This is a genomic window from Cupriavidus sp. 05N38 (assembly GCF_056397345.1).
The window spans coordinates 1-56,772 of sequence record NZ_JBFTNF010000047.1 but is presented as its reverse complement, the minus strand read 5'-3'; the positions used below and the strand labels follow the sequence as shown (position 1 = coordinate 56,772).

Below are 56,772 nucleotides of genomic sequence, written 5' to 3'. Positions count from 1 at the left end.
AGGAAAGTCCGGATCGTGCTGAGGGAGAAAGGCCTGATCGACAGCGTCGAGGAGGCCGTGGTGAACCCTCACGATAACGGCGCCGAATTTCTCTCGCTGAATCCGCTGGCCAAGGTGCCAACCCTGCAAATCGGCAGTGATTCGCTGTTCGACAGCCCACTGATCTGCGAATACCTGGACGGGCTTTCCGGGGTCGGGCCGCTGATTCCCCGGGAACCGGAATCGCGGATCAGCGTACTTTGGCTCCAGGCCCTGGCCGATGGCATGATGGACGCGGCCGTGGCCTCCGTCCTAGAAGCGCGCAGGAGCGATACCGAGCCCTCAAGACACTGGCTGCTGCGCTGGGAGAATGCGATCAGGCGTTCCCTGGCCGCGCTTTCCACGACTATGCTTCCGTCCCAGATGAGCCTGGGCGGCATAGCGGTGGCCTGTGCGCTGGACTACGTCTCTTTCCGTTGCCCGGCGATCCGGTGGCGCGACGAGTACCCCGAGCTTGCCGCGTGGTGCGACCTATACGTCGACCGGCCCAGTTTTGCCGAGACCACCCCTCCACGTTCTTGAGAGGTTCCCAATGGATCCAATGCCGAAGCCAATCATCGCCATCATTGATGACTACGAACGTTTTGTCCCCGGCCTGGCAGCCTATCGGGAGCTAAGGGCGGCGCTACCGGCAGCGGACATACGCCTGATCAGCGAGCAACCGCTAGGGGCCGCCGGGCTGGCGCAGCTTGAGGACGTGGAATACCTTGTGTTGATCCGGGAGCGGACCCGCATAACGCGCGAGCTGCTCGCGAAGCTGCCATCATTGAAGACGATCGTGCAGACAGGCTCTACGGGTATTGGAGTCACAGCTCATGTCGATACCACCGCTTGCGCGGAACGCGGGATCGACGTGCTCGAAGGTAAAACCGATGGGCATTCGGCCGCTGAGCTGACCTGGGCACTGGTCCTGGCCGCCCATCGGCGCCTTCCTCAGTATATCGATAGCCTCCGAACGGGTCGCTGGCATCAGGGCAGCGGCGCCGCCATCGGGGAAACGCTCCGGGGCAAGACCTTTGGCATTCTCGGCTACGGCCGAATTGGCCAGTTGCTGGGTGGCTACGCCAAAGCTTTTGGTATGACCGTACTGGTGTGGGGCCGGCAGCGCTCGCTGGAGGCGGCACGGGCGGACGGGGTCAAGGTCGCGGAGAGCCGTGCGTGTCTGTTCGCCAACAGTGATGTGCTGACGATTCAGTTGAGGCTCAACGAGGAAACGCTGCACTCCGTCAAGCTCGCCGATCTGCAGGCAATGAAGCCAAGCGCAATATTCGTTAATACGAGCCGGGCGGCTCTGGTCGAGCCGGGTGCCCTGGCGGCTGCGTTGAAAGGCGGTACGCCTGGGATGGCCGCCATCGACGTCTATGAAAGCGAGCCGATATCTGCGGACCATTCCCTGCTGCAGCTTGGCAATGTGTTGGCGACACCCCACATAGGATATGTAGAGCGAGACAGCTACGAAATTCTCTTCAGGTCGGCATTCCAGAAACTTGTCGCTCACGTGCAGGGTGACTTCGCCAGGCACTGCCAGGTGCGGTAGCGCCCAACGCCGCTCCGGCCTGACCGGGCTATTCCGTAGCCCCGGAGGCGGTCAGTGCGGGAAAGTATTCTTAAGGAGACTAAAGATCATGCAACAGGTATATGACGCGGCAGATTCCCTAGACATTCCTTTCAGCCCGAGGCCGGAGAAAATTAGCGCGCCTTCGGTCAATGTCCCCGTCAATGCTACCGATTGCCACTTTCATATCTTCGGGCCGCGGCAGCGTTATCCGCTTTCCCTAGGAAGAATGTACAACCCGGAAGAGGCATCAGTCGAATCGTATCGGCAGATGGCAGATACGGTGGGCATAGGACGCATGGTGATCGTTCAGGCTAGTCCCTACGGGATGGATAACCGGTGCCTTCTGGATTCTATTGCTTTGCTGGGTGAGGAAAGGACGCGGGGTATCGCGGTCATCGACCCCGCCATCACGGACGAAGAGCTGGAGCGGATGCACGAGGCGGGAGTACGTGGGATACGTTTCAATGCAATTTCAGGCGGAACGCCGCTTGAACATTTGGATGTGTTGGCTGCGCGTATTGAGCGATTTGGCTGGCATATCCAGCTTTGGGTAAAGGGCGAGCGGATTCCGTCGCTGGAATCGCGTCTGCTGGATCTGCCCGTGCACGTTGCGATCGACCACATGGGCCAAGTCTCCCCGGCGAAGGGGCTAGCCCATCCGGAATTCCTTAGCCTGCTTCGTTTGCTTCGCTCAGGGCGGGCGTGGATCAAGTTGTCCGGATATCGCGCGTCGGCCCAAGAATTCCCTCATGGCGATATGCTCGATCCGATCCGCGCGATCATCGCGGCCGCTCCTGAACGCTGCGTCTGGGGAAGCGACTGGCCGCACCCTTTGCTGGAGCATCGCAAGATGCCTGATGCTGGAAAGCTGGTGGATTTGCTTGCGGCGTGGGCCGGTGATACTGCAATGTTTGAGAAGATTCTCGTAAGCAATCCGGCCAATCTGTATGGCTTCCCCAGTCAGGTGAGTCTGGGAGGACAAAATGAGTCATGAAGCGCACCCCACTGTTACCAGACGAGGAAAGGCCGCTCGCCCTGGACTACCGGATTCGTCAGTCCGAATAGGATTGATCCTGCCGAGCGTGAACACGGTGGCGGAGCCGTGGATGCACGAGGCGACTCCTGCCGGGACAACCATACACACGGCCAGAATGTTGATGCCGGATGCGTTGACTCCGGCGACGATCGAGCGAATGGACTGCGAAGACGGTCCGCGGGCGCTGGCCCAAATCATGACGTGCAGGCCAGCGGTTGTTGGCTACGCCTGCGCATCCAGCAGTATCGTGCAGGGCCCGGAGTACGACCGTCATCTGCAGGGCGATCTTGAACGGCAGGCGATGCGGCCCTGCACCACGGCGATGGGGGCAATTGCCAGTGCACTGCGCGCTTGTGGAATCCGCAGCTTGTCCCTTGTGTCACCGTATGGTCAAGAGATTGCCGCCGCGGAGCATGTCTACCTTGAGGCGCTAGGATTCCATATTGTTGACGAGGTGCATCTCGGCATCAACTCCGCTTTCGATTTGGCGACGCCATCGGCAGACGAGATCTTCGAAGCGGCAAGCGAGACTTTCAACGCGCGCGCGGATGGCCTTCTGCTTAGCTGCATCAATTTCCCGGCGCATGCTGTCATTCACAGGCTGGAGAAAGCAACGGGAAAGCCTGTGGTGACAGCCAATCAGGCGTTGCTCTGGAAGCTGCTGCGGCTTGCCGGGATTGAGGCGCCAATCCATGGTTTGGGTAGGCTGTCCGAACTGGCGTAGGCTCTCAATTCCTCGCATAGGGGAAGACTGATTCTAGTCACCGCAATCGCAAGGGTCGCAGCAATGGCTCGGGCGAGATTTCGGCACAACGCTTCATCCTGTTGGGTCTAGCCAATCTGGTGCTGGGGAAAAGTCGATTGTGGGCGTCTGTCTGCGGGGAGCTGCCCGTCTTGAGCGCGTAAAGCGTGAAATGGCGGAGGAATCGCGCTCAGCCTGCCGTCAGGACACCAGGAGGGCGGAAATGTCCGCAGCGAGAGTCTTCGATCAACTATTAACTAACGATTCGATTACTTTCGGAAGAATCCCAGCGCCATTTTGACCCATTACAACGGGAATTATTCTATTCGTTAAGGAGACAATTCATGCTACACACTCGCCGCTCATTTTTGAGATTGGGAGTGGCGATCGGCACTGGCGCCCTTGCTCTGCACGCACACGCGAAAGAGCTTTTCCCATCTAAGCCCGTCACCTTGGTCGTGCCATTTTCGCCAGGCGGGAATCTCGATCTTGTCACGCGATCGCTAGGAACCCCTCTCGGGAAATTGCTGGGGCAGACAATCGTGGTTGTCAACAATTCTGGAGGATCCGGGTCAATAGGTGCAAGTCTCGTTGCCCGGGCAAAACCCGATGGCTACACATTGCTGAGTGCGACACCTGCGCAGGTGGCTACGGTGCCGCAGTTGCTCAAGACCCCCTACAAGCTCTCGGACTTTACTTCGATCGGAGTCGTCAGCAGGACCGCAATCGTATTGGTGGTGCGAAGGAGTGACACTCGATTTAAGAACTTCGAAGAGTTCTTAGCGTATGCCCGCGCACACCCAGGAAAACTAAATGTGGGACATGCCGGCGCCGGCTCTCCTAATCATCTCGCCGGGCTGCAATTCGAAAGTGCTGCAAACGTCCATCTAGGTTTTGTGGGTTACAAGGGCATGGGTCCCGCGCTAATCGACCTCATCTCTGGTCAGATCGATGTGATATTTGATCAAATAAGCAGTTCGCTGCAGCATTTGAAGTCGGGTAATCTCAAAGCGCTTGTGGTTTGTGGTCCGTCGCCAGCAGCGGCGATGCCCTCGATCCCAACTTTGAAGCAAGTCGGCGTGCCAGAATTTGATGCCAGCACCTATATCGGCATTCTGGCTCCCAAGCAGACACCCCCCGACGTGGTGGCAATCCTGAGCAAGGCTGTGGAGAAAGTTGTATCGGACCCGCAATTCGCGGCGATGTTGCTTGAAATGGGAAGTGGCGCGTATTACGGCAACGGCCAGCGCTTCGATCAGATCCTGAAGGCCGAGGAAGAAGTCGCCGCTGCCTTGATCAAGCAGGGAAAACTCACGGCTGAGTAGCCCCCAGCTAACGCACGACACCGTCCCGAACGCCGCACAAACGCCGCTAGGCTCTGCATTTCCCTCCCAGAATGGATGGCTAAGCATGTGGCGGCGTCGCCGCCAACGGCGCCGGCAAGCCACGATGTGCTGGCATAAGAAGCCTCGCGGTTTCCCCAACAGGGGCTCGGGTGCTCGGCCACATAGCGAGGAGTATGAAAGTCGATCTCAGCGCCATGGGTTGGCAGTCGTCTCTTCAGACGGTAGAGTCGACGCGGTGGCGATAGGTTCAGGTCGTCTGTTGCAACCCTTTCGTCCGGCGATGCCCAAGTAACCTCACCATGGTTCCGTTTTCATACGCCGCTCATCGAACCCGTCGTGCGGATTTCCCGCAATGCGCTCTCCGGACAAGGCATCACCCCTTCGACCACGGCAAGCTACAGCCAAGGACCCGACAGACGAACGGGACCGAAGTGCCCATAGACTACGAGGGTGGAGTTCCCACCCCTACCACGCATGACCTTGTACTTGTTGCGTAACCACAGGCGCAACCGCGCAGCAGTATAGCTATGGAGCGGCTGATACGCGCCGGAACGCCGTCTCGGCCAAGCGGAAGAAGCTACTATTCTGATAGCCTTCCTCGCATCGGAGGCGGCGAGCCATGTAACCGGTACCGATAATCTCGACAGTGATGTCTCTGCAGTGGTGTAAGCTCCGTACGTCGTTCACTTCTTACTGGCGAAGCCATCGTCCACGATGATCTCAAGCAGCGACGGGCCGCCGGAGTTTACAGCGGCAAGAAGCTCCGCTTCAATTGCCGACGGGTCTGAGATACGCTTGGCGTGGACTCCCAAGCCCGTCGCGACACGCACGAAATCGATCGGCGGATCCGTCATGTCCATCGCCACGAAGTGGTCCATACCCCGGAGAGCTTGCGGCCGCTCCTTGACAATACGATAGCTCCGGTTGTTCACTACGACGAAAGGCCGCCGCTGGCAAGGCCATAGTAGCTTCGTGAATCATTGGACTTGAGAACCGAAGCCAACGCGGGTGCTGACGTCAGAGCTTCCTCAACAAGGATCGCGTTCTGCGGCAAGACTTCGCTAATCTGGAGCATCAGATAGTCTTGATGGATCGGCACCTGATCGGCCAGCCTTCGGAGGGCCTCGGCTTTTCGTGCTCGCTTCACGCTCCAGTTCATCGAGGCCAACTGCGCGTTGCGCTCCTTTGCTTGATCGATGTAGGCTTGGTTGCTTCCCGCACGCAACCCATCAAGCAGAGCTCTCAAAGTCTCCTTGACGTCCGCACAGACCGCGATATCAGTCGCATAGTTTTTCCCCAACTCCCACTGACGCTCGGAAAGGTGGATGACCGGAAGGCTTTCGGGCAATGGCTCGATCGCGCCATATGGAGACATGCGGAGCAGATCAGCTCGGAGGCATATCAAGAGGTCGTACTCCGACAACGTGGCCCTCACCAGCTCCTGCTTCCGGATACACCAACATGGTTCGGATGCTCTGCGGGGAACCTAGTGTTGTAGGGCACAGGTTCCTGATAAACCGCGGCCCCGATAAATTCGGCGAACTCCTCCGCCTCCTCAAATGCTTCTCAGTCGGACAACTCCTTGCCCGCCAGTATCACCGGACGCCGCGCCGTCAGAATGCGCAAGGCTAACCTCCCCGCCAACGCATCAGATGGACGGGTGCCGAGTTCGACACGAGAGACGGCTCCCATATCGAGCTCCGCCTCTTCGTCGAGGATACTGCCGGGCAAGCTAGTGAAGACAGGGCCCGTTGGGGGGCGCTAGCGCGATCTTCGCTGCTCGATGGACGATTCTGGGTAGGTCTTCGGCCCGTTGGACCTCGACCGCCCACTTCACCAGCGGCTGGGCGATCGGAACCAAGGGCTTGTAGAGTAGAGGCTCTGTGAGTCCATATCCAATCTCATATTGTCCGGCGGTAACAATGATTGGCGAGCCTGAGAATTTGGCGTTGTACAACGCGCCCATCGCGTGCCCCAAACCCGGGGTGCAATGAAGGTTGCATGCGGTAAGTCTTCCCGACGCGCGCGCATATCCGTCGGCCATACCCAAGACAACAGACTCCTGCAATCCCAGCACATACCTCAGATCCGGGAAGCTCGGTACTGCCTCCATGATTGCCAATTCGGTCGTGCCGGGATTGCCGAATAAGTGTGTCACACCTTCATTCAATAGGAGTTGGAGGAAGGCGCTGCGTCCGTTCGTGTACTGCTTGGGCATGACGTAGATTAGATGAAAAATGCCAATGGACGTTTGCTTGCCGCGTCGGGCAAGTCCAAGCGCCAGACCCAAACTACAGCTTGTAGCTCGGATCCTTGCGGTCCACTAGACGAAGCATCGCGGCCCACTCCATCTCGCCGTAAGGCCTGCGCGTTGTCGGCCGATAGAGATGATGCGTTTTCTCGATCACTTCCTGGGGCGGGTAATACAATTCGCTGTTGCAACCCTGGGCGTCGACCTGAGCCTTGCACGCCATCTCCAACCAGTAAATGGTGTTGAAGGTCTGAGCGATAGTTGGTCCCACGGCAAGCAGACCATGATTCCTGAGCACCATGGCATCCCGATCGCCTAAATCGGCAACCAACCGCTCACGCTCGCTCAAATCCAAGGCGACGCTCTCATAGTCGTGGTATGCAATCTTCGCGAATCGCATCGCAGTCTGAGTCAGCGGAAGTAGTCCGCACTTTAGGCTGGAGATCGCCATGCCCGCGCGTGTGTGCGTGTGCAGAACACATTGAACATCCTGGCGCGCCTTGTGCACAGCGCTATGGATAACGTAACCAGCTTGGTTGATCCCATAGTCAGGATTGGCATTGCGGATCACATTCCCTTGGATATCGATTTTGATCAGGTTGGACGCGGTGATCTCATCGTACATATACCCATATGCATTGATGAGTAGATGGTCGTCGGGACCGGGAATTCTGGCAGTGATATGGTTGTAGACCAGGTCACTCATTCCAAAGTGCGACACTAGCCGATAACATGCGGCAAGCTGAACGCGTGTTTCCCATTCATGCTCACTCATCTCGGAGCTACTCATTTTTCCCATTTCGCTCTGGCTCCTTCCTTCACTCAGCCTTAACATCAAAATCACGCACAATCTTTCCCCAAGAGTCGTACTCACTCTTCATGAATGCCCCGAACTCAGTTGGTGAAGACGTGGTGCGAACTTCGGCTCCTAGCTGAGTCAGCTTCGTTCTGGTCTCTGGTTCTTGCAGGATGATGTTCACCTCCTTCGCCAGTTTTTTCCGGATATCGGCCGACACACCGGCCGGCGTAATGAGCCCAAGCCAAGCCCCCATATCGAAGCCCGGGAACCCTTGTTCAGCCGCAGTCAGCACGCCCGGCAAAATCTCTGTGCGCTTAGGCGTACTCACTGCAAGCGCCTTGAGCTTGCCGCTCTTCACCATAGCCAGTTCCGAAACCAAAGTATCGAACGTGCATGCGACCTGCCCGCCGAGGATGTCGGTCTGCGCCTGGCTGCTTCCCTTGTACGGAACGTGAACCATCTTCACGCCCGCCTTCGACATAAGGACCGACATCACGAGATGACTGGTGGTTCCTACCCCTGTTGTCGCGTAACTCAGGGTATTGGGGGCTTTCCTTGCCGCGTCCAAAAACTGCTTTAGATCCTTTGCGGAGTTCTCTTTGCTGACAACGAACAGATACGGCAGCCACGTAAGTAGACCGATTGGGGCGAAGTCCTTCTGTGCGTCGTATGTCAGCTTGCTGTATAGATGGGGATTGATTGCCTGAGGCGCAGACGCACCGATCAGCAGCGTGTAGCCGTCAGCCTTCGCCCGTGCGCCGATACCCGCGCCGATGCTCCCGCCGGCGCCTGGGCGATTGTCCACGATGAACTGTTGACCAAGCCGCTTCGAAAGACGCTCGGCCATTACTCGGGCGACGGTATCCGTCGCGGTTCCCGGTGGAAAACCGACCACAATCGTCACTGGCTTGCTCGGGTAGACATCTTGTGCGATCGCCAAAACCGAAGCCGAACCAAGGACAACCGCCAGAATGGTCGCAATCGATACAAAGGTGCGGCGACGCATCAACAGGGGTCTGCTGTCTGAATCAAGCGCTTCCTCGGTGTGCGGGATGTGAAAGGTGCTGACTAGCATAAAGTCTCCAGTGCTGTCTTCTTATTCGCTCGCGCGTTAGCCTGGGCACCCAAGCTGCGCACGAACGAGGAGCGTCAATGGCTCCTGCGCACAAGTTCTCATATGCTGACGCTGCCGGCAACGGCACTTCGCATATAGCAGATAGTCTATTTCGGCATGGCCGGGGCGCCTTGGCATTTGGACGTTTATCGAAAGTCAATTGTTGCGAAATGGACTTCGCCGCGGCTCCACCAGTATCTCCACGTGGCGACGAGTTCTACAGCCCAGGGCGAGCCGCAGGCATGAAGCGCTCCTTCGGCGTGAAGGTAGTCCTCTTGTCACAATCACCGCGAGTGCTTGCCGCTGGCAACACAAAGCGAATCATCCTGGTGACGTCCATCGTTAGCCTTGACCACGGCCACTTGACCAAAATACAAGGTGCGCACGAGTCCCGTGTCAAAGATGGGCCGGACTCTGGAATCAGCGCTCCAGGTATGCCGGAGTTCTCGGCGGCGATTGTCAGGCGGAGCGATAACTTCAAGAAGCTGGTGCCGGCCAAGAAATCGCGTTAAGACGCTCACTTAGGGTGTATAAAACCGGACGGCGGAAGCGCTGCTCCTCAAAGGTCATATACGGTGTCGCGCCATCGGGATCGCGTTTTTTCCACTCTTGCTTATTGGACTTGTTCATGGCGTTCCTTCCTGATTCCCTCAGCGCTGACTCCGCAACAGTTTGAAATCCTGATCAAAAGCATAGTCAAGAAAGCATTGCTTGCTGGCGCCCACAAGCAAACTGCTGCCTGCCCAGTCTATTGCGCCGGTATGGTGATAAGCGCCAGCCCCTCCTTGCCCCCGTATCCACCAACGTAAAAAAAGCACAACCCCGGGCATGCCTACACGACAACGATCCGCCCATCGGCAAGCAATTGCGAGAACCAGCTTCCTGTCAGCGCTGCCAGTTCTTCAATCGCTGCGGGTTCCTCGAATACCCTGCCCTCGCCCGCCACCAGCCGCAATTGCCGGGGACAGCGAAGCCTGCCGAACACCAGGTCATTGATCCGAATGCCCTCCGGATCGCTGGCGCCCACCACGAGAAGCGTAGGTATGGTCACCTTGCCCAAGATTTCGGCATCGGCCAGGTCCACGCGTCCCGCGGCAAGGACCAGCGTGCGTAAATCCGTCCCCTCCTCCGCCGCCACGCTCAATGCGGCGGCCGCAGCGGTGCCGGTGCCAAAGCAGCCGAGCGGGAGCGCCGGCAAACGCAGCCGCGCGTGCACGTAGCCTGGCACCGCCTGTATTACCCCGCGCAGCCTGCCGGACAGCATGGCGATGTCCCGGCGCTTCTCCATCCGCATCACCTCTCGTGGCCCGATCAGGTCCACCAGTAGCGTGGCCAGCCCCCTGCCGCGCAGTTTCCTCGCCACATACTGGTTGCGCACGGCATGGTCGTCGATGCCGTTGGCATGTACCATCAGCACCAATCCCACAGGACTGGCGGGGGCGTCGAGCACGCCGTGCAGCCTGATGCCGTCGCACGGGATGCCTACCGGCACAGCGGCCGCCAGGGTTTTCGTTCCGATGGCCTCGGCATTGTGCGGTTCGATATCGCGCCAGAGCAGTGCGCGGACTACTCCGTCGTCCACCTCCGGAAAGCACTGGTAGGCATGGTGGACATCGTGATCTGGCCCGGCGGTGCGCAGGCACACCACCTCATCGGCGCTGGCGCGAACCGCCGCCAGCCCCTGGAGGGTGCCCACGGGAACCGCGCAAACCAGCCTGGCTGGCTGCTGCCTGCGTACCGCGTGGATCGCCGCCATCATGGTGGCGCCGGTGCAGAGTCCGTCGTCCACCAGGATCACGACGCGGCCATGCGGGTCAGGCCGTGCGCGATGCGATGTGTAGATTGCACATTGCTGCCGCAGCAGATCGAGTTTTGTCAGCCGTTCCCGCGCAAAATGCATGGGATCGGGCTGCCCGCCTACCGGGTTCTCCACGCGGTAGGTCCAGCCGTTCTCGGTCACCGCGCCGATCGCGGCGATGCCGTTGGCGGGGCCGGCCAGCTTGCTGACCAGTGCCACATCGAGTTGCCCCTCCAGCGCGTCGGCGAGTCCGCGACCGACGGGTACGCCGCCCTTCGGAATGGCAAGGATCAAGGGATGCTGGCCCCGATATTCGGAGAGTGCCGCGGCTAGCTGCGCTGCGGCTTCCTCCCGCCCCGCAAAGCGGGCAAGTGGCGAATTCATCGATTTGCCTCCCATCCTTCGTGCGGCGGCTGCGCGCTGCGAGCTAGTTCCCGCTTGCGCTCAGAATAGGCCGTAGGCGAAGCCAGTCCTTGTGCTATATCAAGGGTTGGGCCACGGATCCCCGGATAGCGCCTCAGTCAATCGAAAAACGCCGGATCAGCCATCCGCGCAGCGCATAGGTCAGGCAGCAATAGCCGAGGATGATCGGCGGCAGGAATAGCCAGAGCGTGCCCGGCGGGGATAGCAGGCCCAGCGGCGCCGCCAGCGGCGAGTACGGCAGCCAGATGCCGATCAGGCAGATCGTCAATGTGGTGGCAATCAGCGTGGTGCTGCCGCGGCTTTGCACAAAGGGAATGTTCCGCGTGCGAATCACGTGGACGATCAGGGTCTGCGACAGCAGCGACTCCAGGAACCAGCCGGTCTGGAACAGGTGCTGCTGCGCGGGCGTGCTGGCGCCCAGTACCCAGTAGAGCGTCGCAAAGGTGACGTAGTCGAACAGCGAGCTGATTGGGCCGATGCACAGGATATAGCGGCCGAGCTTGCCGATCTCCCAGCGGCGCGGCCGGCCGACGGCATCGTCGTCCACGTTGTCGGTCGGCAGCGCAGTCTGCGAAAAATCGTAGAGCAGGTTGTTGGTCAACACCTGGATCGGCGCCATCGGCAGGAACGGCAGCCAGGCACTCGCGCCGAGCACGCTGAACATATTGCCGAAGTTGGAGCTAGCACCCATGCGCAGGTACTTGAGCAGGTTGGCAAAGACCTTGCGACCTTCGATCACGCCGTCATGCAGGACCAACAGGCTCTTTTCCAGCAGGATGATGCTGGCAGACTCCTTGGCGATATCGGCGCCGCTGTCCACCGAGATGCCCACGTCGGCCGTCTTTAAGGCAGGCCCGTCGTTGATGCCATCGCCCAGTACGCCCACCACCCGTCCGCGCGCCCGCAGGGCCTTGACGATGGCCGCCTTGTGCGCCGGCGCCAGCTTGGCGAAGAGCTGCGTGCGCTCCGCGAGTTCCCCCAGCGCTTGCGACGAGAGCCCGTCGATGTCCGCGCCGAGTACGGCCCGATCCACGTCGAGGCCGACTTCCCGGCATATCTTGCGCGCGATCACCGGGCTGTCGCCGGTCAGCACCTTGACCTCGATGCCGCTGTCGCGCAGGGCGGCCAGCGCCGGTGCCGCGCTATCCTTGGGCGGGTCGATGAACGCGATATAGCCAAGCAGGATCAGCGCGGATTCGTCGGCCACCGAATACGGCTGCGTGTCCGGCGCCGGCGGCAAAAGTTTGTAGGCGATCGCGATCACCCTGAAGCCATCTTCGTTGAGTGCGTTGCAGACCGTCATCAGCGAGTGGCGATGCGAGTCATCAAGCGCCATGGCCTGCCCTCCGAGTTCGGCGCTGGCGCATGCGGCATAGACTTCCTCCACCGCACCCTTGCAGACCAGAAGCCTGCCCTGCGGCCCGTCCACCACAACCGACATGCGGCGCCGCTCAAAATCGAACGGCACTTCGTCTATCTTGCAGTAGCCGCCCTCCTGCCGCAGCGTTTCGCCCACCTCGTCATGCAGGAGCACCGCCTTGTCCAGCAGGTTGTGCAAGCCGGACTGGTGGTAGCTGTTCAAGTAGGCGAATTCCAGCACACGCGCGGTCTCATGCCCCGCCAGATCCACATGCTTCTTCAGGATGATGCGGTCCTGCGTCAGAGTGCCTGTCTTGTCGGTGCACAGCACATCCATGGCGCCCAGGTTCTGGATGGCGCTGAGGTGTTTCACGATCACCTTGCGGCGCGACATGGCAAGCGCTCCCTTTGCCAGGTTCACGGTCACCAGCATCGGCAGCATCTCGGGGGTCAGCCCCACGGCGACGGCCACCGCGAACAGCAGCGCCTCCAGCCAGTTTCCCTTGGTCAGCCCGTTGATCAGGAACACCAGCGGCGCAAGGATCACGATCAGGCCGATCATCAGGCGTGCAAAACGCTGCAGGCCTTGCTCGAACACGGTGCCGGACGTCTCTTCCTCAAGCGAGCGGGCGATGCCGCCGAACACGGCGCGCGGCCCGGTCAGCACCACCACGATGGTCGCGCTGCCGCTGACCACGGCCGTGCCCATCAGCACCATATTCTCCAGCGTGCCAGGTCCGTCGCCGCTAGCGCTCTCCAGCGCGAACTTTTCCACGGGCAGCGATTCTCCGGTGAGGGCCGACTGGTTGACGAACAGGTCCTTGGAAGTCAGCAGCCGGGCATCGGCCGGAACGAGGTCACCTGCCGACAGGTGAACGATGTCGCCCGGCACCAGCGCGCCGATCGGCAGTTCGCTGGTGATGGGCAATGCCCCTGGCTCCGACCGGCGCTGCGTGGTGGCGGTGGTATGCACTATGGCGCGCAACGCCGCAGCAGCGCGTCCGGAGCGGCGCTCCTGCACCGTGGCCAAGCCAACGCTAAGCATCACCATCACGGCAATTACCGCGGCGGCGTCGTAGTCGTGGATAGCTGAGGATACCGCTGCCAGGGTCAGCAGCATCACATTGAGCGGATTGAGCAAACGGCGCAGCAGGTCCAGCACCGCCGGGCGCGGGCGCTCGTGATCCACCAGGTTGGGGCCGACGTTTTGCAGGCGCGCGATGGCCTCGGCGCCTGTCAGCCCCTCCGGGCTGGTATCCAGTTGCTGCAGCAGGGTCGCCGGCGGAATGCCGGCGGCCCGCAGCAGCGCGTCCGGCACGCCGCCGGAGCCTGTCCGTCGGCGCGGTACCTGCCGCGCCTTGCGCCGATGCAGGAGGCTGGCACCGTAGCCGGCCCACCGTTTCGCCCAGGTACTGGATCGCCCGGCCAATCATGATGGCGGCCTTGCCTGTGCTTGCGCAGCACTGGCGTCCCAACTCCCGCCCAGCGCCAAGAACAAGGCCGCGGTGCCCTGCAGCCGCCGGGTCCTCGCCTGCAGGTAGCCGATCTCGGCCTGGTGGTACTGCGCGTCCGCCACCAGCACTTGAAGGTAACCGGCGGTGCCGGCCTGGACGTCGGCCTGCAACTCCTGCAGCACGTTCACCAGCAACTGGTAAGCGAGGTTGGGAATGCCAGGCACCATGGTCTTGCAAGTACGATGTCGCGATCCGTTACGATGCCCATCGCGCGCTGGCCGCCTCCGAATGGCTCTGTCACCATCAGCGCACCGACATGGCGGTCGTGCCTCTGCCCCGCGGTGTGCACTTATGCGGGAGATGAACGGCGGACAGCGGGCAACTCTCTTCGATCCTCATCATGCTTCTCCTGGCCTGACCTTGATACGGGCCGATCAAGTCGCCCATGGAGTACATCGGCGATGGCCAGGGGTCGCCAAGGCACGCCGGTGCCGTGCATTCAGTCTAGTGTCGGGCGCTCGGCGGCCATTGATGCAGATCAATCACGCCTGTGGCGCGGAGCGTCCTTCCGGACTTGACGCCGGTCAACCGACGCGCCGGAGCCCTGCCTATAGTTGGAGATACCATTCCGCCATCCCCCATGGCGGATCCGACACGCCTCATCCCACCGCATTCACTTCGTTGAACCAGCCAGGAGACCGCCGTGAACGACCTCAGATCCGCCCTGTCCGCGCACCGTGCCACGCTACAGCGCGATATCAATGTCCTGTTGTCAGATGTGCAGGCATTGCTGCGCGACGCCGCCGCCTTGACCGGCGAGCAAGCCGGTCAAGCCCGCGAGCAGTTCAAGACACGGCTGGAGACATTGCAACTGCGGCTACGCGAGTTGCAGGCGCAGGGCCGCGAGCAGGTACGGGATTGGGCAGATTCCGGCGAGGAGTATGTACAGGCACACCCATGGCGCGCGCTTGGCACGACCGCAGCCATTGCCGCCGCCTGCGGGGCGCTTCTCGCCATCGCGCTCACCCGCCGCGATTGATCTTGACATGGCGCTCGCGGAGCCTCGCCGCCATCCCTGGCTCGATCTGGGGCTCCTGGCGGCCTCCGCGGTCACGCTAACCGCAGGATCGCTGCTGTATTGGTTCGGATCGGCCGCGCTCGCCCGCACCGTGTGGCTGATCGGCATCCTGCCGGTGTTGGTCGCCCTGAGTGCCGGCACAGTCCTGGCGGCATGGCGCCGCAAAGCTGGGGTCGATGTCCTGGCGCTGCTGGCCATCGGCTTCGCATGGTGGCTTGGCGAGCGCTTCGCCGCGGCCGTGATTGCCCTGATGCTGGCGAGCGGACGCGCACTAGAGAGCTACGCGGAAGCGCGCGCCTCAAGCGAGATGAGCGCCCTGTTGCGCCACGCCCCGCGCGAGGCAAGCCGCTACGAAGAGGGCGAATGGCGGCTGGTGCCGCTGGACCTCGTGCATCCGGGCGACCGCCTGCTCGTACGCGCCGGCGAAGTGGTACCCGTCGACGGGACGCTGATCGAGGCCGCTGACCTGGACGAATCCACCCTGACCGGCGAGGCGATGCCGCAGCGTCGCGCGCCGGGCGAGCCGCTGCATAGCGGCGTGGTCAACGCCGGAGCGCCGTTCGAGATGCTTGCCGGCGCCACGGCGGCACAAAGTACCTACTCTGGCATTGTCCGCCTCGTGATGGAAGCACAGCAAAGCCGCAGCCCGTCGATGCGTATGGCCGACCGCTACGCCCTGCTGCTGGTGCCCCTTGCACTGGTGGTGGCTGGTGTGGCCTGGTTCATTACCGGCGATGCACGGCGGGCGCTTGCGGTGCTGGTCGTAGCGACGCCCTGCCCACTGATCCTGGCGGTGCCCGTGGCCATCGTCTGTGGCATGTCGCGTAGTTCCAGCCGGGGCATCCTGGTCAAAAGCGGCGCCGCACTCGAAAGGCTGGCGCAGAGCCGCGTGCTGTTCTTCGACAAGACGGGCACGCTGACTGCCGGCCATGCCCACGTTTCGGCAATCGAGGCAGCGCCGGGACACGCGCCAGACGACGTGCTGCGCCTGGCGGCCTCGCTGGCACAGGCATCGGTGCATGTGAGTTCCCGCGCGCTGGTGGCCGCGGCACGCGAGCGCGGCCTGGCGCTGGCGTTGCCAGCGCAGGTCTGCGAGGAGCCAGGCGCCGGCCTGAGAGGCATCGTCGACGGACACGTTGTCACCATGGGCTCCTTGGCCCATGTGGCTAAGACAACCGCGCCCAAGCCATGGAGCACGGCGCTGTTGCGGCGAATGAGCTATGAGGGCACGTCGGCCGTCTTTCTTGGCATCGATGGCGCCATGGGCGGCGCGCTGCAGCTCGAGGACCAGATCCGGCTCGACACGCCCCGTGCGTTGCGGTTGCTCAGGCAGGCCGGAATCTGGCGCATGGTCATGGTGACCGGAGATCGCGACGACGTGGCGCAGATGACCAGTGCGATGCTTGGCGTGACGGAAGTGCGCGCCCAGCAGACGCCAGCGCAGAAGCTCTCGGCAATCCGCGAGGCGCAGCGCCACGATACGGTCATCATGGTCGGCGATGGCGTCAACGACGCGCCCGCGCTGGCGGCTGCCGATGTCGGGGTGGCGATGGGCGCGGCGGGCGCCGCTGCGTCGGCGCAGGCAGCAGACGTCGTACTGCTGGTGGACCGCCTGGACCGACTGGCTGAGGCGATCCAGATCGCCCGCCGCGCGCGCCGTATCGCCGTGCAGAGCGTCGTGGCGGGCATGGCGCTATCCCTGGCGGCGATGATAGTAGCCGCGTTCGGCTACTTGCCGCCGCTGGCAGGTGCGCTGCTGCAGGAACTGATCGATGTCGCGGTGATCCTGAATGCACTGCGGGCACGCAAGCCAGGGCCGGACTGGCGGCCCGCGCAAATCACGCCGGCCGAAGCCACGAAACTGAAGGCCGAACACAGCGAACTGAGACAGGTGCTCGGCCAAGTGAGATCGATGGCGGATCGCGTAGCCGGCCTCCCTGGGAGAGTCGCGGCCGTGGAACTCGCGCAACTCAATCAGGCATTGCGCCAGCAATTGCTCGCGCATGAGCTCCGCGACGACGCCAATCTGTATCCGGAGCTGGCGCAACGGCTTGGCGGCAAGGACCCGCTGGCCGCCCTGAGCGGCGGGCATCGCGAGATATTCCATCTGGTGGGCATGCTAGAGCGCATCGCCGCCGACCAGGCGGCGGACGGCCTCGACCTGGAAAGCGCGCAGGAGGTCCGGCACCTGTTGTATGAGCTGAATGCGATTCTGCGTCTGCATTTCGCGCAGGAGGACGAGCTGTATCAGGCGTTGGGCGACGCCTGATTGCCAACGCCGCCGCACATGAGGGCAAAAGAATGGTCGACGACTCGTTCCACCTCGCGCCGCATTGCGCTGGATCAAGCCGCGCGCGGCGTCACCGACAATACTGGAACAATCGGCGCCCGCAGTCAGATTGACACGGACCAAAACCATCATGGCTGGCAAGCGTGTCGTCGCCTGTTCGCCTGCGCGTCAATGAGATGGAAGGCGACTGGGTTTATTGCGAGTCGAAGTGCCCGCGACGCGGCCGCTGACACGGGAGCCGTTTAACGGCGCGGCAGGCACTCCAGCGCTGGTACGCATCAAAGTTGCCATAGATCAACGCCACCGGTAGCCAGCTGGATATATTGGGCTCGTGCAGCCGCCGAATTGCGAAACGAACCCGGCGACGCCGCACCTGTATTTAACGGGCTATCGAAAGGAGGACGCTGTGCAAACCAATATCGGTACGGTTGACCGCACTCTCAGGATCGTCGTCGGCCTGGCCTTGATCGGCCTTGCCGTCACCGGCACGATCGGTGTGTGGGGATGGATCGGCGTGATTCCGGTCCTGACGGGGCTCGTCCGCATCTGTCCTCTCTACAGCCTGCTCGGCGTCAGGACCTGCCCGGCCTCGGGCGGAAAGCCCGGCTGATCCGGCCGACGCCCGCGGCAACGGCCAGGAGTCGCCGCCATTCCCACTGGCGACACGCCATGGAAGGCCCAACGCTCGATGTGGATCAACGAGCGCGGCCGCCACGCTTCAGAAGCATCTCGCAGACGAGTTGCCTGACATGCATGCCCTGCACTCGTCCTTTCCAGCAATGCCAATCCGGGGCTCTTCCCGCGTGGGAATAAGCATGGCGTTGCAGCGGCACAGGGTATGCGCGCCAATCACGGAGAGAGACCATGACGGACCAGACTGACGTCCCACTCGCATACTTCAGCGCCAATTGCGAGGCGGGCCTGCGTGCGCTGACCCTGTTGCAGGAGAGCCGCCAGCGTTTCCTTGAATTCCAGTTGGAAGCCATCCGCAAGGACATCAAGACAACGCGCGAAGTGGGTGCGCAACTTGCCAATGCAAACAACATCGCCGCGCTCGCCGCGCTGCCAGTCACTTTCCTGCGCACCGAAGCCGAGCATTGCGCGCACCTGATGCAAGCGTGGATGAGTCTAGCCATCCACAACCAGACCGCCATCGTCGAACAGATGCGCGAGATCGGCGAGTCCTGGCAGCGATGCCAGGCGATGAGCTTGCAGCAGGCGGGGAATACCGCTTCGATGGTGGCGCCGGTGCAGGAAATATTCGAGAAATTCAGACAAGCCACGGCGTGGAATCCCGCGTTGAACGGCACCGGCGCCGAAGTAGGAGGTGGCGCCGCAGCCAGTTCGCGAAAGAGGCCCGCCCATGCCAGTTGAGCACGCAGGCGAGGCGCCGGCCAGCCTACCTTCATGGCGGATCGCGCCGGTGACCGGCGGCGGGTGGACTGGGTGAAGCCATTTCGATCCGCCTGAGCGACGCCGGATAGCACGTGGCAGCCACTCATTCGCCGGGCAATGACCACGTGCAAACCTGGCTAGACCGCTAGCGCCAGGCTACCTTGCCAGGCACATGGTCACGGACATCCCTGCCGACATTCTCCAGACCAGGATCATGCCTCAGATCCCATTCGATCTGATCAAGCTTGAACCGATGCGTGACGAGCGGCCCGAGATTCAACCTGTCGCTCTGAATGACCTGCATCAGGCGGCGCATCCGCYCCTTGCCACCGGGRCACAGCGCCGTCAGGATGCGATTATCGCCAAGGCCGCCATGGAAAGCGTCAAGTGGGATGCGCAGGTCGCTTGAATAGACGCCCAGGCTTGACAGCGTGCCTCCCGGCTTGAGCACACGCAACGCGGYCTCGAAGGTCCCTTGCGTGCCCAGCGCCTCGATGGCCGCATCGACGCCCCGGCCACCGGTCAGTTTCAGKATCTCGTCGACCACATCGACCTGATGGAAATTGATCGTTATATCCGCACCCATCTCCTTGGCCATGCGCAGTCGCGTGTCGATGCCRTCTACCGCGATGATCAGGGCCGCGCCGCGCAACCGCGCGCCCGCCGTCGCGCACAGGCCGATCGGCCCCTGCGCGAACACCGCAACCATATCGCCGATCTTGATGCCCGCATTCTCGGCGCCGGCAAAACCGGTGGACATGATGTCCGGACACATCAACACCTGCTCGTCGCTCAGGCCGTCGGGGACGGGAGCAAGGTTCGCCTGCGCATCGGGCACAAGCACGTACTCCGCCTGCGTACCRTCGATGGTATTGCCGAAGCGCCAGCCACCGGCCGGCTTGTAGCCATGTCCGTGCGACTGGCCGTCYTGTGAAGGTAGCCCGTCCTGGCAAGCATAGGAATGGAAGCTGGGGCAGATCGCCCCGGCRATCACGCGCTGCCCTTCCCGGTATCCCTGGACTTCCCTGCCGAGTTTTTCGATCACGCCCACGGGCTCGTGCCCGATGGTCAGGCCGGGCTTGACCGGATACTCACCTTTCAGGATATGAATGTCCGTACCGCAGATGGTGGTGGTAGTGATACGGACCAGCGCGTCAGTCGCGCCGATATCCGGCACTGGCTTGTCTTGCAGGACAATCCGTCCGGGCTCGATAAAGACCGCTGCCTTCATGCTGATCATCGGGTTCTCCTGTTCAAATTAGGTTTCCCCTAGGTGTCATGCGCCCTGGCGATCTTTCGCTGATCGCGGGGCGCGACGGAACCCCCACTGGACGATCGCACCTAACAGTTGCAAGTGTCGTGGTGTGACACAGTCTTGCGAGCCATTTTTCATCATTCCCGTTCCTCCGTTGGCTAGTCCAGCGAATATGAACGAAGATACTCCGGCATCGTGACCGGCCAGCGCAGCTCCCGCTCGATCCGCTGCCGCAGGGCGTCGCTCGCAGCTGGCTCGCCGTGCACCACGAAGGTCTGCCGTGGCGGGCCACCGAAGCCGCCAAGCCATGTCATCAGTTCGTTGGCGTCCGCATGCGCCGAAAGCGAGGTGATTTGCTCCACCGAAGCCTGGATGGCAACCCGCTTGCCGTGGATCCGCAGATCGCGCATGCCCGAGGCTAGCATTGCGCCGCGGGTACCGGCGGCCTGGAAGCCGGACAGCAATATCGTGTTGCGCGCGTCCTGGCCATATGTCTCCAGGTGATGCACCACCCGGCCGCCGGTTGCCATGCCGCTGCCGGCCAGGATGATCTTGGGCGCGCGGTCATGGTTCAGCCAGACGGACTGCTGCATGCTCTGCACCAGGATGGCCAGGTTGCACGCTGCCGTGCAGGCGGCGCGGTCGATCCAAAGTTCGTCGGGGTGCAAGGCAAAGACCGTGGTGGCGTCGATGGCCATCGGGCTGTTGAGGTAGACCGGCACGTGCGGAATGCGATTTTGCTGGCGCAGCTTGTAGAGGCAGTACAGCAGCGCCTGGGTGCGCCCGACGGCAAACGCAGGAATCACCACGCTGCCGCCGCGGCCGATGGTGCGGCTGACGATTTCACCCAGCCTGTCGAGCGGATCGTCTGCGGAATGGGCGCGGTCGCCATAGGTGGATTCCACCAGCAGGTGATCCGCTTCGCGGACGATCTCAGGTGCGCGCATCACGATGTCCTGCTGCCGCCCCAGGTCGCCGGAGAAAACGATCCGCTTGCCGTCCACGTGCAGCGTCACGATGGCCGAGCCAATGATGTGTCCGGCGCGATGAAACTCCACCTCCACGTCGGGCGTCACCCTTACCCGCGTGTCGTAGTGGAGCGGATCGAGCCGGCGCAAGGCGCGCACGGCGTCCGCGCCGTCGTAGAGCGGCAACGCCGGCTGATGCCGCGAGAAGCCCTTGCGGTTGGCGTATTGCGCATCCTCCTCCGCCAGGTGCGCGCTGTCTGGCAGCAGGATCTGGCACAGCTGCGCGGTGCCCATGGTGCAGAACACCCGTCCCCGAAAGCCGTTGCGAACCAGCAATGGCAGGTATCCGCTATGATCGATATGCGCGTGCGTCAGCACCACCGCGTCGAGCCTGGACGGATCGACCGGCAAGCGGTCCCAGTTGCGCAGGCGCAGCGCCTTGTAGCCCTGGAACAGCCCGCAGTCCACCATCACACGGCTGCGTCCAGTGTCGAGCACATATTTGGATCCCGTGACCGTATCTGTCGCGCCGAGAAATTGCAACTGCATGGGGCGCTCCGTCAGTGCGACAACAGCAGTGGCACCGGCGCATGGTGCATCAGCGTGCGCGTGGTGCCGCCCATGATCAGTTCGCGCATGCGCGAGTGCCCGTACCCCCCGGCCACCAGCATGTCGGCCCCCAGTGTCCTAACCACGTCAAGGAGGGTGGAGCCGACCGGCCACGCTTTCTGCTCGTTGCGCACGCCGGCCACGATGCCGTGGCGCTGCAGGTAATGCCGCAAACCAGCCACCGGCTCCGAGTCTGCCTGCGGTTCGCCGCGATCGTCCCAGACTCCGACGATGGTGACGTGGCTGGCGCGCAGCAGCAGAGGCATGGCATCGGCCACGGCCCTGGCCGCCTCACGCTGCCCGTCCCATGCGATTGCCACGTGCCCGCCATGCAGCCGCCGATACTCCGGCGGCACCAGCAACACCGGGCGACCGGCATTGAGCAGCACGTACTCGGCCTCCCCGGCGCCCAGGGATGCCACTTCCTGCGTTGCCACAGGTCGCGCCATCACTGCCAGGTCGGCCACGCGGGCCTCCCGCGCCAGGACCCAGCCGGTCTCCTCTTCCACCACGCGGTGCGAAAAAGGCACGCCCGGCGCATGCGCTGCCATGACTTCGCTCAGGATTTCGCCCTGCCGTGCTGTCTGCGACAGCAGCCTGTGGCGGGACGCCGCCATATACCGCACAGCGTCATCGCCAACACCCCGGATCGGGTCCATGCGCAGGCCGGTGGCGCTGACGCCATTGATATGCGCGCCAAAAGAGGCTGCCAGGTCGGCGGCCATCCTGACGCGCGATGCGCAATCGGGATCCGCTCCGAGCGCGACCAGCACGGTTCGGTAGTCCATGATGTGCTCCGTGTATTGGCTGTATTGGCCAGCACGCCCGTGGGCGGACCCGGAAAACACCGGGTCAGCGGATCGTCACGCGCTGCTGCGGCGAGGCTTCCTTCTTGGGCAGTACCACGCGAAGGACGCCGTTCTCGTAGCTGGCATCCACCTTGCCCTCGTCCACGGAACTGTCCAGCGTAAAGACCCGTTGCATCGAGCCACTGTAGCGCTCGCGCCGGATCACCCGCTCGCCTTCCTTCTGCTCGGAAGACTTCTCCACCTTGGCCGAAATCATCACCGTGCCGCGATCGACGGACACTTCGATATCTTCCTTCCTGGCGCCGGGGATCTCCGCGACCAGGTTGTAGGCCTTGTCGGTCTCGGTCACATCGACCTTGAATGCGAAGCCCCCTTCGTAGTTGCCGCGAAACGCGCGCAACATGCCTTGCAGCATGTCGCCAACCGGTTCGATCGACAGCGGATCGTAGATCCTCAGATTGCTCATTTGTCGCCTCCTTGGAGTGACGGGTCCGCATGAGGCGCGGACCTCCACTTCATGGTGGCACAGCATGCTTGACGCGCCTTGTCTCAGATCAAGCGCGGCGTCGACGGACAGCGAGACGTCGTCGGGGGCCAGGGCTGGTCTAGAGGTCGCCTTCGCCGAACAGGCGATGGCGGATCGCATAGCGCACCAGCGCCGCCTCGCTGGGCACCTGCAGCTTTTCCATCAGCCGCATCTTGTAGGTGCTCACTGTCTTGGCGCTCACGCACAGGCCGGCGGCGATCTCAGTCAACGGCTCGCCCAGCACCAGGCGTCGATAGACCTCCATCTCGCGGTCCGACAAGTGTAGGTGGGGATCCTCGAGATGTTCGTCCTGCAGGCTGTTGGCCAGCTTCTCGGCCATTGCCGGGCTGACGTAGGTGCCGCCCGCAGCGACCTTGCTGATGGCGCTGACCAGTTCCGTGGCGGCGCTTTCCTTGGTCAGGTAGCCCGCCGCCCCAGCCCGGAACGCACGCACCACGTACTGCTCCTCGGCATGCATAGTCAGTACCAGGATACGCAGTGCGGGCTGCTCGACGCGCAACTGCTTGATCAGCTCCAGCCCGCTGCGCCCCGGCATGGAGAGGTCCAGCAAGAGCACGCGGGGCTTGCACTCGCGCGCCATCTGGAGCACGGCGGTGCCATCCACCGCCTCGCCCACCACATCGAAGCCGCCCGCGCGGCTCAGGATATGGCGCAGCCCGTCGCGCACCACGGCGTGATCGTCGGCGATCATCACGGGAATCATGGACTTGCCTCCGCGCTCGCAGTCGTGGTCAATGGGAAACACACGGTCAGGCAGAAGCCTTCGCCAGGCGCTTGCCTGGTCGCCACGGTGCCGCGAAGCAGCCGTGCGCGCTCCCGGATCCCGACCAGCCCAAGCGATACCCGCTCGCCACCGGCAGGTTGCCTGGGGAGATTGCCGCGGCCGTTGTCCCGCACTGTCAGCTCGTAATGTTCCTCCTGGCGAACCAGCTCGATATCGACACGGTCGGCCTGAGCATGCTGCACGACATTGCTGAGCGCCTCCTGCACGATACGGAACACCGCGATGGCCGCCTGCTCGCCGACGTCTTCCTCCTCGGCGGCATGGGTGATGACAGTGATGCCGTAGCGTGCGGAGAATTCCTTCGCCAGCCATTCGATCGCGGGAATCAGGCCAAGCTCGTCCAGCAAGGCCGGGCGTAGGTCCGCGGCGATGCGCCGCACCGAAGCCACGGTTTCGTCAATGACAAGGTGCATGGCTGCAGCTTGGTCCAGTAAGCCGGGCGCGGTTCCAGCGTCCTTGAGGTCGCTGGCGAGAAGAGCAAGGTCCATTTTCAGCGCGCTCAGGCGCTGGCCGAGGTCGTCGTGCAATTCGCGGGCGATACGGCGACGTTCCTCTTCCCGCGAAGCCTCGACCCGGTCGGACAGTTGCTGAAGCTCCTCCCGCGACTGCCGCAAGGCCGTCTCCGCCCGCACCCGCTCCGTCGTGTCCCGCAGGATAACGGTAAACAGCTTGCCGCCGCCCTCCTGCATCTGGGAAATGGAAGCTTCGATGGGAAACTCCGTGCCGTCCTGCCGCAGCGCATGCAGTACCCGCTGCTGGCCCATCTGCCGGTCCGTGACCCCAGTGACGCCGAACCGGCGCACGTGCGTCTCATGGGCCAAGCGGAAACGCGCCGGAATCAGGTCCGCCAGAGGGCGGCCCATCATGTCCGCGGCGGCATAGCCAAACAAATGCTCCGCCATGGGGTTGAACAACACGATTCGCTGGCCTTCGTCCACCGTGATGATCGCTTCCATTGACGAGCGGATGATCCCTGCCAGCCGGGCTTCGCTGCCCTGGGTACGCGCCAGGTTCTCTTCTGCGTCACGCTGCAGCCGCCGCAAGCGCACCAGCAGCAGGGACAGCATCACGGCCACGGCCAGTCCCCAGGCGCCGAGCATCGGCGCGGCCAGGCCCCCAGGCCGTGGGGCAAGCGCGGTGATAAAACACAGCGCCAGCGACATCAACAGCAAGAGCACGGTGCCGCCCACCGCCAGTTCGCCAAGCTTGGCATGAAGCGATGTCTTCGCCGCAGAAGGCAGATTCGGTGAAGGAGGCTCTTTGATCGCCATGGCTGGTCACGGAGTGCTTCTGGATCCTCGGCAAGTCCTGCCGGGGGCCGCCGGAGACTCTCCTGTTAAGGTAGGCTATCCGCGCAAAATGCACACGCAAATTGTGATGCGCCTGTAATTTTGCGAGACGGAAGCATCTGGCGCCATCAGCCGGATAGCCGATGACCCTTGTCAGGCTTTCCTGACAAGGAGGCTCTCTTTCCCGACGACACTCTCAGCCGCCCCTTCTTTCGAGAGGCCCCGCCATTAACCATACTCGGAAGCATGAACCACCCGGCCCGCCCCGACCTCCTGACTGTACTGCTGCTCGAGGACTCTACCCTGATCGGCGCGCGGCAGACCAGGATGTTGAGATCGATCAAAGAGTTGGAACTGCTCGCATTGGCCCGGGATGCGTGCGCGGCCCTGCTGGCAGCACAGATCCTTCTGCCCGATGTCGTCATTCTCAGCCTGAACCGGCACGAAAGATCCTGGCTGAACGTGCTGCAGGACCTGAAGCGGATGCGTCGCCACGTAACGGTGGTCGTACTTAGCAACTGCTCGGTGCCGCCGATGCGTAGTGCCTACCTGCAGGCCGGTGCATCGCTCTTTTTCGACAAGACCACGGAGTGCGACGCGCTGCGCCGCGCCCTGCTCCGCCTGGCAGCGGACAAGAGCGCGGCGACGGGTACGGTCCAGGAGTCCACAGCGGCATAGCCAGCGCGGGGCTCTAGCGCCGCGCTTGGTGCCGGCAGCGAGGGCGAACCACAACAGCGGCCAGTCGGACCGGCTGGGCCCAGGAGACAAAGGAAGCAACCATGTCAGAGTATCTGCAGCGGGCAACACCGGCGGCAATGCCTGTCGCCCCCATCGGTGCTGAAGTCCTTGAGTCCCTGTCCATGTACAGGGACACCGCGCCGCCAGCAGGTGTGACCCGCAAGGCAAATTGCTCCAGCTGCGCAATGCGCGCCATCTGCATGGGTGGCAACCTGAACGACGCGGATCGCACTAGGCTGGATACCGTGATCCATAACTGGCGCATGGTGCGGCGCGGCGAAGCGCTCTACCGTGCCGGCGACGCGTTCCAGAGCATCTATGCCCTGCGTTCCGGATCATTCAAGACGGTGGTGTCCCACCAGAACGGATGCGAGCAGGTGAGCGGCTTCTTCCTCACCGGCGAGACGCTCGGGCTCGACGGCATCTGCACCGAGCGGCACGCCTGCGATGCCATCGCCCTGGAAGACAGCGCGGTATGCGTGATTCCCTTCCATCTGCTCGAAGCACTCTGCCGCGAAATGCGTTCGCTGCAACAGCATGTGCACCGGATGCTAAGCAGCGAAATCGTGCGCGAATCGGGCGTCATGCTCCTGCTCGCCAGCCTGTCCGCGGAGCAGCGCGTGGCGGCATTCCTGCTCAATATCTCGGACCGCCAGCAGGTGCGCGGCTACTCCCGCCGCGAACTCACGCTGCGCATGACGCGCGAAGAGATCGGCAGCTACCTGGGCATGAAGCTCGAGACCGTCAGCCGCACCTTGTCGCGCTTCCAGCGCGACGGCCTCATCGATGTCAAGGGAAAACGCGTGACCCTGATGGATCTTGACGCACTGGACCGGATCTAGGGGCCTGCAGTGGGACTTGCATGGTGCGCTTGAGTAGCACTTGCATTGCCGTCAGCGAGCGGGTATTGGCGGCCATATGCGCGGCGGCGGGCCTGCCGCGGCCCAAGACGTGCGCATGCTCTCCCGCCGACACCGCCGACGCCGCCATGGAAGTGCCATGCTTGGCGAGATCAGAGTCGTCGCTCGGTTCTCGCTCGGCGGACACAGTGCGGGAAACGGCAGCGGCGTCCATCTGGCCGCGGATTCTCTGCTCTCTGCTGTCCAGCACAGTGACCAGGCTGGATATCTGCTCTTTGGTCAAATTGGACATCGCAGGCTCCCGGGCACGGAAAGGTGGATCCTCTCAATGAGCCGATGAGAGCGGGCAAGCGGCTTGCGCCAAGTCAGGTGTCGTGATCCGGATCTTGTCGCCCCCGGCGCCATTGCGGGCAACGCCGGGATCGCCACGAACGGTGGCCTCCGCCCTTGGCTTGGGCGGGCGAAGCCAGTTCGGTTCCGACGCACAGCCGGCGCAAAGCATGGCGGCAAGGCAAGCCGCAAGGCCACGCGAACGCGTGGAGCCGCCACCCCGACCTTCTTCGGACCTCCTCATCGCCTCTCTCCCGTCGCAGGCGCATGGACCCCCGACAACAAGTGTCCGCGGCGTCGCGCGCCGAACCCTCATTCCGCTTCAAGCTTCAATATAGGCGGGTCGCCGCCGGCCAACTTGATCCGCGTCAATCCGAATTCCGGCCACGTGCATAGCATGGGCATATGACCTGGCCCGATCGGGGAGGCAGGCACCTGGGAGGGCCCGGCATGGAACCGGCGGTACTCACGCAAGCGTTGATGCGCCCCACGGCCTACCCACATCCCGTGGGCAAAGTCAGCGTCATCGAGACGCACATCTCGCAAGTGTTCCTGGCCGGCGCCTTTGCCTACAAAGTGCGCAAGCCGGTGCGCCTGGATTTCGTCGACCTCTCCACTCTGGCTGCACGCAAAGCGGATTGCGAAGCCGAACTGGAGTTGAATCGCAGGATGGCGGCGGCGCTCTACCTCGGCCTGGTACCGATTGTGGCGGGCCCTGGCCAGCGGGATGTCCGGGTAGGAGGCACTGGCGAAGCGCTGGAGTATGTGGTGAAGATGCACCGCTTCCGTCAGCGAGATCTGTTCTGCCGCATGGCAGAGTCGGACCGGTTGACCGCATCGCATATCGAGACGCTGGCCCATCGGCTTGCCGCGATCCATCTGGCTGCGCCCGTAGCAGTGGCCAGCAGCGGGCACGGCACGCCAGGACGGATCGTGGCGGTGGCGGAGCAGGCCATCGCGCGCGTTGCCATGCTCGCCTCGGCCACCGATGCAACATCACACCTGGCGGCGCTGCTGCGCGAGCGGGCCGCTTCGCTGCACCCCGCCTTTGAGAAGCGGCTGGAGAGTGGTCATATCAGGGAGTGCCATGGCGACTTGCATCTCGGCAATATCGCCTTGATCGACGGTGTCCCTACGCCTTTCGACTGCCTCGAATTCGATGCAGGGCTGCGCTGGATCGACACGATCAGCGATATCGCTTTTCTCTTCATGGACCTGCTGCATGCCGGCAGGCAAGATCTTGCCTATCGCCTGATCAATACCTACCTGGAGTGTACCGGCGACTATGCCGGCCTGGCTTTATTGCCGTTCTACACGGCCCTGCGCGCCGTGGTGCGCGCCCGCGTGCTGCTTGAGCGGGAGCACCAGCGCAGCGTGGCGGGGTTGAGCAACGCCGCGGAAATGGCGACGATGCAGATGCGCTGCGTCGATTTGCTTGCGCTGGCCAGCGTTACCCTGACGCGGCCTCCGGGCGCGATCGCCATCATGCATGGCCTATCGGGCAGCGGCAAGAGCACCGTTGCCCAGCAGATCGCGGTGGCCGCAGCCATGGTGCGCGTGCGCGCGGACGTTGAGCGCAAACGTCTTCCACATAGGCAAGTCGCTTCACAAGGCGATCTTTACACGGCTGAACACACCGCCCGCGTCTACGGGCGACTACTAGCAATCTGCCGGCTTGGCAGTGCCGCTGGCTTCCCCATGATCGCCGACGCGACCTTCCTTGCACGCGAGCACCGGCTACGGTTTGCGTCGCTGGCCACGCGCCGGGGCGTGGCGTTCTCCATCGTCGACTGTAGTGCCGACCTGGCTACCCTGCGCGAACGCATCGCCGCGCGCGCGCGCCAGGGTGGGGACCCGTCCGACGCCGACCTTCAGGTGCTGGAGTGGCAGCGGCGCGTGCAGGAGCCGTTGGGCAGCGATGAATGGCGCCATGTAGTGCGTATTGGCGACGCCAGATCAACTGGCTGATGCGGATCAAGCTGTGCCATCGACGTAAGATTTGCCAGGTCAGGCTTCCTTGGGCGATAGCCAGGCAGGCCGTTGCGCGGTGTCGGCCCGTGCGCTTGCTGCCTCCACCTGTGCCGCGAAGGCACGCAGCGCCTGCAGCGCTGCCCCGCTGGCCACATTGCTCTGGCGCAGCGCAATGACCGGTGACGGCGCCTCCGAGGCCAGGCGGGCAACTTCCTCTGCCGCATTGAACCCACCTTGCCGGGCCATCACGCAGACCACCGACGTCTTACAGGTCAGTGGCAGCCTGTCACGCAGGAAGCTGCGCATAGGCGCGGCCAAGTGGCCAACCCAGACAGGCGCGACGATGACAATCTGTTGGTACTCGTCCAGTGAAGGGCCAGCGTAGCGGTAACCTACATGCCGCTGCAACAGGACGTCCAGTACACAGCGGGCATCGCCCAGCAAGCCGGCGCGGCTGACCTGGTCGCCGACTTCCGCGATCGGCCAGCCGGTGTGCGCAGCCAGTTCTTCCGCGGCTTGGCGCGACGTCCCGGTGCGTGAGTAATAAACGATCAGGATCTTTTCCATCGATGGCTCCTCAGCTCTCGATCCGCGTTATCCGCGTGCCGACGAGCGACAGGTTGATCATGATGCCGCTGTTGGTCAGCACGAAGCCCACAATGTCACCCCGCACGGTATTACTGTCTATGCTGGCCCCGATGCCCAGGCTCAGGATCGATACCGATCCGTCCACACCCACGGTCCAGCCCTGGCTGGCGCGAAAGCGCTCAAGCGCCTGCTCGGTCAGGAACACCAGCACGACCGCCTTGGATCCCATGCCCGCCTGCACCCCGAGCGATGCGCCTATGAGCCGGTAATAGGCCTTGTCTCCGCCCACGCCGCGCATCATGCCGTCACCCTGCTCCACGCCTGCCACTGCGCCACCGGCCAGCACATCGGGAAAGACCAGCACACCGCTGGACTTGCCCGCCAAGGCCCGCGCGCCAGGATTGCGTGCGTACAAGCGCGCCAGCACGGCTTCGCAGAGTGCATCGAGTTCGTCGGCATCCAGCACGACCTTGTCGGCGGCACCAGCCCACGCGGCCGCAGGCAGGCCTGCGGTGCAGCACAGCACGGCAACTCCGGCGAGCGCCTGGCATGCCAGGCGCCGCTGCTTGGCGGCAGGCGGCAATGTGCGCGTCATGGCCCCACCATCATGCGGGCCACCAGCTGAGTCACGCGCGGTGCGGACCATGCCGTCTCGCGGGCGGCTCGGATCTCGGCCCAGTTGCGCAGCGTGCCGGACAACATGACCTTGCTGGCGTCGTCGCTGACCTGGGCAGCGATGCCCGCGGCACAAATCTGGGGGACCCACTCCAGTTCCTCGCGGCCGTCCTGCCTGAGTTTCGCATCGCTCTTCATCGTGTTCTCCGGTGCGCTTGTGTATCGTGGCGACGCAGTGCCGGCAGTTAATGCGACATCAGTACCGGCACCGTCATGGTGTCCAGCAAAGCCGCGGTGACACCGCCCAGTACCAGCTCGCGCAGGCGGCCGCGCCCGTAGGCGCCCATCACCACCAGATCGGCGCCGAAATCCGCCCCGCGCGAGAGCAAGGTCTCGCCGATGGCGATGTCCGATCCTTCCTGGCAGTGTTCGATGTCTGCGTGGACGCCATGGCTTGCCAGCGCAGCAACAGCATGGCTCGGCGGGCTCGCATCGGGCCGCGCGCGCGCGCCTTGCGCACAAAGCACCTTGGCCTGGCCACCGGCGATCAGGGGCATGGCGTCATGCAAGGCGCGAGCGGCCTCGCGCCCGCCGTCCCACGCCACCATGGCACGTGCGCCGGGCACGGCGAACCGGCCGGCGAATGGAATGACAAGGACCGGCCTCCCCCCATCGAGGATGATGCTTTCCAGGAACTGGGTCGCGACAAAGCTGTCCGGGGCGGCCGGATCGTATTGCCCGGCAACGACAAGGTCGGCCTCGCGCACCTCGCGCAGTGCCATCATCAATGGATCGCCCTCCACTGCGCGCCACTCGATTTCCACCCCAAGGTCCTGCGTTGCGGCCTCGAAGCGGCGGCGCACTGCCTCGCGTGCATCGCTGCGCCGCTGGCGGTCCTCGTCGATATAGGTCGCAGCCCCCTGCATCAAGTAAAACCAGGCAGCATCAGGCATAAAGCCGGCAAACAGCCCGATCAGCCGTGCATGGCGGGCGACGGCGAGCCGGGCAGCGATTTCAAGCCGGTCCAGCGCTCGTGGACTGGTGTCCAGATGGACCATGATGCTGGCGTAATCCATGACATTTCTGCGCGGTTGGGAGGCCTGTATCCAGTCTAGGAAACGCCTGGATAGGGCTATTGACTCAGGTCAAGCCGATGCCCCTTGCTTACTTCGGCTTACGCCGACCTTGCGCCGGCGCTCCCTTCTGCCAACGGCGCGTTGCATGCCGCCTTCTGGACCGTAGCCTTGGCCTTGGCTTCGTCCAGCAGGATCTGTCCACCCTCGAGCAGGCTGGCGCGCAGGTCTGTCAGGTCGACATAGTCCACCTCATACCTGAGATAGCTGTTATCGATCACGTGCGCCACCTGCTCGGAGCCTATCGCAGTCGCCGGGCGAGGCGCCTCCGCCAGCGCCCGATTGGCCAAAGCGCTGCCGTCCACCGCAAACAGTATCTTGCTGTACTTCATGCACCTCCAGCATCAGCGAAATCGGCGGATGGCCGGCACGCACACGCCTGCGCGCCGCCCTTGGATGCATCTAGCGTGTATGCTCGGACGCGCTCGGTGCAGATGCGGATCATGGCATCGGAAACTGTATGGGACGCCCGCCTGGCGCGCGCCATTGACGCGAATCAAGCGGCGGCGGCGGGCGTCGCCTAGCATGAATGCTGGGTGCCTCTGGGGGCGTTCGCGGAGGATGGCAACATGCAAGGTACGATGCGCGCGATGATCTTCGACGGCACCGGGCCAGCCCTGCGCTTGGCGCGCGTCCCCGTGCCGGTTCCCGGCCCCGGCGAAGTGCGCATTGCCGTGAGCACCTGCGGCGTCTGCCGCACCGACCTGCACATTCTCGACGGCGAACTCGCGCACCCTAAGGCGGCGCTGATTCCCGGCCACGAAATCGTTGGCAGGGTGGAGTCCTGCGGCGCAAGCGTGACGGGCCTCGCCCCCGGAGACCGGGTAGGCGTGCCCTGGCTTGGTCGGACCTGCGGGCACTGCGGCTATTGTGCAGCGCATCGCGAAAATCTGTGCGATACGCCGCAGTTCACCGGCTATACGCGCGACGGCGGCTACGCCGAGTATGTGGTGGCCGACAGCCGTTATTGCTTCCCCGTCCCGGAGCACTACGACGACGTGCATGCTGCGCCCTTGCTGTGCGCGGGCCTGATTGGCTACCGCACGCTGTGCATGGCGGGAGACGCCCGTGACGTCCGTTCTATCGGCATCTACGGTTTTGGCGCGGCCGCCCACCTGGTGGCACAGATCGCAGTAGCCCAGCAGCGCGAGATCTTCGCCTTCACACGCCCCGGCGACGACGCCGCCTGCCAGCTCGCCCGCGACACCGGGGCCTGCTGGACCGGTCCGAGCGACCAGCCCGCGCCGCAGCCGCTCGATGCCGCGCTGATCTTCGCGCCGGTGGGTGCGCTGGTGCCGATGGCGCTGCAAGCCGTCGCCAAGGGCGGCACCGTGGTTTGCGGTGGCATCCACATGAGCGATATTCCGGCCTTCCCCTATCGCTTGTTATGGGAGGAGCGGTCGATCGTGTCGGTGGCCAACCTCACGCGCGACGACGGGCTGGAACTGATGCGAATCGCCCGCGCCACGCCGCTGCGCACCACCACGACGGTCTATCCGCTGGAGCAGGCCAATGCCGCACTGGCCGACCTGCGCGCGGGCCGCCTGGCCGGCGCGGCGGTACTGCGCATCGCCTAGCCTGCCTGCTGCCGGTGTCTTGATGCAGGTCAATACGGCATCTGGCCCGCCCCCTATGCTGCAGATGGCGGCGGCGCCCATGCGCGCACACCTCCCTATATCCAGCCAAGAGGCACGAACCATGTATCAGCGAATACTGCTCGCGGTGGACGGCAGTCACTCTTCCGACCTCGCCCTGAGCCAGGCCATCACCGTCGCCAAGGCTACCGGCAGCGAGGTCAAGGTGCTCTTCGTGGCGGACGATAGCGATGTCTTCTTCTCCACTGGCAGCTACGATGCCAACAAGCTCATGGAGAGCATCCTGGCCGTGGGGCGCGATGCGCTGGCAGCCGCCGCCAGGCGCCTGTCGGAAGCGGGTATCGCGCATACGACGAAGATTCTCGAAAAGCCCGTTTCCCCCGGGCAGATATCCACCACCATCGTGGAAGAAGCCGATCGCTGGAGTGCGGATCTCATCGTAATTGGCACGCACGGCCGCCGCGGCTTCCGGCGCCTGATCATGGGCAGCGTTTCCGAAGGCGTGGTGCACAAGAGCAACAAGCCTGTGCTGATGGTCCGCAGCGAGCGCCCTGAATGAGCGCAGAACGCGGATGATAGGCGTCGCGCCGGCGGCGCGCAGCTTGGTGCTAGGCGTGTCGCTGATCCGCCGCGCCGGCACGCCCAGAATCGTGGCGGGCTTGCTGGCCGCATGGGCCTCGAGTTGGCATGCGGGAGTGCTGGCCACGGATGTCGCGCTCTGGTTTTCGCACGGCCACCCCACTGCCGACGCGCGGCAGGCCGCGGATATCCTGGTCGCCGCCGCGGCCGACGGGCTGGAGCCCCGCGACTATGACGCCGACGTCCTGCATCGTGCGCTTGACCAGGCCGCGCAAGGGCCGCCACTGGCACCGGAAGCGGTGGCGCGGCTTGATGGCGATCTGACGGGCGCAATGCTGCGCTACCTGTCCGACCTGCACGGCGGCCGCGTCGAGCCGCGTCAGATCCACGAGAATTTTGCCGCCGCACCGGATGGGCAGTTCGATCCTTCGGCCTACCTGCGCACAGCCGTCGCCAGGCACAGCCTGCCGAGGGCCGTCCAGCAGGCGGCGCCGTCGTTTCCCCTGTATGGCACCCTGCGCGAGGCACTCGCCCGTTACCGGGCGCTGGCAGGTGATCCGGCCTGGCAGGCGCCGCTGCCGCCGCTACCGGGCAAGAAGCTGGCGCATGGCCAGGCCTACGCTGGCGTGCCGGTGCTGACGCAGCGACTGATCGCGCTGGGCGACCTGCCCACGGGCACGCCCGTCCCGGAGCGCTACGAAGGCGCGCTGGTGGAAGGTGTCAAGGCATTCCAGGCCCGCCACGGGCTGGAGGCCGATGGCGCTATCGGGGCCAGCACACTAGCGCAGTTGAATGCCTCGCCCGCCAGCCGCGTGCGGCAGATCGAACTGACGCTGGAGCGCCTGCGCTGGACGCCGCTGCTGGAGAGCCCGCGCATGATCGTGGTCAACGTGCCGGAGTTCGTGCTGCGCGCCTATGAAGTCCACGACGGTAACGTCCAGGTCAAGGTGGAGATGAAGGTCATCGTCGGCAAGGCGCTCGACACGCGGACACCGCTCTTCAAAGAAGACATGCGTTTCATCGAGTTCAGCCCGTACTGGAACGTGCCACCCTCTATTGCGCGTGCGGAGACCTTGCCCAGGCTGCGGCGCGACCCCGGTTATTTCGAGCGGCAGGGCTTCGAATTCGTCGGTGCCGACGGCAAGGCGGTGACCACGCTGTCGGCGGCCAGCCTGGATGCCGTCCAGCGCGGGCAGATGCGCATCCGGCAGCGCCCGGGGCCGATGAATGCGCTTGGGGACATCAAGTTCATCTTCCCCAACAACGACAACATCTACCTGCATCACACGCCCGCGCCCGGGCTGTTCACGCGGGACCGGCGCGACCTGAGCCATGGCTGCATCCGGGTCGAGGAACCGGCGGCCCTGGCCAGCTTTGTGCTGCAGGACATGCCAGGCTGGACTGAAGCGCGCATTCGCGATGCCATGGACAAAGGGCAATCCAGCACGCTGCGCTTGCAGCAGCCGCTGCCTGTGGTGCTCGCGTACGGCACGGTCATCGTCAAGGCCGACGGGCGCGTGTATTTTTTCTCCGATATCTATGGGCTCGACCGAGTGCTGGACGAGGCGCTGCGGCAACGCTCCGCGAACCTGCGGACTTCCTCATGGACTAGTACACGCGCAAGATTGAGCCAATAAGTCAAGGGAGAGTGTTCGATGACCGGACCGCACAGCGACCCTCGCCGCCTTTTCCTGCGCCGCACCGGCGAACTCGCCCTGGCCGGCATGCTGCTGCCGCTACCGGCCCACCCCGCGCTTGCGGCCCTGCCAACGTTGCCGGCTGCCCGCAGCCTCGCCTTCGACCATACCCACACCGGCGAGCGCATTGCCATCGTCTACGCCGTGGGCGAGCAGTTCGTGCCCGAGGCGCTGGCCGCGCTCAACCGGTTCCTGCGCGATCACTATTCCGGCGAAGTCGGTTCGATCGACCCGCAACTGTTCGCGTTGCTCTACAGCCTGAAGCAGACACTATCCTGCGAAGCACCCTTCCAGGTCATCTCAGGCTATCGCAGCCCGGCCACAAACGCGCGCCTACGCAAGACGGGCGCCGGCGGCGTCGCCACCCATAGCCTGCATATGGACGGCAAGGCCATCGATATCCGCCTGCCCGGCGTGCCGCTGGCGGATCTGCGCGATGCCGCCCTGTCGCTGCGCGGTGGCGGTGTGGGATTCTATCCGCAAGAGCAATTCGTGCATGCGGATACGGGGCGCGTGCGGAATTGGTAAGTGTCAAGGTTCTATCGCGTTCGCTTGCGCGCGCCCGGCCCGCCGCAGAGCGGCTTCCAATTTGGTCAGCAGGCGCCTCCACTCTGCCGTCCCCTGCATGCGTGCCTGCTCCGCTGCTCCCCACTGCCGGCTGAAGGTCGCGCTGAGCTTCCGCCTCGCTCGCCTGCAGCCGCGCCGCGGCTCGCAAGATGGCCGACTCGCCGGTCGCCTGCCGAACCGACTGCACCGCATCCGTGGCTCACGCTTCCTGTGGTGCCCTCACAAGCATGACAGGCACCTTGCACTGGTGTGCAAGCCCTTCAGCTACACTGCCCATCAGCAGCCGGGTCACCCCGTGACGTCCGTGGGTGCCGATCACGACGAGCCGAGCGTGGCTGCCTTCCACGACTTGCCGGATCTGATTGGCAATGTCACCGAGCGCCGCGACGTCGTCGACCAGGACGACATGGCAGTGCAGATTGTTGGCTTCGGCCTTCGCCTGTGCCGCCGTCAGCAGTTCCTGCCCCCTCCTGACCAAGCCTACCCGCACCTCTGCCAATTCATATCCACTGTCAATGACGTGAACAATCTCCAGCTCCGCGCCGCAAGCGCCGGCAAGATCGATCGCCTCTTCCAGGGCCTGATCGCTGCAGTGGCTGCCGTCGATCGCCACCGAGATATTCTTGTACATGCGCCATCTCCTTCAGGATTGCTGGATTGTGTTCAGCCTGCGGCCAAGCACGCCCCAACTGCTGGCCAATCAGTCCGACAACAGCACTGGTACTGTCGTCGACTCCAGTAGCGCGCGCGTGACACTGCCCCCCACAAGTTTGCGCATCCGCTATGCGTTCATGGGCACCCATTGCACTAGGATCAGAACAATGATCTGGTCTGCGGCTCGGGTGAGCTACCTTTGGCCGAGATGAGCGCCGCTTACCGTCGCAGACTCAAGGAGACGCGCTTCGACACCATGGCACGCATCCTCCGACTGGATGGTGCTGTAGGCATATCCCGTGAGGGCTAGCTGCGAGCAATACACTAAGCGTATCGACCGTATCAGTGCACGAGATACCTCCGTACTTTGGCCACCGCCCTGAAGAAGCCGCATGAGCCCCAAATTCACTAGAGCTTACCGCGAGGGACAGGTGTCACCGCAAATCTGGCTTTCCGCATTCATCCTAGGATGCGCGGATGACAGGCATCTTGATTTCGCTCAACAACAGGTTAGCCGCATTTTCTGTACCCGCATGGCGATGTGGAACCAATCGACAACGTACTCATCGCGGTCACCAAAGCCGAGTTGGGCAAACCGTACGGTATCCCCGCCGTCCGACAGGAAGGTGACCGGCTGACTGGGTTGCACACCTTCTCGTAGCAGGAAGTTCCACATACGATCGGCCGGTCGGCGCTCCAGCTTGTGCGCGTAGGCAAAACTATTTCCGCCATCCCGATCCCGCAGGGACTTCCCGACGATCACTTCAAACCAGCGTCCTGGCGGCGCCGGTGGCCGGCCCCCCCGAAGGTAGCCGCCGACAATGCCGACCGCGCGGACCGGACTGGGCTCCGGGATCTCGAGCGAGCGGACGTTCGCCGCCACCTCAGCCTGCTGCCGGGCGTCGGCGGCCCGTTCCGCTCCCAACCGGCGACCGAGCGTGGTGACCTGCCGCCGGATCGAGCTGGCTGCCAGCACAAGATCGAGCGGCAATACCTCCTGCAGGACGTTGACAGTCAGACCATACGACATCAACGCGGCAAACTTGACCTCGAGATACTGAAGTTCTGGACTGACCCGCTCAGGCAGATCGCCACCGAAATGTGAGCCGCATGCGCCCAAAGTACGCTTCTGGCGCCAGATGTCGGCACAACTGAATGGCTAGTTTCCGGTTGCGAACTGCCATTCCGATGCGTGATTGGGAATGGTGGAGAAGGGTCGCCTCCTGCCGGCTGGCGCAGGCGCAGCGAACCTCGGGGGCGACTAGGCGCTTGCCGGGGCGAACAGGGGCCCTGTCGATGCCCTTATCCCGATGAGGGGCACCAATCGGGATTCAGTCGCTAACGCCCCAGTAACGCGCACGCCCGGACGATGTCGGGCTGGTCGAAGCTTCGATGAATCGCAAGCGACGCCTCGACCGCCCTATGCGGATTTGTGCGCCCCTGCGAAGTTCGCAGCGTTGTCCATGACAGGGGGCAAAGAACGCCTGAGCCTTCGCAGACGTCCTCGCAAGCTCCGGGTGTTCAGGAACCAGGTCGATGTCCGAGTTATGACTCCATTCCGTCATCGTAGTGGGCGTGCACCCCCTATTCCTTGCCGGTCTCCCGGCGSGCTCAGGACTTGTGCCTGACGCCGACCGCCACCCCAAACATGTGATCCTTGTCTGTACCGAGGTAATAGCCGTTTGTGTAGCCGATCGCGGCGGAACAAATGTTCAATGCCGCATTGCGCGTGTACGCCGATACACATCGGTCCGCCTGGAGAAGCTGTAGTCCGCGATGAACATTCGGCCACGGATGACCGGTTTGGAAGCTGATATGGAATCGGGCCGCAAGGGTCCGGGACAATCAGAGGTGGGAGGCTGCCGAGGTGCTTACTCGACGACGATCCCGCGCTCCTTGATCAGCGTTGACAGCCGCCTGCTCTCGTCAGTCAGCAGGTTTCGGAAAGCTAACTTGTCCAGTGCCACCGGTTCGGCGCCGAGTTGCGCGAACCGTTGCTTGAGCACTGGCGAGGCCAACACCTTCTTTAACGCCGCAGAAAATCGCTCGCTGATGTCGGCCGGGACCTTATTCGGTGACCACACCCCGAACCAGACATCAAGACTCGCATTGCGGATGCCCAGGTCCCCGTATGACGGTGCGTCCGGAAAGAACGGCGACCTGCTCTCGCTCGCCACTGCCAGCAGCTTGACCTTGCCACTTCGGATGTGGGGGAAGCCAATCCCCGGGTCGAATACGACGTCCGTCTGACCGGCCATCACATCCTGCAGCGCAGGGGCGGAGCCTTTGTACGGCACCTGCGTGATCGACGTGCCGATGCTCTGGTTGAATAGCTCGGCGGCGAGATGCGGTGCCGTCCCGGTACCGGCCGACGCGATGGTGATCTTGCTCGGTTGCGACTTCGCCAAAGCGATGAACTGCTTGGCGTCCCTGGCCTCAAGCGTGGGACGGGCGACCAGATACATCTGGGCGCGTCCGATCGCCATGACGGGCGTTAGATCCCGGGACGGGACGAGATTCGACTTGAACAGATATGGGTTGGCCGTCTCAACCGAGGTGGGCGCAATCAGAAACGTGTACCCGTCCGGCGCCGCCCTCACGACTTCGCCGACCGCCAGGTTGCCGCTCGCCCCCGGCTTGTTTTCGACGATCACTGTCTGCCCCAGTGCTTCATTCAGCAACTGTGCAATCGCACGCGCCATCACGTCCGTTCCGCCGCCGGGAGCGAAACCCACCACTAGGCGGATGGGCCGTGCCGGCCACGCCGCACTCTGGCTCGCGGCCGGAAACGCCGCACCAGCCAGCATGGCGGCCCCCAGCGCCAATACGGCGCGGCGTGAACGGAAATGAGAAATGGGGCTGAAGCGGTGGGTCATGGTGGTTGTCTCCTGAATGGTGATTGCGGTCGAAAGCGCCGTCGGTCAAACCATAGACGGACGATTCATGGTTGTAAATAGGGATTCAACGTTGTCCATAGGATAATTTTAGGAAAAGTGATCCCCGGGTTGTTTGCGTAGAAAATTATCCTATGGATAACGATACAACCCTATTTACAAAGAGGAGGCGATGCTCTACCGTTCGATTCATCGGCAGCATCCCGGCCATGATCGGTACGCCGCAACGCAAAAACTACGAGAGACAACGTGCTTGATAAGAGACAGTTCCATATCGGTGGGAAGTGGGTAATGCCCGCACGGCCCCAAGACCTGACGGTGATCGACCCATCCACCGAACAACCCTGCGCGGTGATATCCGTCGGCGATACGATCGATGCCGACCGCGCGGTGCAGGCGGCAAGGCAAGCCTTCGCAGGCTGGTGTCGCACCGAGCCGGGCGAGCGGCTTCGGCTGGTCGAGCGGCTGCTGGAGATCTACGAACGACGCGCCGCGGAAATGGCGCGGATGATCAGCCTGGAGATGGGGGCGCCCGTCGACATGGCGCGGGCCGAACATGTCGGTGCTAGCGCGTATCACATGAGGAACTTCATTACCGCGTTTCGCACGTTCTCGTTCGAACGTTCCATCGGCACGCATGCACCCAACGATCGGATCCTGATGGAGCCGATCGGCGTGGCCGGCCTCATCACACCATGGAACTGGCCCATGAATCAGGTCACGCTGAAGGTGGTGCCCGCACTGCTGGCCGGATGCACCGTCGTGCTGAAACCATCGGAAATCGCGCCGCTCTCTTCGATGCTCTTTGCCGAGTTCATCGAGGAAGCCGGCTTTCCGAGCGGCGTGTTCAATCTCGTGAACGGTGACGGCACGGGGGTCGGCGCGCGCCTGTCGTCGCATCCCTATATCGACATGATCAGCTTCACCGGCTCGACCCGCGCTGGCATCGCCATATCGAAAGCCGCCGCCGAGACACTCAAGCGAGTGGTGCTCGAACTCGGCGGAAAAGGGGCCAACCTCATCTTTGCCGACGCCGATGCGGATGCGGTGAGACGCGGGGTGCTCCATTGCTTCAAGAACACCGGTCAAAGCTGCAACTCCCCTACCCGCATGCTGGTCGAGCGCTCGATCTATGCGCGCGTAGTCGACGAGGCCCGGGAAATCGCCGAGAACTTCGCGGCCGAGGCGGCGCACGCGCCGGGGAAGTTCTTCGGCCCGCTGACCTCGGCGGCGCAATTCAGGAAAGTCCAGGAGATGATCGAGACAGGCACGGCGGAGGGCGCGCGACTTGTTGCAGGCGGCCCCGGGCGTCCCGAAGCGCACGAATGCGGCTACTTCGTGCGGCCGACTGTTTTCGCCGACGTGACCAACCAGATGACCATCGCCCGAGAGGAGATCTTCGGCCCTGTGCTCTCCATTATTCCGTTCGACACCGAGGAAGAGGCGATCGCCATCGCGAACGATACGCCGTATGGGCTGGCCAATTACGTGCAATCGACCGATGACGAACGATGCCGCCGCGTCGCGGGCCGGCTGCGTTCGGGCATGGTGGAGATGAATGGCAGGCCGCGCGCCCCGGGATCTCCTTTCGGCGGCATCAAGGCGTCCGGACGCGCCCGCGAAGGCGGGATCTGGGGCATCGAGGAGTTCCTCGAAGCCAAGGCAGTTTCCGGTTGGACGGATCCTGCCTGCTCGCGCTGACCCCACGCGACCCATCCTCATCGAACCGGAGAACACACAACATGAACGGCGCTGAAAGTCTGGTCACCACACTGCTCGAGTCGGGCATCGATACCTGCTTCGCCAATCCCGGCACCAGCGAAATGCATTTCGTCGCGGCCCTGGATCAAATTCCAGGTATGCGGTGTGTGCTGGGACTGCAGGAGAACGTCGTGACCGGCATGGCCGACGGCTATTTCCGCATGGCCCGSAAGCCCGCRAGCACGCTATTGCATTGCGGACCGGGACTTGCCAACGGGTGGGCGAACCTTCACAACGCTCGCCGCGCGAATAGCGCGGTCGTCAACATCGTGGGAGATCAGGCGACCTATCACCGCCCGTATGATGCGCCCCTCACTGCCGATACGGCCGCGCTCGCGGGCGCCGTATCGGCATGGGTCCGCACGAGCCAGTCCGCAGCCGACGTCGGTCGTGATGCGGCCGCCGCAGTAGCCGCTGCGCGGACCGCGCCCGGGCAGATCGCCTCGCTGATCCTGCCTTCCGATACGTCATGGGATGCGGGCGGCGCTGCCGCGCGCGCATTGCCCGTACCGTCAGCGCCATCGATCGATACGTTTGCCGTCGACAACGCGGCGCGCATTCTGCGCCAGAATAGCAATGACGTGCTGATTCTGCTTGGCGGCGAGTGCGCGCTGCCCGAAGCGCAGGCGCTCGCGTGGCGCATTGCCAGCGCGACGGGCGCGACCCTGAAATATGAGTACGTGATGGGGCGGGTCTCGCGTGGACGAGGCCGTCTGCCGATCGAGCGGGTGCCCTACAACACCGATCAAGCCATCACGATGATGGCATCGTTCCGGCACATCATCCTGGTCAACGCCAGGCCACCAGTCGGATTCTTCGCCTATCCCGGCAAGCCCTCCCTCCAGTATCCGCGCGAAGCCCAGATCCATCATTTGTCGCGCGTCGACCAGCATCCCGAAGCGGCCCTGCTCGCGCTGGCGGAGGCGCTGAACGCGCCAGTGGTCGATATGCCGCCCGCGCAGCCCTGCCCGGAGATCGCTACCGGTGTACCCACGCCGGAAGGGCTGGCCCAGACGATCGCCGCCGTGATGCCGGAGAACGCGATCATATCGGACGAAAGCATTTCGTATGGCCGCAGCTTCTACCGATTCACCCACGCTGCAGCACCACATGACTGGCTCTCACTGACCGGCGGTGCCATTGGCGACGGACTCCCGGTTGCAACCGGCGCGGCGGTGGCCTGTGGGGGCTCGAGACGGGTCATCAGCCTGCAGGCTGACGGCTCGGCGATGTATTCGCTTCAGTCGCTTTGGACGCAGGCACGTGAACGACTCCCCTGCACGACGATTTTGTTGGCCAACCGCAAGTACAACATCCTGATCGGCGAATACGAGAACGTCGGGGCATTACCGGGGCCCACGGCCATGAGCATGCTGGATCTGTCGAATCCCGATCTCGACTGGGTCAGGCTCGCCAACGGCATGGGGGTGGAGGCCGCACGCGCAACGACGCTCGAGCAGTGCGCCGACCTCATGAAGCAGAGCTTCCGCCAGGACGGCCCCTTCCTGATCGAACTGTTGATCTGAGTGAAGGCCGGCACTGCAACATTACCCGAAGCACGACGCGCGCGGCACCGACTGGTAGACGCGGTGCGCGGAAATCTACCCAGATACGGAGACATACGAACGTGAGCAAGATTACCCAAGTCGGYTTTTTAGGCCTTGGCAACATGGGTGCCGCGATGGCAATGCGGCTTATTCATCCCGGGTGCCGACTGCACGTCTACGACCCTAACGCGGAAGCCGTGTCGCGACTTGTGGACGCTGGCGCAGTGGCGCATGCCAGTCCACGTTCGGTGGCGGATGCCGCCGCCATCGTCATGGCCTGCCTGCCAAGCCAGGCGGTATGCGAAGCGGCGATTTTCGGCCAGGACGGCGTGGCGGCCGGCAACGCGCTGCATACGTACATCGAGATGTCGACGATCGGTCCGACTGCGGTGTCCTCCATCGCACAGAGACTTCAGCGTCAGCATATCGCCACGGTGGACGCGCCAGTCAGTGGTGGGCCGTCCGCCGCGCGTGCGGGCACGCTGTCCATCATGCTGGCCGGCGCGAGCCATGACATTGCGCGCGCCATGCCCTCGCTGGATCGCATCGCGAAGACAATTCACAAGCTGGGCGATCAGCCCGGCCAGGCACAGGCGATGAAGCTGGTGAACAACATCATGCTGGCCGCCAACATGGCCGTTGCATCGGAGGCGTTGGCAATGGGCGCCAAAGCAGGCCTGAACGCCGACGCCATGGCCGACGTCATCCGATCCAGCACCGGCCAGAGCGCGGCAGCAGACATACTTGCTCGCTTCGCCCTCCCTGGATCGTTCGACTTCGGGGCACACATGTCGATCCTCGCAAAGGATGTGGAGCTCGCCATCGCAGAGGCCCGCAATCTGCGCATCCCGGCGCGCGTTCTAGAGCAGGCCCGGGGCGTCTGGCAAACGGCAATGGAAGAAGGACGCGGCCAGGACGATTTCACTTCGATCATCAAGAGTGTGGAAGAACGCGCCACCGTGCTGGTACGCGGGGCACCACGGCGGCAACCCGCCAATCAGCAACTTTAACAACGACAACACCCACGGAGCAGACCATGGACTCATCCACCGAACACGTTCATTCCGCCACGTCGATTGCCGACGCCGAAGCGCTTGCGCAAAGGCTTTCCTATGCCACGCCCGAAACGGCGCCACTGGTGCCGGGACGCCGCTCATTCTTCAAGTATCGGGACCTGGGCGTGACGACTGCCACGGATGGCCGCATGCGCGCGCAGATAACTCTTGCAACGGGCGAAATGCAGCAAACCGGGTGGCACTATCACCTCTGCGATTCGCAGTTCATTTATACGCTGCGCGGTTGGGTCGACCTGGTCTTCGAGGACGGCCGCCATATTCGCGTCAGCGCGGGAGAATCGCTCCTGATCCCTGGCGGACTCAAGCACAACGAGTTGGCGATCTCACCAGACCTCGAGCTTCTCGAAGTCTCGATTCCGGCAAAGATGGGAACGGTGGCCTGCGACGCTCCAGCGAACTTCACCTCATCCTTCTGACGGGAGACGACATGACGAAAGGTTACATTTTTGCCGAGGTAGACATCCACCCCCGGCGCGGAGTGGGATGAGTACGCCAGCAAGGTCCAGCCCACGCTGGATTCCTATGGCGGCGTGTTCCTGATTCGGGGAGGCACGCCCCACGTGCTCGAGGGCAACGCCAAAACCGGGACGTTCGTGGTTCTGGAGTTCGAGAGCCCCGAGGACGCCACGGCCTGGTACACCTCCACAGACTATCAGCGCATTTTGCCGCTCCGCCTCCGCAATGCCGATGCGCGCGTCATCTGCTTGCCTGGAGCTGGCTGAATTCCCGTGTCATCGCCCGTGATAAACTCAAAAATCGTTCGCGCACCCTGAATCCGAGGTTCGCCCCCTTCCGAGAGGAGTATCGACGGCTTTGACAGAAGCAAAAAAAACCATCGCAGAACCATCGGCGGTGTCGGCGGACGACCCGCCACCGACTGCTGCCGGCAATAGCGGAGGACGACGCCGGATTCAGTCGGCCGACAAGGCAACGGAGGTTCTTCTTGCGCTTGTCGAGGCGGGTAAGGCGACACCCCTCCGCGATCTGGCGCGCGCCATCGGCATGCCAAACAGCCTCGCGCATCGCTACCTCGCGAGCCTAATGGCAAGCGGTCTCGCGGTACAGGATGAAGTCACCGGTCTCTACGACCTTGGGCCGACGGCGGTACGCATCGGCGCGTCTGCCCTCGCGCGTATTGATCATCTGCGCCTCGCCAGTGAAGCAATGCCACAGCTAGTTTCTATCACGGGATTGCCCGCCCTCCTCTGTGTGCTCGGCGATCGCGGCCCCACTATCGTGCGATGGGAACGCAGCTATGTGCCGTTCATTACTACGTTGTCGGTGGGCTCGACATTCCAATTGACAAATTCGGCAACGGGTCGCGTGCTGCTCGCCTTCACCCCCGATCAGGTCAGAGATGACCTGATCGAGTTGGCCGTTTCGAAGAACCATGAACAGCCGCCAGTGAAGTTGCTTGAGCGTCTTTCGACGATCCGGCGAGTCGGATACGACGAAGCGGAATCGGTTCTCATCCCAGGACTGTCCGCTGTGAGCGCGCCGATTCTCGATGTTCAGAACGAGGCAGTCGCGTGTCTGACGCTAATCGGCGCAAGCCCCGATGTCCGGCGCATCAAGACAAAGGCAATCAAAGCGCTGGTCGACGCAAGCGTGAGCATCTCGCGATCTTGCGGGAGCAACCTGTCGTTCGGCTCGTCATTGGCGGATCCGACAACATAAGCCTGATTTCCTGCATTGCCGCCTGATCGTCTGCCAAAACCTGGCATCCAACTTGCGGGCGACGGTCGCAACACCGAACCGGGCGACCGCTCTTGTCGCGACTTCAGTCAGAACAATTAGACCGGTCGACCGGCGGAGAAGGGTCGTGGCAAGAGACGACCGTTGAGTGTCCGCGGGATGCCATGGTCACAACCCAGTACTTTCACCATCGTGAAAATATTGATTGGGAATCCGGAACTGAGGGCCAGCGCGCCGACGGCTGACTTGAGTTGTTGGCGGCGCAGACAGACATCCGCCCTTCCCCCAATAACGTAGCCACCCAAAACCCGGCCAGAAGGAGAGCTAGTCCGGCCGTGAGGCCTTGGTGAAAAAAATGAGGCACGCCTACCGCAGACGTATATCTGTCCGATCGCTGGTCTGGATCGGCCTGGTCAGCCTGTTGTCTGTGGGGTGTGGTCCGGTACCGAAGGCAAACGATTTACCACCATTGTTGCGCAATGTGACGGCTGGAGGCGGCCATGCGAGTCCGTGCCCGCCCAGCAACAAGACGGAAGTGGAGATGCTGAAGGGATGGGGCGGGAAGCTGGCAATCTCGCCAGAGTTCGACGCTCGGCTGCGAACATTATTCCCGCCTGGGTCACCTGTGGCCGCGCTCGAAAATGCGCTTCGGAATCAGGAGTTTAAGATTGATGGTGTGTGTAGGAGTGACATCTCCATCCATCGTGCGGAGTTCTTCCGCAAGGGAAAGGGTCCATTGCCATACGATGTGTCCGCGCAGGTTTTTTGGAAGGCTGACGAAGAAGGTCACATTGCTTGGACCAAGGGATTCGTCATGTATAGCGGCCTGTAGCTACTCGTAAGCGAATACAGTCGGCAGCCTCTTCGAGGTCATGCCTGTTTCTCCCGCCACCGCGTCGTGCGCTGTCAAGGCGCGTTCGCCGGGCGCTTACGGTCTAACCGCCGCGCCCCCCTCCGCGTAGGAGTCCAGTCCTGCTGCTCCCCCTTCACCCCGCTGCACTGCCAGGCTCCGCTGTTTCGCCGAGGGTGGAGGCTACCGGAACGCCGACGAACTCCCCGCCCTCTTTTTTGTCGCCACTTATGCGCGCCGCGTTGGAGCACGCCGCCAGGCGTAGCGGCTTCATCGACATTTTGGGCCAGGGGCCAGGCATTGATCTAACCTTGCGAACGTTCATCGCCGCATAGGCATCGGAAAGGCACTCCCCTCGCCGTATGCGGCCGGCTGTCCCCGTGCCACGCGCCATCCCGCGATGGGAAAACGCTCAGTTGCCGGCGCCGGCCGGTATTGCCTTAGTCACTTCGCCCAAACGTCGTTCCTTTAATTCTTCCTTAAGGCATACGGCGTTAGCCTTAACTCCATCCTTTGCTGCCCGTTTCCGTGTCGGGTATCCAGTTGGTTGCGTACCGCGACCATGTATCTGGCCAGATGCGACTGCGCACGCCAACCCGCTGACCGAATCGGAGAGCCCTTTATGCCCACCGTACTGCAAGATCCCATGTCCAATTGGCAGAACAAGGTGCCGCAAGTCACCCTCGGTTTTTGGATCATCAAGATTATGTCGACCACCGTTGGCGAGACTGGTGCCGATTACCTCGCTGTCAATGCGGGACTGGGACAGGCGGCCACACGTGCTGGTATGTTCGGTCTGCTGTGCCTTGCTTTGCTCACCCACGTGCGGCAGCGTCGTTACGTTCCATGGCTTTACTGGCTGACGGTAGTGCTGGTCAGCGTAGTAGGCACCCAGATCACCGACGCTCTGACTGACGGCTTAGGCGTGAGCTTATACCTAAGCACCGCGCTTTTCGCCATCCTGCTCGCTGGGGTTTTCCTGCTCTGGTACGGCCGAGAAAGGACGCTATCTATCCAATCCATAGATAGCCCCCAAAGAGAGCTGTTTTACTGGGCTGCGATTCTTTGCACATTTGCACTGGGCACCGCAGCAGGCGACCTCGCCACCGAAGCCCTGGGACTGGGATTCCGACTCGGCTGCGTGGCATTTGGCACGTTGATCGCGCTCACCGTCGCGGCCTTTTACTGTGGCTTAAACACTGTCTTGGCGTTCTGGATCGCTTATATCCTCACGCGTCCCCTGGGCGCTTCGCTCGGTGACATGTTGTCACAGTCGCACGAGTATGGCGGCGTTGGTCTCGGCGCCTTGGTGACAAGCGCGATCTTCCTATCGGTGATCGTTCTGATGGTCGCCATCGCCCAACGGAATGTTAGTCAGCGCGGGCCCGGTAATCCCGCCCCTCGCACCTCGTAATGCATCACGCGAATCCTTTAGGAGTACGACATGAAGCGACACATCATTCACCGCCGACTTGACGCGGCCTTGCTCGCCGCAGCCGTGCTGGCGCCAAGCTACGCAAGTGTTTCCGCGGCCCTCGCCCTCCTCCCTCACATCGCTGTGGCGGCCACTCCTGCGGACACGCCCACGCAATCCAGGCTAGGCGACCTGTCCGCCTTTCGCGTGATCGCTGCAGACGTGGCCTTGCTCGTTGAAAAGGGCAATCTACCCGCGGCAAAGACGAGGATCAAGGACCTAGAGGTTGCGTGGGATAACGCCGAAGCCGGCCTGAAGCCGCGCGCCGCCGCGGACTGGCACGTCGCCGACAAGGCCATCGACCGCGCGCTCGGAGCAGTGCGGTCTACCACACCAAATGCGGTGGAGTGCAAGCAAGCATTGACGGATCTTTTAGGCACGTTTGACCGGCTCGGCGGACGACGTTAAGGTCCGGGACATCGCATGTTATCCACCGGATTGCTCAGTTGGCTCTTCAATGACCAGCAAATTATGTCGATGCTGGCCCAGAACTGGGTCACCGGCGTGCTGTTCGTGGCAGCCATCATCTTCCTGGAGACCGGCTTCGTCATTCTGCCGTTTTTGCCGGGTGATTCATTGCTGTTCGCGACTGGCGCATTCCTCGGCGTCAATGGTTTGTCGCCGCTACCAGCAATGGCAATGATTTGCACCGCAGCCATTGTCGGCGACGGCGTCAACTACCTGATAGGCCGGTCCCCCCTGGGTCAGCATCTGCTGCGCGGTGGCTGGGTTAAGCCGCAATATATTGCAAAGACTCGTGCCTACTTCGATCACTACGGGGGCTCGACCATCACCATCGCGCGCTTCGTGCCGATCGTCCGCAGCGTGGCCCCCTTCCTCGCCGGCCTGACTGGCATGCACCCCCGGCGCTTCGCTGCCTTCAACGTGCTCGGCGCGGTGGTGTGGGGAAGTGGCTTACTGCTTGCCGGCTTCTGGCTGGGCGGCATCGAGTGGGTGCGTTCGCATATGAGTTGGCTGACGATAGCAATTATCGTCGTATCGCTGTTACCGGTGGTGGTGCAGGTCCGAAGGGGATGGGGCCGGGTTGAGGGGTAAATGCTCGGCCGCGCGAAAGTTGGTAAGGGCGGTTATGGGAAGAACATCGGCCAATAGGGATTATTAGCTGGCGGGACATTTGTCCTGCCCTCTGTTGCTGCATGGCCGAAGTTTCCTTCGCGCGGCAAAATGCCTGTAGCCACGGGACATGCGCCCCGCCGGTCCCCCGTCACGCTGAGCACAACATTTGATTGGCATTAATCTTCGTGCTGTTGCGCTCATCTATCCGACGGCGGCGCAGCTTACGGCCATGCCACTTTGCCATTGGCCATGCAGTTGCTATCCCAATCATTCGCTCGGCCAGGTCAACGATTGGATGAACGCGCTCTATCCGCGCTGGGTAGGCGCCCATGGCGTGATGATCGTCTCGCCGGTCTATTGGTATCAGGCCACAAGTCCGCTCAAGCTGATGATTAACCGGCTGGTCTGTGCCGATGGCGGTAACCCCGATCCGAGCAGCACGCATGGCAAAAGCCGGAGCAAGCCAAGGCGCTGGAATTGCGGGGCTGGGACTACCCCAAGCACTTGGCCGGGCGCGTCTACGGTGTGGCGGTACATGGCGACGTGGCCGGAATCGATGGTGTGCGACGCGCATTGTGCGACTGGATGGACTGGATGGGCTTGATAGACGCAGGCATCTGGCGAAACTCGACCGCTATATCGGCTATTGGCGCCCGTACGCCACCAGCCATGCTGACCTCGATCACGACCAGGCGATGCCGCGCGAGGTGGACAATGTGGCCGGCGCGATTGCCGAGGCGGTAAGTCTGCGCCGTGCGGGCAAGCTGGAAGCGCCCGACCGCAAGGTGTTGGCGCCACGGCAGAAGTGATGTGATGGGGCACAGTATGTGAATGCCCCGCCCTGCTGCCTATACGCGCTTTGCGCCCATGGCAATCAAGGCATTCAACTGCGTCAATGCGGCTGGCTTGACCAGATAGTGATCAAAATCCCGCCGTTCGCCGAGGCCTCCTTCCGGCCTCCCGTATCCGCTCAGGGCCACCAGCCGGACATCGGGCAGATTGGGGTTCGCCCGGATCAGCCGTGCCACTTCATTGCCGTCGATATCTGGCAAGCCGATATCAAGCAAGACGACCTCGGGATGAAAGTTATCCACGCATGTCAGGGCACTCGAGCCGTCCCGCGCGACCCGCACCTCGTGGCCGTCCAGGCGAAGTAACGTCGCGATGCTGTCGCCAGCATCGCAGTTATCGTCGACCACGAGTATGCGGCGGGGTAAAACGACCGAAGCCGTCACGGTGTGCAAGGGCTCGGGCGCAGCCGCTGGCGTGCCGTCCGGCAGTGCCGGCAGGCGCACGACAAACCGGCTCCCGACATTCTGCCCGTTGCTGGTGGCCGTCACGGTCCCCCCATGGAGTTCGGTCAGCTTGCGCACGAGGGCCAGCCCGAGGCCGAGTCCTGACGCGCGGCGGTCGGTAGCCGGTTCGGCTTGCACGAAGATCTCGAAAATGCTGGCAAGAAACTCCTTGCGGATGCCGATGCCGTTGTCGGTGATGCTCAGCACCGCATCTTCGCCCTGCCGTTTGATCCTCAGATCGATGACGCCACCGTCCGGGGTGTACTTGATGGCATTGCCAGCCTTGCGATGCAGTCGCAGGTAGAAGGCGAGCGATCCAGATGAGCTCATTTCTTTTTATACACGGCGTCCAGGCGTTGCACCCACCTCGGCACTATGTCAGCGCCTACGCGGCCATGCCCCCGTGGGAGGACTGGGCCGAAACCTGGGCAGACTATCTCCACATCGTCGATACCGTGGACACCGCCGCGGCATGCGGGCTTGCGCTCAAGCCAGCCACAGTCGGAGAGCCTACCCTGACGGACCAGACACCCGTCGAGGATGCCAGCTTTCAAAGTCTGATGAATCGGTGGTTTCCGCTCACCTACGTGCGCAACAGCCTCAACCGAAGCCTGGGCGTGCCGGATGGCTATCCGTTCGCACTGAGCCCTGTCGTGGTGGACAAGCTCCGCTTCGTGCACGAGGTTGTGGCGGCGGGGCCACAGGCAGCATTGCCTAATCCGTAGGGCGCTTATTCCGGCTCGATATTCGTCACCGTTGCCACGCCACTAACCTTCTCAAAGGTTGCACGGACCTTGCTCCCTTCCTTTAGTTGTCGCCGATGAAAAGCCCGGACTGACCCTGAGCCGCCACCCGCTCGCCCTGCCGCGCACGCGCACCGCTCGCTGCGCTCCCATGGAATTATTCATAAATCAGATAGGAAAACCCGGCGCATTCTTGATCCGTTGCGCGGTCACACCGGTGCTGAAGCACTTATCGTCGGTGTCCAGGCTGAGCGCGCCCCAGGGACTGGCATGCAGGGAATCGCCCATTCCGAGGAAGCCACCGTTGGTCAGCACAGCGTATGCGTCCGCCACGCACGTCGAGCAGGATCTCCGAAATTTTGCCAACCTCCGGCCGAGGGAGGAATTTCAAGGCCGGTAATTTTCTATGCAGCCGTGCGCGAGAGGCAGGGCTGCTGGATTCGCCGCGAGGGCTTGGTTCTGGTCGCATCACGGCTGCCGCGCTGCTCCCCGCAGTGACCGACCGGCGATGCCTGGCCAGAGCGCGCTCCACTTGGGGGCAATGATGCATTCATGGCATGAAACATGCGCTGTGTACCTGGCCTGCGCCGCCGACGAGCAGGCGGACGACCACGGGGTACCGCGCGGCGTGTCCGGCGCGCGATGACCTGATGCCGAACGACCGACTTTCAGGAGCACGACTAATGGAAACCCAAGGCAATACCCAATCCTCCGTCCAGAACGATTCGCCGGGTATCGCCGGCAAGTTCGGCACGGCAACCACAAACATCCTGGACGCTGCCAAGGACGCCGGCAAACAGGTCGGTGCGGTCGCACGCAGCGAAGCCTACGGCTTGAAGCGGGAGCTCGACGACCTGATCAGCCGCATTCCCACCCTGTCCGGGGCTGCGCTGGACGAGGCCAAGGAAGAGTTCCTGAGCAAGATGAACGCGACCAGGGATGCCGCAAAGGGCATCTCGGAAAATGTGCGCCAGCAAATCTCCCGGCGAGCCGAGGATACCGCCGCCTATGTTAAGGATCAGCCGCTGCGTTCCATGAGCGTGGCGGTCGGGGTCGGCATTATCCTGGGCCTGTTGATGGCAAACCGGGGTGGCGACCGGGGCTAGGACTGAAGATAGACTGAATCGCGGACCAGGCCCGACCCTCTTGCGCGCCGGCACCTGGTTTCGCTAGGGCGCTCAGTCGCAGCCGCCACCGCCCAGGTGCGGAGGTTGCCTCCGCGCGCCCGTCCTGATTGGCCCGATCAGCAGGACCCAAATTCCAAGCGGCAATTCGGGACCTTCAATGCGTCGAATGGGCAGGAAAGCCTCCGCCCCCTGCACCGCGCGCATTCCCTCACGCACGCTCACGCCGACGAAATACATTAATCATCCCAGGGAACTGCGCCGTGCGTAAGCAGCATTGCGCTCCTGGTCGATCTCATGCAGCGTCCGGTAACGGCGGCCCATTCGCGTGCCAACGCGACCTGCGCGCGTATGCGTTCCAAGTGGTCGAGAATTGGGCATTCATTCTTGACGCAGACTTCGCAACTTATGCTGGAGCTTTCCTCGAATTGCTTGAACAGTTTCTTGGCCGCACGATGGTCGTCTGCCAGGAGGCCGTGAGCTGCACGTTGGTCTGTTGGTACTTTTGCTTTGTCCATGGTCAACTCTTACGTGTCATTTTGGGGAAACGGCATGCGCTTCGCATGCTCGCAGTCAAGAGAGCACACTCTGTTCCCGCGCGCAAAGGACGATTGGGCAAAATTTAAGCCAATGAGCTAGCTACACGCAGCTCCCGCTGTCAGGGGCACCGTCATAGCGATTTTGAGTTGAATGTGACGCGGAGGGTCGGTCTGCAGAGGGTACGATTCTGGGCCCGGAAGCGCGAAAGCACGTTTTTGGCCGAGTTAAGCTCGCCGAGAAAGCTCCGGATCCCGGGCGGAAGCCTGAGAAATCTGCCTGGCAGTTGAAGTGTTCAGATTCCTATTCGCATTTCGCAAATGATCTAGCCGTTATGCCTGAAGACTTCGGTCATTTCCGGTCGCGCAATTTCGACACGATCGCGGCAGCTTTCGGATGTACTTCTCATCGCACATCGGGACGTCACAGCAGCAGCGCGCTCGCCGCGAGATGAGCTACGCGAGCAGATGGGCTACCAACGTGGCGAGCTTGTGCGGCGGCGCACTGAAGCCCCACGACGGATTCGGCCCAATGGTTTCTTTCGATCATACTCATCCGCCGAGAGGTTCCAGATGAAGGCTATCATTCGACAGATCCTTAGCGACGTCGCACGGCTCGACGTGCCCGTCGAAGCGCTTGACGACCAAGCAGATCTTTACGCAGCGGGCCTCTCCTCCCTGGCTACCGTGCACGTGATGCTGGCCATTGAGAATGCATTCAACATCGAGATCCCCGATGCAATGCTTTCCCGCCAACTGTTTCGAAGCGTAAATTCGCTCGCGGCGGCAGCCGAAGAACTCCAGTCTTAGCGGGCGGAATCCGCGTGGAGCCTGGACCATTCCGCTCGGTCGGATACTACCGGCCGCTGCCAGCTCAGCATGAGGCCCATTTCTACTGAGGAAAGGCCCGCATCTCACATGACATGGTTTTAATGGTGAAGACGTGAACGAATTGCCGTTTGAAACAGCTAGCTGTCCACTCTGCCAGACGCTCGCGGAACGCCGGCGCACCTTGGCTGGCTACGTATATCACTGCGCGAGTTGCGGTGGCCCATTTGAGGTCGGCGTCGGCGCACAGGCCCGATCCGAGCGCGACGAGATGCCTCCTCATATCGTCTCCGACATGCGGGACTGTCTCGTGCAGGGCAACCGCCCCCGCGTGGAGTTGGACGCAAATCAAGATCGCCTCATCGTTAAGGCGGAATCCAAATCGCAAAAAAACTAATGTGCGGGGCCGCAGTGCTGTTGCAGGAGGCTTTTCCATAAATTTCTACGGCCCCCTGACACAATTGATCCTGACCCTCACCCCCGCCGACGGACTCACTCGTACCCATCTCCGACAATGCGAGGATCAGCCTGCGACATAACGGCCCGGCCTTAGGCGCGCGCCGACACCGAGCGAAGGTGGTCAGCCAAACGACCAATAGCGATGCTTCGTGCGCTCCATTACCTTCCTATCTGCATTACTTTGCTGGAAGGCCCGCCGCTGCCATCAAGCGCCCGGCGGGAGGTTCAATCGCCCCATCAACACGCCAAGCATCGCCGGGGGCGTTTTCCTGCGAAAGGTGCGCGATACTATTTCTCGACCTCAAGGCCGTCCACGACAGATTGCACGCCCTCCACTGTTCGGACCGCATTCAAGGCCGTCAGCTTTTCGGTGTCGCTTTGCACCTTGCCATTGAGCTGCACGATGCCGTTCTCGGTACTCACCCGCATCCGGCCTGATCGAAGCCCGGAGGCTAGAAGCTGCTCTCTCACCTTCATGGTGATTGCATTGTCGGAAACGTTTGTCGCGGGTGCTGCGATCGGCGCGGACTTCATGATGCCGCCGCCAAACTCACCTTCTGGGGCTCCGACGGGTCTATTATTTATGGCGGGGACGCCCTCCGTTACCGTCGGCAATCTGGGCGCATCTGTCCCGGCGGTTACCTCGCCTGCGGTCGCAAGCAATCCCGCAAGACTAGCGAGACACATCTTCACGATAAGTTTCATCATCGTCTCCTGTAATGCCTCCCAACTCGTTTCATATCGCGCTCGTCCCAACAGCGCTATGGCCTCCCTATAAAGACGGACAATCTCGGGAAGCGGGGAGTTCCGCCAGTGCATGATGCCGATCGAGCCGACAGCCAGAAATGTAGGATTACGCTGACGCCGGAATCCACGAGACCGCCCTACACTCTAGTTGTATGGATAATGGGTGGGCCGTCGGCTTATTGGTGATGCTCAAGTTCCGCGCCAGGCTTATAGGGGGTAAGGAGGACGAACAGATTCACTTTCGCGCCTCGGGCACCTACCCAAAATGTCGCTTGCGAGGTCGCTATAGAGACCAGGTGATCGATGTGACCGCGACGGACTTCTTTCAAGCCCTTTGCCAAATCCGAGAGGTATTAGCGGCGTGTCGCCTGTACCCACAGTGCTACGGGTCTAGTCTAAATGTGTACGCGAAGCGGCGCGTCACGTCGAACGGTTTTCGCTCCTTCAGGATATTAGGAAGATGCAACAATTGGGACAACTCTCGGGTTCAGAATCGGGACGACTGATCTGCGACCTTTTAGCGAAACTCAGCCCTGCCAGGCCTAGCTTTCCGATCCGTCCATTTTTTTGGCGTCAATTCACATCTGCCGGCTTTTTGTTGCCCGCGACCTAGCGCCCGATGACCACCTGGAAGACCACGCCGGTCGGAACGGCGACCAGTAGGTAATCCCCGCCAACCCCCACCCACTGGTATCCGCGCGGCGGAGGCGATAGCCGATAGGCGCGCCAGTCATCGACCACGTACTGACGGTGACGGTATTCCGACGGGATCCTTTCACCCTTTTGCCAATGGCCAGGGCCCGGGCGATCAGCGCGACGGTCAGGGCCGTACCCTCTGTCCATCTGCCCCCTGCCCCTGTCACCTTCCCAACCTATGTCACCTTGCCGGCCGTGGTCACCGTCCCGACCGCGATCGTTGTAGCCGTGCTGGTTATCGTGATTTTGACCCTGATCGTGACCCATGGGGGGCCTTCCGCGATCATCTCCACCAGGACCCCTATCCTGGGCATAGGCGGCAATCGAAATGACAGTGCACGCCGCTAGCGCCAGGCTGGCGAACATCTTGATCTTCCGCATCTCGATCTCCAGAGGCTATGTAATTGAGGACCCTACCATTCAGTCTATTCCGGGCTCCGGAGGCTACTCGTAACGAAATCGTAATGCGTATTCATCACATGGCCTCGCGCACTCGCTAGCGAGGCGCTAGTATCGYTGCCCGCCCTGCCACCGGTCTCTGTCGCTACCGTCGTCCCGGTGATCGCTCCGGTCGCGATTGCCGTGGTCCCGGTCGTGGTCCCCTCGGCCATCTCCGCCGTAGTACCCGCCACCGCCCCGGTGCTCATCTCCATAGGGCGCCACAACGCAGCCACTGAGCAATGCAATGGAAGCGGCAAGCAACACAAGGATGAGCTTCATAAGGTTCTCCTATTCAACTTCGTTCTTTCTTCAGGGTACGCATTGGATTGCCGGTTGAATGTAGGAAATGGGCTCTCCCACAACGAGGATTCCTCCTACAACGAGCCATGACGACAACCTGAGCCTGCGCGAGATTGAGGAGCTGCTGTTCGAGCGCGGTGTGATCGTCAGCTACGAGACGATCCGCCGCTGATGCGACAAGTTTGGCGCGGCCTTTGCGCATCGCGCCAAGGCTGCGCGCCGCAAACCAGGCAGCACGTGGCAACTGGATGAGATGCTCGCGACGTTGCGTGGCGAGCCCTACGTGCTGTGGCGGGCCGTCGATGAATATGGTGCCGAACTCGACATCCTGCTGCAGAAGCGGCGCGACAAGGCCGCCGCCCGACGCTTCTTTCAGCGCGTGCTGCGTTCCTGCCCGGCGCCACGCAAGATCGTCACCGATCAACTGCGCGGCTACCCAGCCGCAAAGGCCGAAATCTCGGAGCTGGCCAGCGTCAAGCACGTGTTCGTGAAGGCCCCCGCCCGCGTGAACAATCGCGCCGAGAACAGTCATCAGCTGACCCGCGAACGGGAGCGGCGCATGCGCGGATTCCGCGACCCAAGGCGCACGCAGGCCTTCCTGCCGAACTTCGGCCTGATCTGGCAGCATTTCGCTCTCAAGCGTCATTTGCTGCGCGCTTCGCTTTATCGCAAACTCCTCAACTGCACACCGCCGAGATGAGTACGGGTCAACGCCCCGCCTATTGAAAACCCGGCTTCAGGCCGCTTGCGCCAGCGCCTTGTACCCTGCAACTCTTCAACATAGCCGCGGGTGCTTTCCATCTTGCGCCTGCCGAGAACTCAGCCCACAGCGGTCTCTAGCGCAGCTTCGTATTGCCCCAGGCAAGCCATGCCATTCATCCGTGAGCGCTGCAGTAGCGTCCGTTGAGGCAAGCCATGCCATTCATCCGTGAGCGCTGCAGTAGCGTCCGTTGCGCTCG

52 protein-coding genes and 6 pseudogenes (1 of these 58 only partly in view) are annotated in these 56,772 nt (G+C 62.7%); 31 read left to right on the top strand and 27 right to left on the bottom strand.

All coding sequences use genetic code 11. The features are described 5' to 3' along the window. The 5 genes from AC1DK4_RS28145 to AC1DK4_RS28125 all read left to right on the top strand — a co-directional run. Positions 1 to 561 carry the 3' portion of a glutathione S-transferase N-terminal domain-containing protein gene (locus tag AC1DK4_RS28145; protein ID WP_441620390.1) on the top strand. The gene continues 45 nt to the left of window position 1, outside the view, so the window shows 561 of its 606 coding nt (coding positions 46–606); its start codon lies off the left edge, out of view; the stop codon is at positions 559 to 561. 19 nt (positions 562 to 580) lie between these two features. Then, a complete protein-coding gene (locus AC1DK4_RS28140) occupies positions 581 to 1,576 on the top strand; it encodes a D-2-hydroxyacid dehydrogenase family protein (protein WP_441620392.1) in 996 nt (331 codons plus the stop codon). Between the two features lie 88 nt (positions 1,577 to 1,664). Then, positions 1,665 to 2,591: an amidohydrolase family protein gene (locus AC1DK4_RS28135; RefSeq protein WP_441620394.1), complete on the top strand. Its 927-nt coding sequence runs from the start codon at positions 1,665 to 1,667 to the stop codon at positions 2,589 to 2,591. Between the two features lie 112 nt (positions 2,592 to 2,703). Next, positions 2,704 to 3,357 (top strand): maleate cis-trans isomerase family protein, encoded by a 654-nt coding sequence (locus AC1DK4_RS28130; RefSeq protein WP_441620396.1) that lies wholly within the window; start codon positions 2,704 to 2,706, stop codon positions 3,355 to 3,357. A 362-nt stretch (positions 3,358 to 3,719) separates the two neighbouring features. Further along, positions 3,720 to 4,700, top strand: coding sequence for a Bug family tripartite tricarboxylate transporter substrate binding protein (locus AC1DK4_RS28125; protein ID WP_441620398.1), 981 nt, complete (start codon positions 3,720 to 3,722; stop codon positions 4,698 to 4,700). A gap of 704 nt (positions 4,701 to 5,404) precedes the next feature. Here AC1DK4_RS28125 and AC1DK4_RS28120 read toward each other — a convergent pair. The 9 genes from AC1DK4_RS28120 to AC1DK4_RS28080 all read right to left on the bottom strand — a co-directional run bounded on the left by AC1DK4_RS28120 (position 5,405) and on the right by AC1DK4_RS28080 (position 14,146). Beyond that, positions 5,405 to 5,653 carry a thiamine pyrophosphate-dependent enzyme gene (locus AC1DK4_RS28120; RefSeq protein WP_441620400.1) on the bottom strand — a complete coding sequence of 83 codons (249 nt, stop codon included), beginning with the start codon at positions 5,651 to 5,653 and terminating at the stop codon, positions 5,405 to 5,407. Further along, positions 5,653 to 6,156 (bottom strand): hypothetical protein, encoded by a 504-nt coding sequence (locus AC1DK4_RS28115; RefSeq protein ID WP_441620402.1) that lies wholly within the window; start codon positions 6,154 to 6,156, stop codon positions 5,653 to 5,655. Before AC1DK4_RS28115 ends, AC1DK4_RS28120 begins: the two co-directional genes overlap by 1 nt. 297 nt (positions 6,157 to 6,453) lie before the next feature. Next, a complete protein-coding gene (locus AC1DK4_RS28110) occupies positions 6,454 to 6,939 on the bottom strand; it encodes a thiamine pyrophosphate-binding protein (protein ID WP_441620403.1) in 486 nt (161 codons plus the stop codon). Positions 6,940 to 7,012: 73 nt separating this feature from the next. After that, positions 7,013 to 7,771, bottom strand: a complete 759-nt coding sequence (locus AC1DK4_RS28105; protein WP_441620405.1) for a class II aldolase/adducin family protein — start codon at positions 7,769 to 7,771, stop codon at positions 7,013 to 7,015. A 19-nt stretch (positions 7,772 to 7,790) separates the two neighbouring features. Continuing rightward, the gene (locus AC1DK4_RS28100) at positions 7,791 to 8,846 is read right to left on the bottom strand and encodes a Bug family tripartite tricarboxylate transporter substrate binding protein (RefSeq protein ID WP_441643468.1); all 1,056 of its coding nucleotides are present in this window, start codon (positions 8,844 to 8,846) and stop codon (positions 7,791 to 7,793) included. Positions 8,847 to 9,362: 516 nt separating this feature from the next. Next, a complete protein-coding gene (locus AC1DK4_RS28095) occupies positions 9,363 to 9,515 on the bottom strand; it encodes a hypothetical protein (RefSeq protein ID WP_441620409.1) in 153 nt (50 codons plus the stop codon). Positions 9,516 to 9,717: 202 nt separating this feature from the next. Continuing rightward, positions 9,718 to 11,067 (bottom strand): phosphoribosyltransferase family protein, encoded by a 1,350-nt coding sequence (locus tag AC1DK4_RS28090; RefSeq protein WP_441620411.1) that lies wholly within the window; start codon positions 11,065 to 11,067, stop codon positions 9,718 to 9,720. A gap of 133 nt (positions 11,068 to 11,200) precedes the next feature. After that, on the bottom strand, positions 11,201 to 13,783 hold the full coding sequence (gene mgtA / locus AC1DK4_RS28085; RefSeq protein ID WP_441620413.1) for a magnesium-translocating P-type ATPase: 2,583 nt from the start codon (positions 13,781 to 13,783) through the stop codon (positions 11,201 to 11,203). Between the two features lie 111 nt (positions 13,784 to 13,894). Beyond that, entirely contained in the window at positions 13,895 to 14,146 is a 252-nt protein-coding gene (locus tag AC1DK4_RS28080) for a hypothetical protein (protein WP_441620414.1), read from the bottom strand. Between the two features lie 476 nt (positions 14,147 to 14,622). Between AC1DK4_RS28080 and AC1DK4_RS28075 the strand changes: the two genes are divergently transcribed. The 4 genes from AC1DK4_RS28075 (at position 14,623) to AC1DK4_RS28060 (ending at position 18,661) form a co-directional block, all read left to right on the top strand. Next, positions 14,623 to 14,958: an ElaB/YgaM/YqjD family protein gene (locus AC1DK4_RS28075; protein WP_441620416.1), complete on the top strand. Its 336-nt coding sequence runs from the start codon at positions 14,623 to 14,625 to the stop codon at positions 14,956 to 14,958. 7 nt (positions 14,959 to 14,965) lie between these two features. Next, positions 14,966 to 17,266, top strand: a complete 2,301-nt coding sequence (locus AC1DK4_RS28070) for a heavy metal translocating P-type ATPase (RefSeq protein WP_441620418.1) — start codon at positions 14,966 to 14,968, stop codon at positions 17,264 to 17,266. A 427-nt stretch (positions 17,267 to 17,693) separates the two neighbouring features. Then, positions 17,694 to 17,897, top strand: a complete 204-nt coding sequence (locus AC1DK4_RS28065) for a YgaP family membrane protein (protein ID WP_267601401.1) — start codon at positions 17,694 to 17,696, stop codon at positions 17,895 to 17,897. Positions 17,898 to 18,151: 254 nt separating this feature from the next. Beyond that, the gene (locus tag AC1DK4_RS28060; RefSeq protein ID WP_441620420.1) at positions 18,152 to 18,661 is read left to right on the top strand and encodes a hypothetical protein; all 510 of its coding nucleotides are present in this window, start codon (positions 18,152 to 18,154) and stop codon (positions 18,659 to 18,661) included. 166 nt (positions 18,662 to 18,827) lie between these two features. Here AC1DK4_RS28060 and AC1DK4_RS28055 read toward each other — a convergent pair whose 3' ends face one another. The 6 genes from AC1DK4_RS28055 to AC1DK4_RS28030 all read right to left on the bottom strand — a co-directional run bounded on the left by AC1DK4_RS28055 (position 18,828) and on the right by AC1DK4_RS28030 (position 24,925). Beyond that, positions 18,828 to 19,922, bottom strand: coding sequence for a zinc-binding dehydrogenase (locus AC1DK4_RS28055; protein ID WP_477131910.1), 1,095 nt, complete (start codon positions 19,920 to 19,922; stop codon positions 18,828 to 18,830). A 173-nt stretch (positions 19,923 to 20,095) separates the two neighbouring features. Further along, complete coding sequence (locus tag AC1DK4_RS28050; RefSeq protein WP_441620424.1) at positions 20,096 to 21,454, bottom strand: MBL fold metallo-hydrolase RNA specificity domain-containing protein; 1,359 nt, start codon at positions 21,452 to 21,454, stop codon at positions 20,096 to 20,098. An 11-nt stretch (positions 21,455 to 21,465) separates the two neighbouring features. Continuing rightward, positions 21,466 to 22,302: a universal stress protein gene (locus tag AC1DK4_RS28045; RefSeq protein WP_441620426.1), complete on the bottom strand. Its 837-nt coding sequence runs from the start codon at positions 22,300 to 22,302 to the stop codon at positions 21,466 to 21,468. A gap of 64 nt (positions 22,303 to 22,366) precedes the next feature. Beyond that, entirely contained in the window at positions 22,367 to 22,789 is a 423-nt protein-coding gene (locus AC1DK4_RS28040; RefSeq protein WP_441620428.1) for an Hsp20/alpha crystallin family protein, read from the bottom strand. A gap of 139 nt (positions 22,790 to 22,928) precedes the next feature. Further along, positions 22,929 to 23,573, bottom strand: coding sequence for a response regulator (locus AC1DK4_RS28035; protein ID WP_441620430.1), 645 nt, complete (start codon positions 23,571 to 23,573; stop codon positions 22,929 to 22,931). Then, positions 23,570 to 24,925 carry a PAS domain-containing sensor histidine kinase gene (locus tag AC1DK4_RS28030; protein WP_441620432.1) on the bottom strand — a complete coding sequence of 452 codons (1,356 nt, stop codon included), beginning with the start codon at positions 24,923 to 24,925 and terminating at the stop codon, positions 23,570 to 23,572. The genes AC1DK4_RS28035 and AC1DK4_RS28030 overlap by 4 nt, the downstream gene beginning before the upstream one ends. A gap of 264 nt (positions 24,926 to 25,189) precedes the next feature. Between AC1DK4_RS28030 and AC1DK4_RS28025 the strand changes: the two genes are divergently transcribed. The 3 genes from AC1DK4_RS28025 to AC1DK4_RS28015 all read left to right on the top strand — a co-directional run bounded on the left by AC1DK4_RS28025 (position 25,190) and on the right by AC1DK4_RS28015 (position 28,839). Further along, positions 25,190 to 25,621, top strand: coding sequence for a response regulator (locus AC1DK4_RS28025; RefSeq protein ID WP_441620434.1), 432 nt, complete (start codon positions 25,190 to 25,192; stop codon positions 25,619 to 25,621). Between the two features lie 182 nt (positions 25,622 to 25,803). Beyond that, the gene (gene fnr / locus AC1DK4_RS28020; protein WP_441620487.1) at positions 25,804 to 26,523 is read left to right on the top strand and encodes a fumarate/nitrate reduction transcriptional regulator Fnr; all 720 of its coding nucleotides are present in this window, start codon (positions 25,804 to 25,806) and stop codon (positions 26,521 to 26,523) included. Between the two features lie 798 nt (positions 26,524 to 27,321). After that, positions 27,322 to 28,839: a bifunctional aminoglycoside phosphotransferase/ATP-binding protein gene (locus AC1DK4_RS28015; RefSeq protein WP_441620436.1), complete on the top strand. Its 1,518-nt coding sequence runs from the start codon at positions 27,322 to 27,324 to the stop codon at positions 28,837 to 28,839. A gap of 39 nt (positions 28,840 to 28,878) precedes the next feature. Here AC1DK4_RS28015 and AC1DK4_RS28010 read toward each other — a convergent pair whose 3' ends face one another. From AC1DK4_RS28010 to AC1DK4_RS27990, 5 genes are all read right to left on the bottom strand, one after another. Further along, the gene (locus AC1DK4_RS28010; protein WP_441620438.1) at positions 28,879 to 29,409 is read right to left on the bottom strand and encodes a flavodoxin family protein; all 531 of its coding nucleotides are present in this window, start codon (positions 29,407 to 29,409) and stop codon (positions 28,879 to 28,881) included. A 10-nt stretch (positions 29,410 to 29,419) separates the two neighbouring features. Next, positions 29,420 to 30,025 (bottom strand): lipid-binding SYLF domain-containing protein, encoded by a 606-nt coding sequence (locus AC1DK4_RS28005; RefSeq protein ID WP_441620440.1) that lies wholly within the window; start codon positions 30,023 to 30,025, stop codon positions 29,420 to 29,422. After that, on the bottom strand, positions 30,022 to 30,243 hold the full coding sequence (locus AC1DK4_RS28000; protein ID WP_441620441.1) for a BON domain-containing protein: 222 nt from the start codon (positions 30,241 to 30,243) through the stop codon (positions 30,022 to 30,024). The genes AC1DK4_RS28005 and AC1DK4_RS28000 overlap by 4 nt, the downstream gene beginning before the upstream one ends. A gap of 47 nt (positions 30,244 to 30,290) precedes the next feature. After that, positions 30,291 to 31,121: a universal stress protein gene (locus AC1DK4_RS27995; protein WP_441620443.1), complete on the bottom strand. Its 831-nt coding sequence runs from the start codon at positions 31,119 to 31,121 to the stop codon at positions 30,291 to 30,293. 98 nt (positions 31,122 to 31,219) lie between these two features. After that, the gene (locus AC1DK4_RS27990; protein ID WP_441620445.1) at positions 31,220 to 31,510 is read right to left on the bottom strand and encodes a hypothetical protein; all 291 of its coding nucleotides are present in this window, start codon (positions 31,508 to 31,510) and stop codon (positions 31,220 to 31,222) included. A gap of 237 nt (positions 31,511 to 31,747) precedes the next feature. Between AC1DK4_RS27990 and AC1DK4_RS27985 the strand changes: the two genes are divergently transcribed. The 4 genes from AC1DK4_RS27985 (at position 31,748) to mepK (ending at position 35,577) form a co-directional block, all read left to right on the top strand. Continuing rightward, positions 31,748 to 32,755 (top strand): zinc-dependent alcohol dehydrogenase family protein, encoded by a 1,008-nt coding sequence (locus AC1DK4_RS27985; RefSeq protein WP_441620447.1) that lies wholly within the window; start codon positions 31,748 to 31,750, stop codon positions 32,753 to 32,755. A gap of 121 nt (positions 32,756 to 32,876) precedes the next feature. Next, positions 32,877 to 33,332, top strand: a complete 456-nt coding sequence (locus tag AC1DK4_RS27980) for a universal stress protein (protein WP_441620449.1) — start codon at positions 32,877 to 32,879, stop codon at positions 33,330 to 33,332. A 13-nt stretch (positions 33,333 to 33,345) separates the two neighbouring features. Then, positions 33,346 to 34,989 (top strand): L,D-transpeptidase family protein, encoded by a 1,644-nt coding sequence (locus AC1DK4_RS27975; RefSeq protein WP_441620451.1) that lies wholly within the window; start codon positions 33,346 to 33,348, stop codon positions 34,987 to 34,989. Between the two features lie 18 nt (positions 34,990 to 35,007). Then, the gene (mepK, locus tag AC1DK4_RS27970; RefSeq protein WP_441620453.1) at positions 35,008 to 35,577 is read left to right on the top strand and encodes a peptidoglycan L,D-endopeptidase MepK; all 570 of its coding nucleotides are present in this window, start codon (positions 35,008 to 35,010) and stop codon (positions 35,575 to 35,577) included. Between the two features lie 238 nt (positions 35,578 to 35,815). Here mepK and AC1DK4_RS27965 read toward each other — a convergent pair whose 3' ends face one another. The 3 genes and pseudogenes from AC1DK4_RS27965 to AC1DK4_RS27955 all read right to left on the bottom strand — a co-directional run bounded on the left by AC1DK4_RS27965 (position 35,816) and on the right by AC1DK4_RS27955 (position 39,146). Then, on the bottom strand, positions 35,816 to 36,247 hold the full coding sequence (locus AC1DK4_RS27965; RefSeq protein ID WP_441620455.1) for a universal stress protein: 432 nt from the start codon (positions 36,245 to 36,247) through the stop codon (positions 35,816 to 35,818). A gap of 540 nt (positions 36,248 to 36,787) precedes the next feature. Continuing rightward, positions 36,788 to 37,357, bottom strand: a pseudogene (locus AC1DK4_RS27960) (ISKra4-like element ISBte1 family transposase); the annotation flags it as partial. Between the two features lie 784 nt (positions 37,358 to 38,141). Next, positions 38,142 to 39,146: a Bug family tripartite tricarboxylate transporter substrate binding protein gene (locus AC1DK4_RS27955; RefSeq protein WP_441620457.1), complete on the bottom strand. Its 1,005-nt coding sequence runs from the start codon at positions 39,144 to 39,146 to the stop codon at positions 38,142 to 38,144. Between the two features lie 267 nt (positions 39,147 to 39,413). Between AC1DK4_RS27955 and AC1DK4_RS27950 the strand changes: the two genes are divergently transcribed. The 11 genes and pseudogenes from AC1DK4_RS27950 to AC1DK4_RS27900 form a co-directional block, all read left to right on the top strand. Beyond that, positions 39,414 to 40,865 (top strand): aldehyde dehydrogenase family protein, encoded by a 1,452-nt coding sequence (locus AC1DK4_RS27950; RefSeq protein WP_477116218.1) that lies wholly within the window; start codon positions 39,414 to 39,416, stop codon positions 40,863 to 40,865. A gap of 41 nt (positions 40,866 to 40,906) precedes the next feature. After that, positions 40,907 to 42,451 (top strand): acetolactate synthase large subunit, encoded by a 1,545-nt coding sequence (locus tag AC1DK4_RS27945; protein WP_441620461.1) that lies wholly within the window; start codon positions 40,907 to 40,909, stop codon positions 42,449 to 42,451. A gap of 101 nt (positions 42,452 to 42,552) precedes the next feature. Continuing rightward, positions 42,553 to 43,482, top strand: a complete 930-nt coding sequence (locus tag AC1DK4_RS27940; protein WP_441643469.1) for an NAD(P)-dependent oxidoreductase — start codon at positions 42,553 to 42,555, stop codon at positions 43,480 to 43,482. 26 nt (positions 43,483 to 43,508) lie between these two features. Then, complete coding sequence (locus tag AC1DK4_RS27935; protein ID WP_441620464.1) at positions 43,509 to 43,964, top strand: cupin domain-containing protein; 456 nt, start codon at positions 43,509 to 43,511, stop codon at positions 43,962 to 43,964. 66 nt (positions 43,965 to 44,030) lie between these two features. Beyond that, a pseudogene (locus AC1DK4_RS27930) lies at positions 44,031 to 44,270 on the top strand (DUF1330 domain-containing protein); the annotation flags it as partial. 91 nt (positions 44,271 to 44,361) lie between these two features. After that, positions 44,362 to 45,225, top strand: a complete 864-nt coding sequence (locus AC1DK4_RS27925; protein ID WP_441620466.1) for an IclR family transcriptional regulator — start codon at positions 44,362 to 44,364, stop codon at positions 45,223 to 45,225. 373 nt (positions 45,226 to 45,598) lie between these two features. Next, entirely contained in the window at positions 45,599 to 46,075 is a 477-nt protein-coding gene (locus tag AC1DK4_RS27920; RefSeq protein ID WP_441620467.1) for a hypothetical protein, read from the top strand. A gap of 664 nt (positions 46,076 to 46,739) precedes the next feature. Then, on the top strand, positions 46,740 to 47,507 hold the full coding sequence (locus tag AC1DK4_RS27915; protein ID WP_441620489.1) for a COG4705 family protein: 768 nt from the start codon (positions 46,740 to 46,742) through the stop codon (positions 47,505 to 47,507). A 30-nt stretch (positions 47,508 to 47,537) separates the two neighbouring features. Further along, positions 47,538 to 47,975, top strand: coding sequence for a hypothetical protein (locus tag AC1DK4_RS27910; RefSeq protein ID WP_441620469.1), 438 nt, complete (start codon positions 47,538 to 47,540; stop codon positions 47,973 to 47,975). Between the two features lie 15 nt (positions 47,976 to 47,990). After that, positions 47,991 to 48,623 (top strand): VTT domain-containing protein, encoded by a 633-nt coding sequence (locus AC1DK4_RS27905; RefSeq protein ID WP_441620471.1) that lies wholly within the window; start codon positions 47,991 to 47,993, stop codon positions 48,621 to 48,623. Between the two features lie 244 nt (positions 48,624 to 48,867). Continuing rightward, positions 48,868 to 49,453 (top strand): annotated as a pseudogene (locus AC1DK4_RS27900) (flavodoxin family protein); the annotation flags it as partial. 39 nt (positions 49,454 to 49,492) lie between these two features. Here the strand turns inward: AC1DK4_RS27900 and AC1DK4_RS27895 are convergent. Then, the gene (locus AC1DK4_RS27895) at positions 49,493 to 50,269 is read right to left on the bottom strand and encodes an ATP-binding protein (protein WP_441620473.1); all 777 of its coding nucleotides are present in this window, start codon (positions 50,267 to 50,269) and stop codon (positions 49,493 to 49,495) included. A gap of 38 nt (positions 50,270 to 50,307) precedes the next feature. Between AC1DK4_RS27895 and AC1DK4_RS27890 the strand changes: the two are divergent. Next, positions 50,308 to 50,664: pseudogene (locus AC1DK4_RS27890) on the top strand (putative zinc-binding metallopeptidase); the annotation flags it as partial. 195 nt (positions 50,665 to 50,859) lie between these two features. On the opposite strand, the pseudogene AC1DK4_RS27885 reads toward AC1DK4_RS27890, so the two are convergent. Next, positions 50,860 to 51,049 (bottom strand): annotated as a pseudogene (locus AC1DK4_RS27885) (PRC-barrel domain-containing protein); the annotation flags it as partial. Positions 51,050 to 51,365: 316 nt separating this feature from the next. Between AC1DK4_RS27885 and AC1DK4_RS27880 the strand changes: the two are divergent. Continuing rightward, positions 51,366 to 51,788: an ElaB/YgaM/YqjD family protein gene (locus AC1DK4_RS27880; RefSeq protein ID WP_441620475.1), complete on the top strand. Its 423-nt coding sequence runs from the start codon at positions 51,366 to 51,368 to the stop codon at positions 51,786 to 51,788. Between the two features lie 1,127 nt (positions 51,789 to 52,915). Then, positions 52,916 to 53,152 carry an acyl carrier protein gene (locus AC1DK4_RS27875; RefSeq protein WP_441620477.1) on the top strand — a complete coding sequence of 79 codons (237 nt, stop codon included), beginning with the start codon at positions 52,916 to 52,918 and terminating at the stop codon, positions 53,150 to 53,152. Positions 53,153 to 53,917: 765 nt separating this feature from the next. Here AC1DK4_RS27875 and AC1DK4_RS27870 read toward each other — a convergent pair. Further along, positions 53,918 to 54,337 carry a BON domain-containing protein gene (locus tag AC1DK4_RS27870; RefSeq protein ID WP_441620479.1) on the bottom strand — a complete coding sequence of 140 codons (420 nt, stop codon included), beginning with the start codon at positions 54,335 to 54,337 and terminating at the stop codon, positions 53,918 to 53,920. A gap of 648 nt (positions 54,338 to 54,985) precedes the next feature. After that, on the bottom strand, positions 54,986 to 55,453 hold the full coding sequence (locus tag AC1DK4_RS27865; protein ID WP_441620481.1) for an RcnB family protein: 468 nt from the start codon (positions 55,451 to 55,453) through the stop codon (positions 54,986 to 54,988). A 457-nt stretch (positions 55,454 to 55,910) separates the two neighbouring features. Between AC1DK4_RS27865 and AC1DK4_RS27860 the strand changes: the two are divergent. Beyond that, positions 55,911 to 56,513: pseudogene (locus AC1DK4_RS27860) on the top strand (IS6 family transposase); the annotation flags it as partial. Positions 56,514 to 56,772 lie beyond the last annotated feature (259 nt).

Coding starts and splice junctions, on each gene's coding strand:
- AC1DK4_RS27915 (WP_441620489.1), top strand. CDS start 46,740: ATGTCCAATTGGCAGAACAAGGTGCCGCAAGTCACCCTCGGTTTTTGG.
- AC1DK4_RS27980 (WP_441620449.1), top strand. CDS start 32,877: ATGTATCAGCGAATACTGCTCGCGGTGGACGGCAGTCACTCTTCCGAC.
- AC1DK4_RS28050 (WP_441620424.1), bottom strand. CDS start 21,454: ATGCAGTTGCAATTTCTCGGCGCGACAGATACGGTCACGGGATCCAAA.
- AC1DK4_RS27990 (WP_441620445.1), bottom strand. CDS start 31,510: ATGAAGTACAGCAAGATACTGTTTGCGGTGGACGGCAGCGCTTTGGCC.
- AC1DK4_RS27875 (WP_441620477.1), top strand. CDS start 52,916: ATGAAGGCTATCATTCGACAGATCCTTAGCGACGTCGCACGGCTCGAC.
- AC1DK4_RS27995 (WP_441620443.1), bottom strand. CDS start 31,121: ATGGATTACGCCAGCATCATGGTCCATCTGGACACCAGTCCACGAGCG.
- AC1DK4_RS28025 (WP_441620434.1), top strand. CDS start 25,190: ATGAACCACCCGGCCCGCCCCGACCTCCTGACTGTACTGCTGCTCGAG.
- AC1DK4_RS28100 (WP_441643468.1), bottom strand. CDS start 8,846: ATGCTAGTCAGCACCTTTCACATCCCGCACACCGAGGAAGCGCTTGAT.
- AC1DK4_RS27975 (WP_441620451.1), top strand. CDS start 33,346: ATGATAGGCGTCGCGCCGGCGGCGCGCAGCTTGGTGCTAGGCGTGTCG.
- AC1DK4_RS28110 (WP_441620403.1), bottom strand. CDS start 6,939: ATGCCCAAGCAGTACACGAACGGACGCAGCGCCTTCCTCCAACTCCTA.
- AC1DK4_RS28130 (WP_441620396.1), top strand. CDS start 2,704: ATGCACGAGGCGACTCCTGCCGGGACAACCATACACACGGCCAGAATG.
- AC1DK4_RS28140 (WP_441620392.1), top strand. CDS start 581: ATGCCGAAGCCAATCATCGCCATCATTGATGACTACGAACGTTTTGTC.
- fnr (WP_441620487.1), top strand. CDS start 25,804: ATGTACAGGGACACCGCGCCGCCAGCAGGTGTGACCCGCAAGGCAAAT.
- AC1DK4_RS28010 (WP_441620438.1), bottom strand. CDS start 29,409: ATGGAAAAGATCCTGATCGTTTATTACTCACGCACCGGGACGTCGCGC.
- AC1DK4_RS28090 (WP_441620411.1), bottom strand. CDS start 11,067: ATGAATTCGCCACTTGCCCGCTTTGCGGGGCGGGAGGAAGCCGCAGCG.
- AC1DK4_RS27905 (WP_441620471.1), top strand. CDS start 47,991: ATGTTATCCACCGGATTGCTCAGTTGGCTCTTCAATGACCAGCAAATT.
- AC1DK4_RS28135 (WP_441620394.1), top strand. CDS start 1,665: ATGCAACAGGTATATGACGCGGCAGATTCCCTAGACATTCCTTTCAGC.
- AC1DK4_RS27985 (WP_441620447.1), top strand. CDS start 31,748: ATGCAAGGTACGATGCGCGCGATGATCTTCGACGGCACCGGGCCAGCC.
- AC1DK4_RS28005 (WP_441620440.1), bottom strand. CDS start 30,025: ATGACGCGCACATTGCCGCCTGCCGCCAAGCAGCGGCGCCTGGCATGC.
- AC1DK4_RS27870 (WP_441620479.1), bottom strand. CDS start 54,337: ATGATGAAACTTATCGTGAAGATGTGTCTCGCTAGTCTTGCGGGATTG.
- AC1DK4_RS28070 (WP_441620418.1), top strand. CDS start 14,966: ATGGCGCTCGCGGAGCCTCGCCGCCATCCCTGGCTCGATCTGGGGCTC.
- AC1DK4_RS28035 (WP_441620430.1), bottom strand. CDS start 23,573: ATGATTCCCGTGATGATCGCCGACGATCACGCCGTGGTGCGCGACGGG.
- AC1DK4_RS28095 (WP_441620409.1), bottom strand. CDS start 9,515: ATGAACAAGTCCAATAAGCAAGAGTGGAAAAAACGCGATCCCGATGGC.
- AC1DK4_RS28015 (WP_441620436.1), top strand. CDS start 27,322: ATGGAACCGGCGGTACTCACGCAAGCGTTGATGCGCCCCACGGCCTAC.
- AC1DK4_RS27895 (WP_441620473.1), bottom strand. CDS start 50,269: ATGAGCTCATCTGGATCGCTCGCCTTCTACCTGCGACTGCATCGCAAG.
- AC1DK4_RS27910 (WP_441620469.1), top strand. CDS start 47,538: ATGAAGCGACACATCATTCACCGCCGACTTGACGCGGCCTTGCTCGCC.
- AC1DK4_RS28060 (WP_441620420.1), top strand. CDS start 18,152: ATGACGGACCAGACTGACGTCCCACTCGCATACTTCAGCGCCAATTGC.
- AC1DK4_RS28040 (WP_441620428.1), bottom strand. CDS start 22,789: ATGAGCAATCTGAGGATCTACGATCCGCTGTCGATCGAACCGGTTGGC.
- AC1DK4_RS27865 (WP_441620481.1), bottom strand. CDS start 55,453: ATGCGGAAGATCAAGATGTTCGCCAGCCTGGCGCTAGCGGCGTGCACT.
- AC1DK4_RS27880 (WP_441620475.1), top strand. CDS start 51,366: ATGGAAACCCAAGGCAATACCCAATCCTCCGTCCAGAACGATTCGCCG.
- AC1DK4_RS27920 (WP_441620467.1), top strand. CDS start 45,599: ATGAGGCACGCCTACCGCAGACGTATATCTGTCCGATCGCTGGTCTGG.
- AC1DK4_RS28030 (WP_441620432.1), bottom strand. CDS start 24,925: ATGGCGATCAAAGAGCCTCCTTCACCGAATCTGCCTTCTGCGGCGAAG.
- AC1DK4_RS28045 (WP_441620426.1), bottom strand. CDS start 22,302: ATGGACTACCGAACCGTGCTGGTCGCGCTCGGAGCGGATCCCGATTGC.
- AC1DK4_RS27965 (WP_441620455.1), bottom strand. CDS start 36,247: ATGTACAAGAATATCTCGGTGGCGATCGACGGCAGCCACTGCAGCGAT.
- AC1DK4_RS28080 (WP_441620414.1), bottom strand. CDS start 14,146: ATGGTGCCTGGCATTCCCAACCTCGCTTACCAGTTGCTGGTGAACGTG.
- mepK (WP_441620453.1), top strand. CDS start 35,008: ATGACCGGACCGCACAGCGACCCTCGCCGCCTTTTCCTGCGCCGCACC.
- AC1DK4_RS28000 (WP_441620441.1), bottom strand. CDS start 30,243: ATGAAGAGCGATGCGAAACTCAGGCAGGACGGCCGCGAGGAACTGGAG.
- AC1DK4_RS28105 (WP_441620405.1), bottom strand. CDS start 7,771: ATGGGAAAAATGAGTAGCTCCGAGATGAGTGAGCATGAATGGGAAACA.
- AC1DK4_RS27955 (WP_441620457.1), bottom strand. CDS start 39,146: ATGACCCACCGCTTCAGCCCCATTTCTCATTTCCGTTCACGCCGCGCC.
- AC1DK4_RS28125 (WP_441620398.1), top strand. CDS start 3,720: ATGCTACACACTCGCCGCTCATTTTTGAGATTGGGAGTGGCGATCGGC.
- AC1DK4_RS27935 (WP_441620464.1), top strand. CDS start 43,509: ATGGACTCATCCACCGAACACGTTCATTCCGCCACGTCGATTGCCGAC.